The organism is uncultured Methanobrevibacter sp., assembly GCF_902788255.1.
In the GTDB taxonomy this organism is placed as follows: domain Archaea; phylum Methanobacteriota; class Methanobacteria; order Methanobacteriales; family Methanobacteriaceae; genus Methanocatella.
The window spans coordinates 1-46,353 of the sequence record NZ_CADAJR010000018.1 but is presented as its reverse complement, the minus strand read 5'-3'; the positions used below and the strand labels follow the sequence as shown (position 1 = coordinate 46,353).

41 protein-coding genes and 2 pseudogenes are annotated in these 46,353 nt (G+C 36.0%); 14 read left to right on the top strand and 29 right to left on the bottom strand.

The genetic code is table 11. From position 1 onward, the window contains the following. Window positions 1–180: 180 nt before the first annotated feature. The 7 genes and pseudogenes from QZV03_RS06130 to QZV03_RS06100 all read right to left on the bottom strand — a co-directional run bounded on the left by QZV03_RS06130 (window position 181) and on the right by QZV03_RS06100 (window position 5,271). The gene (locus QZV03_RS06130) at window positions 181–606 is read right to left on the bottom strand and encodes a hypothetical protein (protein ID WP_296874889.1); all 426 of its coding nucleotides are present in this window, start codon (window positions 604–606) and stop codon (window positions 181–183) included. Further along, a pseudogene (locus QZV03_RS06125) lies at window positions 572–1,419 on the bottom strand (ABC1 kinase family protein). Before QZV03_RS06125 ends, QZV03_RS06130 begins: the two are co-directional and overlap by 35 nt. 47 nt (window positions 1,420–1,466) lie before the next feature. Further along, the gene (locus QZV03_RS06120; RefSeq protein WP_296874887.1) at window positions 1,467–1,835 is read right to left on the bottom strand and encodes a hypothetical protein; all 369 of its coding nucleotides are present in this window, start codon (window positions 1,833–1,835) and stop codon (window positions 1,467–1,469) included. A 34-nt stretch (window positions 1,836–1,869) separates the two neighbouring features. Beyond that, window positions 1,870–3,188: pseudogene (locus QZV03_RS06115) on the bottom strand (endonuclease MutS2); the annotation flags it as partial. A 93-nt stretch (window positions 3,189–3,281) separates the two neighbouring features. Continuing rightward, a complete protein-coding gene (locus QZV03_RS06110; RefSeq protein WP_296874884.1) occupies window positions 3,282–4,421 on the bottom strand; it encodes a metallophosphoesterase in 1,140 nt (379 codons plus the stop codon). A 176-nt stretch (window positions 4,422–4,597) separates the two neighbouring features. Then, a complete protein-coding gene (locus QZV03_RS06105) occupies window positions 4,598–4,975 on the bottom strand; it encodes an ATP-binding protein (protein ID WP_296874882.1) in 378 nt (125 codons plus the stop codon). Further along, entirely contained in the window at window positions 4,972–5,271 is a 300-nt protein-coding gene (locus QZV03_RS06100; protein WP_296874880.1) for an STAS domain-containing protein, read from the bottom strand. The genes QZV03_RS06105 and QZV03_RS06100 overlap by 4 nt, the downstream gene beginning before the upstream one ends. Before the next feature lie 341 nt (window positions 5,272–5,612). On the opposite strand from QZV03_RS06100, the gene QZV03_RS06095 reads away from it, so the two are divergent. Further along, window positions 5,613–6,146, top strand: coding sequence for a hypothetical protein (locus QZV03_RS06095; protein ID WP_296874878.1), 534 nt, complete (start codon window positions 5,613–5,615; stop codon window positions 6,144–6,146). 96 nt (window positions 6,147–6,242) lie between these two features. Here the strand turns inward: QZV03_RS06095 and QZV03_RS06090 are convergent, their stop codons facing one another. The 4 genes from QZV03_RS06090 to QZV03_RS06075 form a co-directional block, all read right to left on the bottom strand. Then, window positions 6,243–7,895: an AarF/ABC1/UbiB kinase family protein gene (locus QZV03_RS06090; protein ID WP_296874876.1), complete on the bottom strand. Its 1,653-nt coding sequence runs from the start codon at window positions 7,893–7,895 to the stop codon at window positions 6,243–6,245. Between the two features lie 34 nt (window positions 7,896–7,929). Further along, a complete protein-coding gene (locus QZV03_RS06085) occupies window positions 7,930–9,855 on the bottom strand; it encodes an endonuclease MutS2 (RefSeq protein ID WP_296874875.1) in 1,926 nt (641 codons plus the stop codon). Window positions 9,856–9,933: 78 nt separating this feature from the next. Next, entirely contained in the window at window positions 9,934–12,351 is a 2,418-nt protein-coding gene (locus tag QZV03_RS06080; RefSeq protein ID WP_296874873.1) for a U32 family peptidase, read from the bottom strand. After that, window positions 12,338–14,839, bottom strand: a complete 2,502-nt coding sequence (locus tag QZV03_RS06075; protein ID WP_296874870.1) for a U32 family peptidase — start codon at window positions 14,837–14,839, stop codon at window positions 12,338–12,340. The genes QZV03_RS06080 and QZV03_RS06075 overlap by 14 nt, the downstream gene beginning before the upstream one ends. Window positions 14,840–14,920: 81 nt before the next feature. On the opposite strand from QZV03_RS06075, the gene tmk reads away from it, so the two are divergent. After that, the gene (gene tmk / locus QZV03_RS06070; protein ID WP_296874869.1) at window positions 14,921–15,499 is read left to right on the top strand and encodes a dTMP kinase; all 579 of its coding nucleotides are present in this window, start codon (window positions 14,921–14,923) and stop codon (window positions 15,497–15,499) included. 137 nt (window positions 15,500–15,636) lie between these two features. Here the strand turns inward: tmk and mtrH are convergent, their stop codons facing one another. The 6 genes from mtrH to mcm form a co-directional block, all read right to left on the bottom strand. After that, complete coding sequence (gene mtrH / locus QZV03_RS06065) at window positions 15,637–16,575, bottom strand: tetrahydromethanopterin S-methyltransferase subunit H (RefSeq protein WP_296874866.1); 939 nt, start codon at window positions 16,573–16,575, stop codon at window positions 15,637–15,639. Between the two features lie 470 nt (window positions 16,576–17,045). Then, a complete protein-coding gene (locus QZV03_RS06060) occupies window positions 17,046–17,258 on the bottom strand; it encodes a hypothetical protein (RefSeq protein WP_296874864.1) in 213 nt (70 codons plus the stop codon). Further along, window positions 17,258–18,220 (bottom strand): tyrosine--tRNA ligase, encoded by a 963-nt coding sequence (locus QZV03_RS06055; RefSeq protein WP_296874862.1) that lies wholly within the window; start codon window positions 18,218–18,220, stop codon window positions 17,258–17,260. The genes QZV03_RS06060 and QZV03_RS06055 overlap by 1 nt, the downstream gene beginning before the upstream one ends. A gap of 9 nt (window positions 18,221–18,229) precedes the next feature. Further along, complete coding sequence (locus QZV03_RS06050; protein ID WP_296874860.1) at window positions 18,230–19,273, bottom strand: 60S ribosomal export protein NMD3; 1,044 nt, start codon at window positions 19,271–19,273, stop codon at window positions 18,230–18,232. A gap of 31 nt (window positions 19,274–19,304) precedes the next feature. Continuing rightward, window positions 19,305–19,712 (bottom strand): translation initiation factor IF-2 subunit beta, encoded by a 408-nt coding sequence (locus QZV03_RS06045; RefSeq protein WP_067040760.1) that lies wholly within the window; start codon window positions 19,710–19,712, stop codon window positions 19,305–19,307. A 131-nt stretch (window positions 19,713–19,843) separates the two neighbouring features. Next, on the bottom strand, window positions 19,844–21,844 hold the full coding sequence (gene mcm / locus QZV03_RS06040) for a minichromosome maintenance protein MCM (RefSeq protein ID WP_296874858.1): 2,001 nt from the start codon (window positions 21,842–21,844) through the stop codon (window positions 19,844–19,846). Between the two features lie 117 nt (window positions 21,845–21,961). Between mcm and QZV03_RS06035 the strand changes: the two genes are divergently transcribed. Continuing rightward, the gene (locus tag QZV03_RS06035; RefSeq protein WP_296874856.1) at window positions 21,962–22,381 is read left to right on the top strand and encodes a hypothetical protein; all 420 of its coding nucleotides are present in this window, start codon (window positions 21,962–21,964) and stop codon (window positions 22,379–22,381) included. Between the two features lies 1 nt (window position 22,382). Here QZV03_RS06035 and QZV03_RS06030 read toward each other — a convergent pair whose 3' ends face one another. Together QZV03_RS06030 and QZV03_RS06025 are read right to left on the bottom strand one after the other, a co-directional pair. After that, window positions 22,383–23,015: an RlmE family RNA methyltransferase gene (locus tag QZV03_RS06030; protein ID WP_296874854.1), complete on the bottom strand. Its 633-nt coding sequence runs from the start codon at window positions 23,013–23,015 to the stop codon at window positions 22,383–22,385. Between the two features lies 1 nt (window position 23,016). Next, window positions 23,017–23,556: a metallophosphoesterase gene (locus QZV03_RS06025; RefSeq protein ID WP_296874852.1), complete on the bottom strand. Its 540-nt coding sequence runs from the start codon at window positions 23,554–23,556 to the stop codon at window positions 23,017–23,019. 114 nt (window positions 23,557–23,670) lie between these two features. On the opposite strand from QZV03_RS06025, the gene QZV03_RS06020 reads away from it, so the two are divergent. Beyond that, window positions 23,671–24,762, top strand: coding sequence for a formate--phosphoribosylaminoimidazolecarboxamide ligase (locus tag QZV03_RS06020; protein ID WP_296874850.1), 1,092 nt, complete (start codon window positions 23,671–23,673; stop codon window positions 24,760–24,762). Window positions 24,763–24,767: 5 nt separating this feature from the next. Here the strand turns inward: QZV03_RS06020 and QZV03_RS06015 are convergent, their stop codons facing one another. From QZV03_RS06015 to QZV03_RS06005, 3 genes are read right to left on the bottom strand one after another with little or no spacing between them, the layout of a single operon-like run. Beyond that, window positions 24,768–25,184 carry a hypothetical protein gene (locus QZV03_RS06015; RefSeq protein WP_296874848.1) on the bottom strand — a complete coding sequence of 139 codons (417 nt, stop codon included), beginning with the start codon at window positions 25,182–25,184 and terminating at the stop codon, window positions 24,768–24,770. After that, complete coding sequence (locus tag QZV03_RS06010; RefSeq protein WP_296874846.1) at window positions 25,181–25,549, bottom strand: DUF5518 domain-containing protein; 369 nt, start codon at window positions 25,547–25,549, stop codon at window positions 25,181–25,183. Before QZV03_RS06010 ends, QZV03_RS06015 begins: the two co-directional genes overlap by 4 nt. A gap of 52 nt (window positions 25,550–25,601) precedes the next feature. After that, complete coding sequence (locus QZV03_RS06005; protein WP_296874844.1) at window positions 25,602–28,199, bottom strand: ATP-dependent helicase; 2,598 nt, start codon at window positions 28,197–28,199, stop codon at window positions 25,602–25,604. 300 nt (window positions 28,200–28,499) lie between these two features. Here QZV03_RS06005 and QZV03_RS06000 point away from each other — a divergent pair, with 300 nt between their 5' ends. After that, the gene (locus QZV03_RS06000) at window positions 28,500–29,270 is read left to right on the top strand and encodes an SDR family NAD(P)-dependent oxidoreductase (protein ID WP_296874842.1); all 771 of its coding nucleotides are present in this window, start codon (window positions 28,500–28,502) and stop codon (window positions 29,268–29,270) included. A gap of 126 nt (window positions 29,271–29,396) precedes the next feature. After that, entirely contained in the window at window positions 29,397–30,245 is an 849-nt protein-coding gene (locus tag QZV03_RS05995; RefSeq protein WP_296874840.1) for a HEAT repeat domain-containing protein, read from the top strand. On the opposite strand, the gene QZV03_RS05990 is transcribed toward QZV03_RS05995, so the two are convergent. Both QZV03_RS05990 and QZV03_RS05985 read right to left on the bottom strand, forming a co-directional pair. Next, on the bottom strand, window positions 30,246–31,073 hold the full coding sequence (locus QZV03_RS05990; protein WP_296874838.1) for a carbon-nitrogen hydrolase family protein: 828 nt from the start codon (window positions 31,071–31,073) through the stop codon (window positions 30,246–30,248). A 44-nt stretch (window positions 31,074–31,117) separates the two neighbouring features. Next, window positions 31,118–31,831, bottom strand: a complete 714-nt coding sequence (locus QZV03_RS05985; protein ID WP_296874836.1) for a PsbP-related protein — start codon at window positions 31,829–31,831, stop codon at window positions 31,118–31,120. A gap of 70 nt (window positions 31,832–31,901) precedes the next feature. Between QZV03_RS05985 and QZV03_RS05980 the strand changes: the two genes are divergently transcribed. Then, window positions 31,902–32,381: a hypothetical protein gene (locus QZV03_RS05980; RefSeq protein ID WP_296874834.1), complete on the top strand. Its 480-nt coding sequence runs from the start codon at window positions 31,902–31,904 to the stop codon at window positions 32,379–32,381. Here the strand turns inward: QZV03_RS05980 and nucS are convergent. Next, a complete protein-coding gene (gene nucS, locus QZV03_RS05975; RefSeq protein WP_296874832.1) occupies window positions 32,378–33,160 on the bottom strand; it encodes an endonuclease NucS in 783 nt (260 codons plus the stop codon). The genes QZV03_RS05980 and nucS overlap by 4 nt on opposite strands. A 122-nt stretch (window positions 33,161–33,282) precedes the next feature. Between nucS and QZV03_RS05970 the strand changes: the two genes are divergently transcribed. The 3 genes from QZV03_RS05970 to QZV03_RS05960 all read left to right on the top strand — a co-directional run bounded on the left by QZV03_RS05970 (window position 33,283) and on the right by QZV03_RS05960 (window position 35,623). Next, window positions 33,283–34,233: an alpha/beta fold hydrolase gene (locus QZV03_RS05970; RefSeq protein WP_296874830.1), complete on the top strand. Its 951-nt coding sequence runs from the start codon at window positions 33,283–33,285 to the stop codon at window positions 34,231–34,233. Continuing rightward, complete coding sequence (locus QZV03_RS05965) at window positions 34,223–34,495, top strand: DUF5750 family protein (RefSeq protein ID WP_296874828.1); 273 nt, start codon at window positions 34,223–34,225, stop codon at window positions 34,493–34,495. Before QZV03_RS05970 ends, QZV03_RS05965 begins: the two co-directional genes overlap by 11 nt. A gap of 132 nt (window positions 34,496–34,627) precedes the next feature. Further along, a complete protein-coding gene (locus tag QZV03_RS05960) occupies window positions 34,628–35,623 on the top strand; it encodes a homoserine acetyltransferase (protein ID WP_296874826.1) in 996 nt (331 codons plus the stop codon). A gap of 18 nt (window positions 35,624–35,641) precedes the next feature. Here the strand turns inward: QZV03_RS05960 and nadA are convergent, their stop codons facing one another. Genes nadA through rnz form a run of 3 tightly spaced genes read right to left on the bottom strand, consistent with a single transcriptional unit; the run spans window position 35,642 to window position 38,211 of the window. Beyond that, window positions 35,642–36,559, bottom strand: a complete 918-nt coding sequence (gene nadA / locus QZV03_RS05955; protein ID WP_296874824.1) for a quinolinate synthase NadA — start codon at window positions 36,557–36,559, stop codon at window positions 35,642–35,644. Beyond that, entirely contained in the window at window positions 36,552–37,304 is a 753-nt protein-coding gene (locus QZV03_RS05950; protein ID WP_296874823.1) for a mechanosensitive ion channel family protein, read from the bottom strand. Before QZV03_RS05950 ends, nadA begins: the two co-directional genes overlap by 8 nt. 7 nt (window positions 37,305–37,311) lie before the next feature. Then, entirely contained in the window at window positions 37,312–38,211 is a 900-nt protein-coding gene (gene rnz, locus QZV03_RS05945) for a ribonuclease Z (protein WP_296874820.1), read from the bottom strand. Between the two features lie 70 nt (window positions 38,212–38,281). On the opposite strand from rnz, the gene nadC reads away from it, so the two are divergent. Next, window positions 38,282–39,112, top strand: a complete 831-nt coding sequence (nadC, locus tag QZV03_RS05940; protein ID WP_296874818.1) for a carboxylating nicotinate-nucleotide diphosphorylase — start codon at window positions 38,282–38,284, stop codon at window positions 39,110–39,112. Here nadC and QZV03_RS05935 read toward each other — a convergent pair. Beyond that, a complete protein-coding gene (locus QZV03_RS05935; RefSeq protein WP_296874816.1) occupies window positions 39,107–40,624 on the bottom strand; it encodes a DEAD/DEAH box helicase in 1,518 nt (505 codons plus the stop codon). The two genes, nadC and QZV03_RS05935, sit on opposite strands and share 6 nt — an antisense overlap. A 293-nt stretch (window positions 40,625–40,917) precedes the next feature. Here QZV03_RS05935 and carA point away from each other — a divergent pair, with 293 nt between their 5' ends. The 3 genes from carA (at window position 40,918) to QZV03_RS05920 (ending at window position 46,196) form a co-directional block, all read left to right on the top strand. Then, on the top strand, window positions 40,918–42,000 hold the full coding sequence (gene carA, locus QZV03_RS05930; RefSeq protein WP_296874814.1) for a glutamine-hydrolyzing carbamoyl-phosphate synthase small subunit: 1,083 nt from the start codon (window positions 40,918–40,920) through the stop codon (window positions 41,998–42,000). A gap of 15 nt (window positions 42,001–42,015) precedes the next feature. Then, window positions 42,016–45,192, top strand: coding sequence for a carbamoyl-phosphate synthase large subunit (carB, locus tag QZV03_RS05925; RefSeq protein WP_296874790.1), 3,177 nt, complete (start codon window positions 42,016–42,018; stop codon window positions 45,190–45,192). A gap of 206 nt (window positions 45,193–45,398) precedes the next feature. Then, window positions 45,399–46,196: a hypothetical protein gene (locus QZV03_RS05920; protein ID WP_296874788.1), complete on the top strand. Its 798-nt coding sequence runs from the start codon at window positions 45,399–45,401 to the stop codon at window positions 46,194–46,196. The last annotated feature ends 157 nt before the right edge of the window (window positions 46,197–46,353 follow it).

Below are 46,353 nucleotides of genomic sequence, written 5' to 3'. Positions count from 1 at the left end.
ACTCTAATAATAGATTGTACTTCCTAGTATATAAAATTAAAGGATAATAAAATAAGAAAAAAAATTTAAACACAAAAATTATGAGTCAGCCTCTTTTTAGGTAAACTCTAAAGATAATCAGATTATCCATATTTGGATGAAAATAATATTTAAAAAGTCGAGTGCACTATTATTCGATGATTAATCTCTTTCTAACATATATTCAATTACTAAAAATCCACCTAATATTGCACTAAATACGAATCCTATCAATCCTAATAATGGAATATCAAATAATGTAGGACCAACATCCATTAATAATGCCAGTGATGATCCCATAATTAATGCAGATAAAATTAAAGATACGGACAGTTGATTTGCTAATTCACTTATTCCTTTATGGCTTAAATTTACTTCGATGTTTCCTTCTTCAAGCTTTGAGATTGTATTGTTGATTGTATCGGGCAAATCTTTTGCCAAATGCTCTAATTGCAACAGATAGTTTATTCCTACATTTGTCAATCGTTTAGGTTTGTATTTATTTATCACGATGTTTCTTGATAATTGTTTAAGCTCTGTTGCGGCATTAAATTCAGGGTCCAATTTTTTTTTTACCGGTATCTTCAATTAATGCTATTCCCCTTCCAATCATTACAAACTCTCTTGGAAGAATGACTTCGTTTTTAACCATTACATTAAGCAGGTCTTCCATGGCTCCGTCCATGTTCTTTAATTCGGCACCATAATAGAGATGCAATAAATCATCAATGTCTTCTTTTAAATCAGGTGTATTCTGTGATGGTGTGATGATGTTCATGTAAATAAGTTGTTTTATGATGTTATTTGTGTTTCTGCTAATCAAAAGCAATATGAGCTCTGCAAGATTCTCCTTAAAGTCTTCATTAAGCATTCCCATCATTCCCATGTCAATATAGTATAATTTATTGTCTTCTGTTACAATCAGATTTCCAGGATGTGGATCGGCATGGAAAAATCCATCGGTCATTATTTGCTTGAAGTAGGATTTCACACCATAATTGGCAATTTTTTTCTTGTCAATTCCAGGATAGCTCCCTTTAATTAAGTCGCTTACTTCAGTTCCTTTAATTAGTTCCATTGTAATTACTTTTCCGGAACAGTATCAGTGTATGCATGAGGTATTTTGATATATGAAACATTTTTGAAGTTGTTTGCAAGATTCTGCATATTCATTACTTCTTCCATGTAATTTATCTCTTTAAAGATGGACCTTTCAAATTCACTAACCATTCCTGGCAAGTTATAAATCTTGCTTTTGGAGACGAACTTGTCAATTTGAGGTGCTAAAAACTTCATTATCTTGACGTCAGATTCTATAATTTCTTTTGAATTAGGTTTTTGGACTTTGATGGCCACTTCTTCTCCATTGCGCTTTAGTTCTGCTCTGTAAACCTGGCCAATAGAAGCGGAACCAATTGGATTTTCATCAATGTTTGCCTAAACTTCATCTATTGGTCGCCAAGTTCACTTTCAATAATCTCTTTAATTTCATCAAACGGAGTAATTGGAGTGTTGTCTCTTAATTGTTGCAGTTCTGTAGCAATCTCAATTCCAACTAAGTCAGGCCTTGTGCTTAACATCTGTCCTAATTTGATATAAGCAGACCCAAGTTCCTCTAACACTTTTCTGATTCTTAATGGAATTGATTCATCTGGAAATTCATTTTCCTTTTCAGCTTTATAGTTTCTTAAAAATGGAAATTTTTTAAAAAAAGTATTTTCTTCGATTAGATATCCGAAATCGTTCTTTTTTAAAACGCTATAAATTTGATTTAATCTTTTGATGTTTTCATTTCGAGTGTTAGGTATAACTTTCATTAAATAAAAATAGTAAAAAGTAGTATATGTTTTTTTAGAATTTTTCTAAAATTCTTGCATATACTGCTTTTAAATCATCGTCTGATTTTTCATATATTCTTTTAAGAATTAATTCAGGCGTACTTTTTGCAAGGAAATTCATTTTAGGTGTTCTATCAACAATTAAATTGTAATTTTCGTCTAATCCCTTAGCTTCAATACTATCCACTCTAATGTCAGTGTAATTCATCAATTCACGAGCCATATGGGTGACAATTACTCCATAGGAATTAGATTCTTTTATCATATCAATAAAGGTGGATATGATTTTAACTGCCGCATCAAGTTCTGTTATTCCCTCAAGTTCATCTAATAGTACTAACTTTTCACTATTTGTGGTGACGATTGGTATGAACATATTTAAGAATGATTCAAATGCTCCTGCATCAAGGGATCTTTTCTTAGAGAAATGGTAAATCTCATCCAATAATTTGATTTCAGCATAATCCGCACTTACAGGAAGTCCCATTTGTGCCATAATTGAAATTTGAGTTAATGTTTCAAGAAGTGTGGTTTTTCCTCCACTGTTTGCTCCAGTCAAAAGAGCAATATTTTCATCTTTAGTTAATTGGTAATCTACTTTTTGAACATAATCCTTGTCCTTTTTAAGTGCCAATTCCAAATGAAGTGCTCCTTTTAATTTGATTTCATCACTAAATTGGGGTCTGCATAAGTCATATTCATATGCAAAACTCCCTAAACTAAATTCATAATCAAATTTGATTGTATCTTTAACTTCTTCGATAGCTTTGCTTTTAATTGAATTCAATTCGATTGCAGCACTTTTCTTAATGTCAAAAATGTCATTTTCTTTTAGAGGATTGCTCTAAAGTTACTCTTTGAATTTCTGTTTCATCAATTTGTATAGGATATGTTCTCAAGAATGGGTCAAAACTTAATCCGGTTTTTTCACGAATGATTTCCTTTCTTTTATTTATAATTTCATCAAATATTTTACTAATCTTTGGAGGGAAGTTGTTGTTTAATAAGTTGAGAATTTCATCTCCTTCAAGGTCAACCTGTTTGATGGATTTTTCTAATTCATCATCCAGAATTCACTAATTCTTCAATATCTACTTCTCTTTTATCTATAATATTCAACTCATTTATTATTGGAATTATTTCTCCCAGAACGCTTTCCTTGTTTCTGATTTTTTGTATTTCATGAACCCTTGAGAATAGGTCTTTATTTTGGATAAAAAAGTTGATTATTTTTTCAGGGACGATTTCATAATCATTTTCATCAATGTTTGTCATAATGAGGTTTGGCATTCCTTCAAAATCAAGGATTCCCTGTGAATATACGGGCAAAATCCATTCTAAAAATTCTGATGCCAAGTGAGAATATATTTGAAATTACAACCGATTTTGAGTTTTAGTTATCTGGAAATATTATATGAAATAGTGTTAATTAATGTTAATTAACACGTATTCACATTTTCCTTCATTCCTGATTCCCCATCCCCATCCTGTAAGGCCTGAGGACACTATCTGTTCCATATCTCCGATAGTGTATTTGCCATATGAATTTATTCCTTCAAATTCTATCAGTTCCTTATATGGGAATACCTGTCCTGCATGGGTATGGCCTGAAACTTGTAAATCAACGCCTAATTTTGAATTTTCTATTGCCTCTAAAGGTTGGTGGTCCACAACTATTACGTATTTTGATAAATCCTCTTCATTCAGTATTTCACTAACATTTGCTCTTGCATTTCCATCCCATTCAGCGTCACTTCTTCCAACCAGAACAATATCTCCATTGATTGTTGTTTTTTCATCATTCAGTATCCTTATTCCATTTTTCTTTATTGTTTGATTTAATTCAATGTCGGTAAATGTTCTGTTTCCATTTTCATAATCTGTTTGTGAAGGTTGTGTGTCGTGGTTTCCAAATACGTAATATATGCCGTATGTTGAGTTGATCTTGCTTAACTCTTCAAAAACCTCTTTCATTTCAGCATTGCTTGTTCTTTCATCAACAATATCTCCGCCTAAAATAACAATATCTGGTTTTATATCATTGATTCTTGAAATCGAGTCCTTAAGCAATTGTGGATTTTGGACGGTTCCATAGTGTGTGTCACTGATGAATATCACTTTATATGAATCATTGCCTATTTTCTGTGTGGTCATATTGTATTCAGTTTGATCGATATGGTTCATTCCCCATGCTCCGACTATAATTATGATTATGAAAAATACTAATGCCAGCCCACCTTTTTTGTGAAGTTTTGGCATGAATTTTAAATGTTTGTCTTTAAGAGGGTATTTCACGATTAGTCTTATGATGTCTGCGAGTACTGAGCATAAAAAGATGTACAATGTGTATATTGCAGCATTCGACCATACATTCATACAGCATATTAATGCAAATATGGAAATTAGGGCACTAATTATTATTACCTTGTTTTTGGATAACTTGGAATCATTAAGAGCGTATTTGACTCTAAAAAATGCGTATATTCCAATGACAATTCCTATAATTATTCCTATTAACAGATACTGAGGGTAATAACCTAATGTAAAAAAATGGATTGGATTCATAATATCTATTTCATATTTTTGATTAGATTGTTGTTATAACATTTTTTATTTACAGTATGTCTTCATCAAGGCAATTTTTTTGAAGGATTCAAATAAAATGTCAAACTTAATTACAAATTGATTAAAAAACTTATAAACTGCAATATTTTATATAAAAATATTTATTTTTTCATTCATCATTCCACTTTTTTCATTATCTTCAGGTGATTTTCACCATTTAAATATTTATAATCCAGACTGTCGGCCATTTCTTTAGTTAAAAATATTCCAAGGCCTCCAATTTGTGCATCTTCAATGCTATTTGGAATTTTCGGGCTTTCTATAATCAGTGGATTGAATTCAATGCCGTCATCAATGAACTCCACGGTCAATATCTGATTTTCAAAACTGGCGGCGACAGTCACGTGTTTGGCATTTGAATAGTTAACAATGTTTACGAAAACTTCTTCAACAATCAGATTGACTTTGAGGTCCTCTTTTTTTAGAATATTTGTAATATATTCATTTAAAGGATATAATTCGCTTAATTCGGGTTTTAATGAAATTGAACTCATTCTATCTTCAATATTTTATCAAAACCTGACATTCTGAATATTTCACTGATGGTGTCATTTACATTTTTGATGACCATAGGTATGTCTTCAGGTTTTAATTTTTTTTGTGTTGCAATCAAAACACGTAATCCGGCACTGGAAATGTATTCCAAATTGGTAAAATCAAGAATTAATGAATCGAAATTGCCAATTTCATCATTTATCTCATTTTCGAATTCTGGTGCTGTTACGGTATCTATACGCTCTTCAATTTCAATTGTCAATTCCTTTCCATTATAAGTTTTTGTAATATTCATATTATTCAATTTGTATCATGTAATTTAAAATATTTTGCTAATCTTTCATCTTTTTCAAATCGTTTTTCATTTTGACGGGGGGAGTATGAAAAATTTGCCATTATTTTAGTTATTTTTCAAAATTAAATTTAAATTTCGTTAAAATTTATTTTGCATTATATATTCATTATAGATTATTACTGAATATTCGGTCAATATGATTATTAATGAATAAGGGATATTATTGGGGTTTAACGTTGAATTTTAAATCTAACTTTTTTATTTCTTTTTTTATCAATTAAAAATCCTTATTTTCTTAAAATAATATGCAAGTGGGCACTTACATTCGAATAACTTTATATGTGGCTTGTTTCATATATTTACTTGTACAAGGATGTGTTGTTTGGAAAAACGCATATCAATCAAAAATTTGTGGTGATTATTATGGATCTTTCAAAAAAAATATAGCAATATTGGCAATATTCTGCGTGCTTGTATCTGCAGGAGCAGTTTGTGCAGCAGATGACTTTGGACAATTAGGAAGTAACTATGCAGACGACAGTGGATATGTAGGAAGCAACTACCAAGATTATGATGATGGAATTGCAGATAGCGACAGTGGATATGTAGGAAGCAACTACCAAGATTATGATGATGGAATTGCAGATGACGACAGTGATTATGCAGGAAGCAACTACCAGGACGATGGCGGTTGGGCTGGAAGTCAATACAATGAAACTCTAGAAAATGCAACTGCTCAAGCTGCTGGTGAACCTACCAACGCAACCAATGCAACTGGATCTGTCCACTCAATGTTAGCTACTGGTAATCCAATATTGATTTTACTTGTAGTGGCTGCAGTCTTAGGAGGTTACGTCGTTTATAAAAGAAGATAAATTTAATTAATCATTATTAAAGCGGATTTACAGGGTCTGCTTTTAACTCCTCTTTTTTTAACATTTTTGTACAATAATTATTTGGATTCTTTAATTTTAATCGTTTTCAATCATATATTTAATTATCAGATATGCTCCGAGAACCGCACTGAATACGAATCCAATCAAACCAATTGCAGGCACTCCCCATAACTGTGGTCCTTTGTCTGCAAGTATTGCAAGTGATGACCCAACAATCAATGCTGAAAGAATCAATGAGACTGAAAGCTGATTTGTCAGTTCACTTATATCTTGGAGCTTTATATTTACTTCAATGTCTCCTTCTTCCAACTTTGAGATGGTATTGTTGATTGTATCGGGCAAGTCCTTTGCCAAATGTTCTAGTTGAAGCAGGTAGTTCATACCCACTTTTATCAACCTTTCGGGTTTGTATTTGTTAATCACTATCTTACGGGATAACTTTTTCAGTTCGGATGCCGCATTAAATTCAGGGTCCAATTTTCGACCGGTATCTTCAATCAATGCAATTCCGCGCCCTATCATTACAAATTCTCTTGGGATGTTCACTTCATGTTTAATCATTACATTAAGCAAATCTTCAAATGCTCCGTCCATATTTTTTAGTTCGGCACCATAGTATCTGTTTAACAAGTCATCCAGGTCTGCCTTTAGCTCATCGGTATTTTGTGAAGCGGTGATGATATTCATGTAAATCAGCTGTTTGATTATATTGTTGGTATTTCCGCTAATCAAAAGCAATATCAATTCTGCAAGGTTTTCTTTAAAGTCATCATTCAGGATTCCCATCATTCCCTCATCGATATAGCACAGTTTATTGTCTTTGGTTACAATCAGGTTTCCCGGATGGGGGTCAGCATGGAAAAATCCGTCTATCATTATCTGTTTGAAGTATGATTTCAGGCCATACTGTGCAATCTTTTTCTTGTCGATGTCCGGATAATTCCCATCAATCAGTTTTGTAACTTCAATTCCCTTAATCAGTTCCATTGTTATAATCTTGTTTGTGCAGTAATCTGTGTATGCCTTTGGTATTTTGATGTATGAAACATTCCTGAAGTTCTTTGAAAGGTTTTCCATATTCATCACTTCTTCCATATAATTGATTTCCTTAAATATGGACCTTTCAAATTCACGTGCCACCACGGGCATGTTGAATGACTTCATTGTGAACATATATCTGTCGATTCTGTCAGCCAAAAATTTCATTATCTTTACATCTGATTCTATAATTTCCCTTGAATTTGGTTTTTGAACTTTAATTGCAACCTCTTCGTTTGTGTCTTTTAGTCTTGCTTTGTATACTTGACCTATTGATGCTGAACCGATTGGTGTTTCATCAATCTTGGAAAATACTTCTTCAATGGGTTTTTGCAGTTCGCTTTCAATCACAGTTTTTATTTCACTGAATGGTGTGACTGGAGTGTTGTCCCTTAAACTTTTAAGTTCTTCTGCAATCTCCACTCCGACAAGATCGGGTCTTGTACTTAACATCTGGCCCAGTTTGATATAGGCAGGACCCAATTCTTCAAATACCTTTCTAACTCTTATTGGAATTGATGTATCTGGGAATAATCCCTCATTTTCTGCTTTACGATTTCTAAGAAACGGAAATTTTTTAAAAAAAGTATTTTCTTCAATTAAATAACCAAAATCGTTCTTTTTCAGCACTCGATATATTTCGTTCAATCTTTTGAGTTGGTCGTTTTGAGCATTAGGTATAACTTTCATTAATTAAAAATAGTAAAAAGTGGTATATACTATTTTAGAATTTCTCTAAAATTCTAGCATATACGGTTTTTAGATCATCATCGGATTTTTCATAAATTCTTTTTAGAATTAATTCGGGTGTACTTTTTGCAAGGAAATTCATTTTAGGGGTTCTATCCACAATAAGATTGTAATCTTCATCCAATCCTTTTGCTTCAATACCGTCTACGCGAATGTCGGTGTAATTCATTAATTCCCTCGCCATATGAGTGACAATAACACCATAAGAATTTGATTCCTTAATCATGTCAATAAATGTTGATATGATTTTAACGGCTGCATCAAGTTCTGTAATTCCTTCAAGTTCATCTAACAATACTAACTTTTCACTATTGGTGGTGACGATTGGTATGAACACATTTAAGAATGATTCAAATGCTCCTGCATCAAGTGATCTTTTCTTTGAGAAGTGATAAAGTTCATCGAACAATTTTATTTCGGCTTGGGTTGCACTTACCGGAAGGCCCATCTGTGCCATTATTGATATCTGGGTCAGGGTTTCTAAAAGGGTGGTTTTACCTCCACTGTTTGCTCCGGTTAATAACGCAACATTTTCGTCTTTTGTCAGTTGGTAATCGACTTTTTGAACATGTTCCTTGTCTTTTTTAAGTGCTAATTCCAGATGAAGTGCTCCGGTCAACTTTATTTCATCGCCAAATTCGGGTCTGCACAGGTCATATTCATATGCAAAACTGCCTAAACTGAATTCATAGTCGAATCGAATTACATCTTCAACTTCAGCTATTGCTTTTTTCTTTATTGAATTCAATTCAATTGCGGCGCTTTTTTTAATGTCAAAAATGTCGTTTTCCTTTTTGGATGACTGTTCCAGTGTGACCCTTTCGATTTCTGTTTCATCAATCTGGATGGGATATGTCCTGAGGTACGGGTCAAAACTCATTCCTGTTTTCTGCTTGATAATTTCCTTTCTTTTATTGATAATTTTATCAAATATTTTGCTAATCTTTGGAGGGAAGTTATTGTTTAATAGGTTGAGTATTTCATCTCCTTCAAGGTCAACTTGTTTTATGGATTTTTCCAACTCATCATCCATCTCATCTTTAAGTGACAACACAAGTTCTTCAATATCGACTTCCCTTTTGTCGATTATATTGAGTTCACTGATTATCGGCAGGATTTCTCCAAGAACACTTTCCTTATTTCTGATCTTTTGTATTTCATGGACTTTGGAGAATAACTCCTGATTCTGTATGAAAAAGTTAATTATCTTTTCAGGAACGATTTCATAGTCATTTTCATCTATGTTTATCATTATGACATTGGGCATTCCTTCAAAATCAAGTATTCCTTGGGAATATACATAAAATACCAAATCATAATTCATCATTTCTTCCTGAAGTAATGGTGAATCACTTGCTGTGATTATGGGATAATATTTATTCAGTCCCAAATCGGTGAGATAGGAATTGTCTTCAGCACTTTCAACAAGAATAACTTTACTTGGATCATATTCGGGTTTGGCCTCTTCAACTTCTTTCAGATTTTTCATCAAACCTCTAAGTTTTATGATTGGAAGTTGGGAGACATGTTCTTTGGCATTCATTACAAAATCAAGGTTTGAATTAATCTTGTCAATGTCTTTTGATGGAGAAAGCAGCAGAATTCTATTTTTGGAGTAGGAAGTGTTTGAATATGCTAAAATCTTATTTATGATGTCTTCATAAAGTTCCATTGCACGGTCACTTTTGATGAACTCATATTCGGGGTTGTTCAACAGTTGATTCATTATTTCAATTGCCTTTCTTTGGCTTATGCCATCAACTGCAGATATTTTTTCAACATCCACATTATCAACTATTTTCTGGAGTTCCTCTTCTCCTCCAACGCTATTCAGTATTTTTTCAGAGATTTTATCCCCTATTCCTTTTATATTTTGCAATGTTATTCTTTCTCCTTTCATTTTGCCAAACCCCTTTGTAAGATATAATTATATAATTTTAATATATATTGCAATTTGCCGAGAGCATTTGGTAACTACTCAAAAGTTGGCAACCGTATTTTTTGAACTTAATTTTTTAAGCTCTTTTTTATTGGGATTGCCGTTCAATGCCTCTTTATATATTTTAACCATTTTGTAATAGTCATCGTCCTTGTATCGTCCGTCAATTGAGAAATTGCTGAAACCAAGATTTTTCAAATAATCGATTTCATCTAAAAGTGAAAGTTCGCTGTCGTCATAAATTATCAGCTCTTCACCTGAAATGCTTTTGTGAATCGGGTATCTGTTGCGGTTTTTATCAATCAGATAGTTTTTATATTTCTGTTTTTTCTCAGCTCCGTATAACAATGAATATCTTGTTTTCATAAGCTCGACAGATCCCTGAACTAACAATTCCAGTTTTTCTGGTGTTTCACAATTCCTTATCATGTTTTCATAGTCCTGCTTTCTAAGCTCGGGAGATACAGTTAAAATTTTATACCCTTTGAGAGATTTAACGGTCTGTGTGTTTGTAACGTTCATTGAATAAAAACCGTACTCCGCATTAAAATTGCTGTTCATCACTGGAAGTGTGTAGTGCATCTTATTTAAGATTCCCCTAACCTTGTTCAATGCTTTAATAAGCTTGTCGTGAGTGATGTCAGGCCATTTCCAAATCAGCTCATAGTCCTTGTCATATGCAATTTCACAGGCCCTTTTAATGAAGTTGATCATATAATTGAGGTTGTACTCATCATGGGCGTAGACCAAATCGTCATTCTGTGGAGGAATTTCCAAATAAACCCTTTTCACGTTCTCAAGGTTTTCAAGATGATTCAGGTTATTTGTATAAAATGAAATATTTGGCTGTGTTTTTCCTGCAGGGTATTCCTTTTGTTTTAATGTTATCTTTTTATATTCATGCTGGTATGATTCTGCCACTTCCTGACTGAGCTTTTCAAAGAGATCCCTTCTAAGTTCATTCAATTTGCTAATCGGAATGAATAGTGTGCCGTCATAGGCGATGTTGATTTGTGTTATTTCATATGGGTAATTGTCGATTTTTGACATTTGTTTTTTAACGGTCTCAGCACTGACGCTCTTTTTGAGCGGTTTTTCAAAGGCCTTATTTCCTGTAACCTCACATTCTATGGTTTTATGGTTGGCCAGTGTCAGCCTTCCCTTCAGGTGAGGATATTTCTTTTTCAGGGAGAATGTCAGTATCAATTTTGACTTGACGTAGCTTGATGCCTTGTTTTCTATCTCCTTGGCCTTTCTGGTTAAGCTGTTTCTTTTGGTGAGGTATACTTCGGATTCGTTTAAATTAAAGTTGGACCTTTTGTTCTGCCATACCTTTTTGACAACCATTACCTTATTTTTACGGGACAAATCCTTCACTGGCTTGTTTTTTCCCTTGTTGAAGTGGTTGAGTGTTGTTATGGAAGGGTCCTGGGATATTTCAAATCCGTAATCCTTGTCATTTTTTACAATCAGTAAACCGTCTCCCTTTTCCGGAATAGTCTTTATATGGTCGTTTAAGCGTATTGCAATTTTGTTGTCTGAACTTTTAATTACACGACCTATCTTCAATCCGACATGGCCTGAACGGATGCTTCTTTTTGAAGTGTTCATGAATTGCCCTTCGCTAAAACCTCTGTTGAAAACCAGGCTGATTTCTTCACTTGAATCCTTTTTGTTGCTTTTGAGCTTGTTCAACGCCTTTCTGTAATTGCTTACAACAACTGCAAGGTATTCCTTTGACCTCATGCGACCTTCAATCTTAATGCAGCTGATGTTAAGCTCAGCTATTTCCTTTAAATGATCGTATAGTGACAAGTCACATGGTGAAAGGTAGTAATCCTGTTTTTTTATTCCGTCAATCCAGTATTTCTGGCGACATGGCTGGGCACATGCACCTCTGTTTCCGCTTCTCCCGCCCTTGAAACTGCTCATCAGGCATTGTCCTGAGTATGAATAGCATAATGCTCCATGAACGAATATCTCAAGTTCCATATTTGTTTTCAAATTGGCTATTTCTTCCTTTCTCATTTCACGGGGAAGGACAACCCTTTTTATTCCCTTGCCTTCAAGATAATCAATCTTGTGCTGGTTTTCGCAGGTAAGCTGTGTTGATGCATGGACATTTAGGTTTGGAAGGTGCTCGTTGATCAGCTCTATCAGTCCCAAATCCTGTATCAGTACGGCATCCACTCCAATCGAATATAGCTTTGCAAGGTAATTCATCACGTTTTCAAGTTCGTCCTCTTTTATTAACGTGTTCACGGTAATGTAAACCTTGACGTTATGAAGATGGGCGATGTCTACTGCCTCTTGGATTTCATCTATCGTGAAGTTCTCTGCAAACTTTCTTGCCCCATAGTTTTTTCCGGACAGATAAACTGAACTTGCGCCGGCGTTGATTGCAACCTTCAGATGGTCCATCGACCCGACTGGAGCCAGCAATTCAGGAATTCTCATGTAACCTACCTTCAATGAAATTGCCTTTGTTGATGTAGGACTGTGAGAAATCCATGATCTTGTATTTGAACTCTGTCAGTTCCTCCTGACTTTTGTTTTGAAGACTTTGATTGTAAATTGATAAAATCTGTGAGGTGTACTTTTCATTGGAATACCTGCAGTCAAGAATCAGTGAGTCAAGACCGAAATCCTTGATTTCATTCATCTCCTCAATCAGGCACAGGCAGTCCTTGTTTATGATATGGCTCTGTCTGTTGTAGTCAAAGAATATCTTATATTTGAATTTCTTTCTCTTTTTATCTTCCAGGGTTGCGTAATCCGCATCATTTGAAATGATAAAGTCCTTACCGTCATTCAGGTTGGTGAAGTCGTCCTTGCTGACAATGACCTCAAGGTTACCGTTGACAATCATTTCCAAATCAATGTTTCTGTCATGATTTTTCAAAACCAGCTCCCTGATTTCATCTCCTGAAAGTTCAGATGACAGTATCAGTGACTTGAATCCTGATTCGTTCAAGTCACGCACACAAAAGCTGTTCCATACATTCAGGTTATGATTTCCATATATCGGACAGTCGAATATCTCCTTCATGCCCGGAAAATCGCCCATGACTGAAATGATGATTCCCTCATTTTCCAGTTCCTTGACTATTTCGCTGCATTTAACCGCATCATCCTCTGATATGAATGATGATAAAACCCATACGAATTCTGTCGGGGAGGCCATGAGGCTTCCATTCTTTAAGGTTTCCTTTATGTTTTCAAAATAATCATCAGGATTGTTGTAATGGCAGTTGCCGTCAAAATAGATTCTCTTCAAGTCAAAACCTGAAACCGCTCTGATTTGTAAAATGTCATCGATAAATATTGACAGTTTAGGTGTTTTCTTTTTGGTTTTTCCCTTGTCCTTTTCATATTCCTCAAAGAATTTTGTGAGGTCTTTTCTCACCTGCTTCACCGCCTTTTTGGTAGGGGTGTAGTGGTTCATCAGAAGTTCGGTTGCATTGTCCAATATTTCACGCCTGATCTGGTTGATTTCACGGATTGGAATGAAAATGTCGGCAGGCATATTGTTGAACCTGATGTTTTCAATATAGAATGGAGTTCCTCCGGTTTTACTCAACTGTTTTTCTATAGTCTCTTCTGTTACCGGCTTGTTTTTGGCCTTTTCAAACTTGTCCATTGTTTTGTGCCTGAAATTGATCAGTTCGCCGTCCACATGAAACTCAACCTTTGTAAACAGGTTCAGGTCCTCATCCCATGTCATTGACAGGTTGATTCCAACATTGTTTTTTATGGTTTCGTTTTCAAACTGCTTCAGGTATTCATGTGTTGATTTGGAATAGCTGATGAACACTTCGGTTCCGACCTTGACAAGACGGGTGGTGTCAATTATGATTTCGTTTTCATCCTGTTTGATGATGTTTTCAAGGTATATTCCCTTGATTTTGCCGTTGTATTTGAATGCTATACCGTCTCCAGGCTCTAAAATCACAGGTATTTCCTTGTTTTTGATTTCGATTGTGACCTTTGTGCCGTCAATGTCCACAATGTCTCCGATGTATAATCCTTCATGGCCTGAATGTCCTCTGCCCATTACGTCTCCAGGCTTGTCTCCCATCATGTATCCGTCTGTGAATTGGCGGTTGAAAACAAGGTGCAGGTCTTTTTTGTAGTCCCCTTCATTTCCGTCAATTAGGTTGCGGTAACTGTTTACGATGGTTCCGATATAGTCTCCGGATTTCATTCTTCCTTCCAGTTTCAGTGATTTTACTCCAGCATCTGAGATTTCATTCAGATGATTGTATGTTGCAAGGTCATGTGTTGACAGGAGATAACCGTTGCCTATGTTGTATCCTCGATATTTCAGACGGTATTCACGTCTGCATGGCTGTGCACAGGCTCCACGGTTTCCACTTCTTCCGCTGTTGTATGAGGACATGTAGCACTTTCCGCTGACACAGTAGCACAGTGCTCCGTGGCCAAACACTTCAATGTCCATATTGATGTTGTCGTCTGCAAGTTGGGTTTTGATTTCCCTGATTTGGTCGAGGTTGACCTCCCTTGGAAGCACCACTCTTTTTATGTTGTTCTTGCTGGCCCATTTTATGGAGGAATAGTTATTCAGACCCATCTGTGTGGAAGCATGAACCTCCAAATCCGGTATGAATGTCTTCAAAAGCCAGATCAGTCCAAAATCCTGTACGATTACAGCATCCACTCCAATCTGATATAATTTGAAGAGGTATTTTAAGACATCTACAATCTCGAAATTGTTAATTAATGTGTTGACTGTCACATGGATCTTGGCACCGTTCATGTGAGCATAATTCACGGCTTTTTCAATCTCTTCCATAGTGAAGTTTTTGGCATAAGCTCTGGCACCATACTGTTGTCCTGCAATATAAACAGCATCGGCACCTGCATTTACTGCCGTTATAAGCACATCATATGAGCCTGCAGGGGCCAATAATTCTTCTAAAACCATTTTAATAATACACCTTGTTTTGATTTAATCATTTTGATTTATGTAATTAATTATTAATATAATTAAAACATATTCTATCTTATGTACATAGTATTTGAAGGAATTGATGGGGCTGGAAAATCCACTCAGATTAAAATGTTAAAGGAGTGGCTTGAGGCTAATGGTTTCAGGGTTGAAACATTGGTTGAGCCGACCGATTCTGAAATAGGCAAGTTAATTCGTGAAATGTTGCAGCGTCCTGATGCAGAAACAGATAAGCTTCAAAAGACTTTAGGTTTGCTTTTTGCAGCCGACAGAATGCTGATTATGGATAAGCTTGAAGATGAATCTAAAATTATAATCTCCGACAGGTCTTTTATCTCATCACTTGCATATCAGGAACCTGCCGAATGGATAGAGGAATTAAACAAGTATGCTAAAAAGCCGGATTTATTGTTGTTGTTGGATTTGGATTCTAAAACATCCGTTGCAAGAACTGACGGTAAGGATACCTTTGAAAATGAGGAATATTTAACAAAAGTCAGGGAAAACTATCTCAAACTGGCTGAAAATTATACTTGTGAAATTATTGATGCAAGCAATGGCATAAACAAGATGTCTTCAGATATTAAAAAGGCTGTTGCACCATATCTTGGAATCTGTCCAGATTGTGTTTTATGACTCTTTTTTTAAAATAAGTTTTTTTTTTAAAACATGGGACGTGTTTGGGTCCCATGTTAATTCGGTATTTTTGGATTAATGTTTAGATTTGTTTAGAACAAATCGTTGTAGAGGTTTTAAGTGCTTAACAATTGAAATTATAATAGTTTGTTCATAGGGTGTACTTCTACAGGTTCAGTACCTAATGGTTTTGCAGCTTCTGATATGAACATATCAGTTTGAGCTACTGCAGGAAATGCAATGTCTGCGTTTTCGATAGGTCCAAATAGGACGAAGTCTCCTGCACACATAACTTGCACGATGTTTGCTCCAATATCACAAACGGTAAATGCTGTTTTGTTTCCTGCTTTTTTGTATTCTCTTAACCAATCCCATGCGGATGGTACGTTGTGAATACCTGATCCTACAGGATATCCCCATTTTGCCTTTTCGGCAAAGGAGGTTCTAGCAGCAATACCTGCACCTTGACCTAAAGGAGTTACCGCAGTATCCATCATGAATTTGTCGATACCACATTCAGCAGCCACTTCAAGCAAACCTTTTTCGTATGCACCGTCGTCACCGTTTTCCCACATGTTCATTTTTCCTTCAACTGTAGCATTCATTGGGTTGAATCCTAAGATGATGGAAGCGGAAATGTTTGTTTCAGCTAATGCGTCTAATTCAGATTTGTCAGCTGCCATGTTGATGGAGTTGTAAATCGCTCTTTCTGTTAATCCGGTTTCATCAGCGTACTGTGCACCAGCAACTCTTGCATCTCCGGATGTTGAATCTATAAGGAATGGAGCATCACAAATTTCACCAACATATTCAATATATTTTGGTAGTGCTTCAACGGTTTGACCGAAAACTTGTACGATGTATGGGTTACCGGTTACATCTGAAATGGATGCCATATCATTGATAAGTTGTTCGGCCCTTGCTTTGTCGAAGTCTCCTGTTAATTCATCGTTAAGAATATTGTGTCCGCCATAGAAAATTGTTCCTGCTAAAACTGTAGGATATTCTCCTGGTTGTCCACCCATTTTGACTCCAGCGAAGTCAAAAACTTCTTGTTCTTTGTCAAATTTAAACATTTAATTAAACCTCTTTAATTTAAGACTCAACTTATTAATTTTTAATTTATAAAAATTAAAGTTAAGTCTAATAACTATATTTTTTTTAATTATATTTAAATATATCTAAACTGTTTAAAATTTTTTAAAATAATTTAATTAATTGTTTAAAATAATAATTATTAATTTAATTACTGTTTAAATTAATGAATGCTTAAATTTTATAAATATTAATTGAAAATAAGTGTCTACAATTTTTTACTTTAAATTCCAAGCCTAAAAATGTAAAATATTGTATTCATCATATTTATTCATGAATAATTAGCTTATCTCTAAATTTAGGAGGATATTTTAAAAATAAATGTTTTAAATTATTATTTACATCAGATTCTAATAATAATTTGTAAAAAATAAATTTCATTAATTCAAGATGATTTGTTTAAAAAAATAATGGGGATGATGGTTTGAAAAAATGGTTTAAATTGTGAAAATTATTTGTTGCCTTCTAATTCCTTTAATCTGTCACGAATGGCGTTTTCTAAAAATTCTCTTACTTTTACAAGCTCTTCATATTCTCCGATTATTTTTGGACCGAATTCACCGTGTTCCAATTGAATATCGAACTTTTCAAAAGCATGAGCAAGCATCTGTTCTCCAACACCATTAGGTATGCCCATTTCGTATTCTTGTTTTTCTTCTACCATCAGTTTTCCTCCATAAATTCTCTTACAGGAGCAAAGAATTCAATTAAGAAATCTTTGATTCCGTTTTTCAAATCCATTGGGTGAAGGTTGCCTTCACTGAAGTCCTTAATCAGTTCGTCATGGGTAAGTTCAATGTCTCCGCCGAACTTTTCAGGTCTTTTGATTAATAATTTTTCCTGATTAGGGTAAACGAATGTTTCAGCAATTTCAATCATTGGGTTGCCTTCGATTTCTCCCTGTGGGCAGTAGCTCTTGTTGATCTTTTTGGATATCTCTTCGGCACTGTCGTCAACAGCGATATAGTTTCCTTTACTGGAGCTCATTTTAGCGTCCCCGTCAAGACCGTGCAATAATGGGGTATGGATACATACTGGAACGTTTTCGCCAATTTTTTCAAGGTTTTCACGTGCCAACATTTGGATTTTTCTCTGTTCCATTCCACCAAGAGCAATATCGACTTCCAAAGCGGCCATGTCGACGGTCTGCATAATAGGATAGACTACGCTTGCAACTTTAGGATTGTCATCTGCACGACTGACCTGATCCATACTTCTTCTTGCCCTTTTTAGAGTGGTCATTGTTGCTAATTGATAAACTTTATTAGTATAATCGCCTTCAAGCTGGAAAGATGAGCCTAATATATATTCGGTTGTTTCATCAAGACCTAAAGCCTGGAAACATCTCTTATTGTATTCTGCGGTTTCAGCTATTTCTTCAATGGTTCCTTTTCCATTTAAGAATGCATGGTAATCTGCTAATAAGATTTTAATTTTAAAACCTAATTTCTGCAATTGTTTTAGTTTCTGTACAGTTACGGCATGGCCCAAATGGATTTTACCAGAAGGTTCATAACCAGTATAAGCTATAGGTTGTTCTTTTTCAAGAACGTCTTTTAATTCCTCTTCGTCAATAACTTCTAATGTACCTTCTTTAATCAATTGAATTTTTTCATCAATGTTCATTCTATCACTTTAATTCAATAAATAAATGTAATTGTCAATTTTTATGAGTTTTATTTCATCGCCAATATTATAATCTTTGAATTCATCTTTCATTTCCAAATCCACAGCGGAATAGTCGCTTGGATCCAGTATCTGTATAATGCTTGGGGATTTTGAGATAATTGTTGTGGTTTCTATTTCATCTGACTTTTTAACAAGTTCAATCTCTTCCATATTCTTCATTGGAATGTTGTGCTTTTTACCTGTTGAAATGTCTGCTCCAACAATGCTGTTTTTGCTGATGCTTTGAACCTGTATGGTTTTGTCCTCGAATTTGATGAAGTCACTGATTTCAAACTCGGGAATTCTCACTGAAATCCAAACACGGTAAAGCCCTTTTCCAGTTGATTTGTCCTCACTTATGAGTCTTGGTGACTCTTTTATGATTCCTCCGAACTCTTCCTTCAATGCCTCGGCCACCTTATGACCTGATTTAAATGATCCGATATAGTAATCATATCCTTCCTTTAGCTTTGCAATTTGAGGACAATACGCCAGCTTGTCGCTTTTGGACTGTTTTGTCAATGTTCTCTCAACAATCTCATCGGCTTTTGCATACTCTTCACTTTTTATTTCCCTGTTGTCTGCTCTGAACTGGATTACGGTTTCATAATATCCGGACTGCATCTTGCTGCAGGTAGGACAAACGGTCTTTAGGATTTTAACTTCTGTGTCATGACTTTCTGCGATTTCAGTGCCATGAACTTCTCCTATGGCTTCAACAATGCAGGAGCTTATTGTACCTTTGACCTGGTCAATCTCAAGGTTGATGGCTTCGTTTTCAACTTCATCAGCTATTTTAATGTTTCTCTCAAGTGCACGGTATATGATTTCTTCTTCGGGAATGAATTCATCGCTCCATTTCCCCTCTTCAAGTTTACTGTTACAATGGCTGCATATTTGAACTTCAATGCGTTCCGGTATTTCAATCATCTGAAATTCTTTTAAAAAACAGTCTATGCAGACGTCGCCAACCATTTCCTTATCTGTACTTCCGCACTCTGGACAAAACATTGTATCAAAAAAATAAGTAAAAAAAGTAGAATTATAATGATTTTAAAGGTGCTGTTGCACCGCATGCAGCACATTTAAGTAAGAATATTCTACCTTCTCTGATAATTCTAGTATCTGGTCTGTTACATTCGTGGCAGATTACGTATTTGTCTACATAATCTTCAATTCTTTCATTGATTAGGTAATGGGTAAATTTACCTTGTAAGATTGCTCTTTGACCTTCAATATTTCCTGCAGTACCTAATTCTCTCATCAAGAATTTTAATAAGTGTTGAGGGTCTCTGTTTAAACCTTCTGCAACATCTTTAAAGTTTTTAATGAATGTTCTATTACCTTGGATATCTGAATAAGCTTTAGGAATTTTGAATCTTTTATGTTCAAATACTTCAGGAGGTAATTGGTCTATTGCTCTTTCTAATAAATCTTCGTATTTATCCATAATTATCTCTCCTTATAAAATTAGTATAAGTATAATATATTAAATTTAGTTTTAATGTTATATTAATGTATTGTTAATGTGGAAGATTCAATGAAAAATTTGTAAAAAATAATAAAAAATAGGAATTTAGACTATACTCGTCTAAAGTATCCTGTATTAGGTTCGAAGATTACTCCTTTTTGCTTGAGGTTTCTGACAATTTGCTCGGTTTTATCTTCACTTACACCATATTTTTCGCTCATGTTTGAAAGTAAAACATTTAATGGTGCATCTCCTGCAAATTCCTCTTCAAGAAGTTTAATCTCTTCAGTTACCCTTTGGATTTTGTCTCTGTCGGATTTAGGGGTTCCACCTTCGAGAATCTCTACATCGATTTCACCGGTTTCAGGATCAACACCCACTTCCTTAAGACATGCCATCTGAAGCCTTACAGCCTTTTCAGCGTCCTCTTTTTCAACAAATTCCTTAAGCTTGATTTTGGCACTGGCTTCTGATAGACGAATGATAGCTTCTAATTGCCTTGCAGTAATAGGAACAGCGCCCTGTTCTTCGGGATTGCTGTTTCTTGTACTTACATAAAACTCTTTTAGAACTTCGTTTGCCTCATCGGTCAGTTGAGGGTTGACGTTTCTACGGGCATATGCAATGTATTTTCTAAGCAGTTCAGGCTCGATTTCATAATCCACAGTATTTTCCTTATGTATCTTTAGGATGTGCTCTGCTAACTTTGAGTCTCCTTCTCTGCTTGGTTTATCTTCAATAACGAAAATCAAATCGAAACGAGAAATAATAGGGGCAGGTAAATCAATCTGTTCTGCAAGTACCTTGTATCTGTCAAACCTTCCGAATTTAGGGTTTGCTGCTGCAAGAACGGAACACCTTGAGTTCAATGTCGCCATGATTCCTGCCTTTGCAATACTTACAGTCTGTTGTTCCAATGCTTCGTGAAGCGCTGAACGGTCTTCGGAACGCATTTTGTCCAATTCGTCAACACATACGTTACCTTGGTCCCCAAGTACCAATGCACCTGCTTCAAGAGACCATCCTCCAAGCTCGTCCCTGACTGCCGCTGCGGTCAAACCTGCACCACTTGTACCCTTACCACTTGTATAGATACTTCTTGGCGCCAGTCTTGAAACGTATTTCAATATCTGGGACTTACCGATACCAGGGTCCCCGACAATGAGAATGTGAATGTCTCCTCTCAGTTTGGTCTCATCTTCAAGCTGTTTGGCAGCTCCTCCAAACAATTGAAGCGCAATAGCCTCTTTAACATCACGGTATCCTCTGATGGACGGTGCTGTTGATTTGATAATCTTGTCATAAATGTGAGGGTCCTGTGACAGTTCGATAATCTTTTCCTCGTCCTCTTCTGAAAGATGAAGTTCCTCAAATTCCTGTTCTAACGGTTCGATGTGGTTAACATAAATGTAGTTTTTGAATTTGCCGCTTCTCTCTTCCCTGAAGGTTTTTAGAGTACCGGTTATCCTTACCTTGTCACCCGGATTTAATTCATCAACCAAATCGTCTTCAAGAATCATCAACATCTGTTTAGGTTCGGTTCCTCCAGACAAATTCTCCAGAGGTTCCTGCATCCTTGCGGTTTGTGTATCGATGTATTTGGATTCCTCCTGGAGCAGTCTGAATGACCTTCCTCCACATTCGCTACAAAGAGACGGTTCTATGATGTGGTTTCCTGATGTCTGTTCGACCTCGTGCAATCTCATACATCCTCTACATTCAAAAACACCGGTTTCAATACGGGGTCTTATTTCATCAGTTTTTCTCACAATTCCATCTGCTGCGACAAAGGTACCAATATATTTACTTAAAAGATCCTTAAGTGGAATGATATTGGTTAGATTTTCAAAACGAATGTTGATGTCTGCATCCTTTACCAATGGGTCGATGTTTTTAATAGCTATTTGAGCTGCCTGAATAACTTCTTCAGGTTTCTCAATTAATAAATCAGCTAATTCAGGATCGAATATTTCCAATGATTGATAGTTTACGGTAAGTGATCGCTCATCGGGATATTTTTCAAGTATTCTGAATACATCGTCCTTATAGGATGTAGCAAAAAATTCTTCAAATTTTGCAGTTGATGTTTGTGTTTTTGCAGTAGAGTTCATTGAAATAATATTAATTTCTTATACTTAAAAAAATTTACCCAAGAGCATTTGGTAAGTAACATTAATATAGTAATATCTATATACTCTATATTGATAAACTATTTAATTGAGGTTAATATGAGAAAATCAAGATTAGGCTTATTTAAATCCACTTCAATGCTAATTTCCGTTGTTGGAATCATCATGATTATATCAACTATCATTGTTGTGGCTTATGTAGGTTATAGTATGGTTTCATCAGGAATTACTAATGAAATCTCATCTGGAACCCAATATGACGAACTTGCAGCGTTAAAATCAGAATATAATAATTTGTCTGTTAAGTTCGACAGTGTCAAATCAACATTTTATGCTGGCGGTCCGGATGATGTAAAAGTTTATAATGATGCTAAATTAGAGTTGACAAGGGCGGATTCAGCGATTCAGAATGTTCAAAGTGCATTGGATGCAAGTAAGCCATCCAATGAAGTTGACAGCAGAATCGAGTTTGCCAAAGAAAAACTCAAAACAGCTAATGAAGCATACAATAATCTTTAAACTATTTTCTTTTTCTCTTTTTTTTGTTAGGCATATAGTCAAGGCCCACCACATACATTTCAGAACTTTTTTTACGTGATGATGCTGGTTTTGTTGTTCTCACATGTCTAAATTTGCCTTTTAGTGAATCAAGCATCTCTTTATATTCGGGACCCTGAAATACCTTCATGACAAGATTTCCCTTGGGTTCAAGTATGTTTTCTGCTATTCCGATTACTGTATATGTCAAATCAATTGACCTGAGCTGGTCTATGCTTTTGATTCCGGAAAGTGAAGGTGATGCATCAGACATTACGACCTTTGCCTTTCCTCCGATGAGTTCCATTATCTTTTGCTGGACTTCCTGAGTTGTAAAGTCTCCTCTTATTCCGTAATAGTTTTCTTCGGGAAACCTTTTGAATCTGTTTAAATCAACACCAACGACAATTCCTGTCTCTCCGACCTTTTCAAGGGCAACCTGTGACCATCCTCCAGGTGCTGCTCCAAGGTCCACTACGGTATTTCCCTCTTTTATGAGTTTGTATTTTTTATCCAACTGTTTGAGTTTATATGATGCTCTTGAGCGGTAATCTTCCTTTTTAGCTTTTTTATAGTATGGGTCATTGTGTTTTTCCATTTGCCATTTGCTTCCCATTTCAATCCCTCTTGTATTGGTCAAAATCAAGTGCACTGCATACTGGTGAGCCGGTTTTTACTATTTCGACGTCCACTTCCTTGTTGTTGATTTCAAGCAGCATCACAGTCCTGTCTGCAAGTCTTGGCACGATTGGGCTGCCCGGATTTAAAAGAAGTTTTCCCTCTTTTTGCTCTATTTTCGGCTGGTGGGAATGTCCTGACACAAGAATGTCCACGTCCAGTTCCTTTGCAAGGTACAGTAACTGGTCACTGTCCGCTCTTGGATAGACTTCTCCGTGTATGACTCCAATTCTCAAGCCTTCCGCTTCAATGACCTTTGCCTTTGGTAAATCAAGTCTGTTGGCCCTGTCCATGTTTCCCTGAACTGCCATGACTGGAGCGATACGTTCCAACTCTTCAATAACGCTCATTGAAGTCAAATCTCCGGCATGTATGATTAATTCAACATCACTAAATGCATCAATAACATTTTGGGGCAACACCCTTGCTCTATCTGGTATGTGTGTATCTGAAATCAAACCAATTAACATTTTTTTCATTCCTTAATTATTACAATAATGTTTGTTTTATCTGGTTTTTAAATTTTTTAATAATAAACATTATAAATTCCAAAAAACATATTTTTATACATCATTCTTTTAGGAGAAGATATAATGGGCAAAGTTAAAAAGGAAGATATTTTAGATATTTTGGCTAAATATGACAAAAGTGAAATCACTATAGCTACTCTCGGAAGTCACACTTCTTTACATATTTTGCAAGGTGCAAAAGAAGAAGGATTTAGGACCGCTATCGTTTGTCAAAAAGGAAGAGAAATTCCTTATCAAAGATTTAATGTGGCAGATGAATATATTATTGTTGACGAATTCAAAGACATAGTCAATGAGGATGTCCAACAGAAACTCAGAGATATGAATGCTATTGTTGTTCCGCACGGATCTTTTGTTGCATATGCAGGTCTTGACAATGTTGAAGACAAATTCAATGTCCCAATGTTTGGAAACAGAGATGTGCTCAGATGGGAAGCTGAAAGGGACAAGGAAAGAGCATTGCTTGTAGAAGGGGATGTAAGAATTCCATTCAAATACAACAGTCCTGCTGAAATCGACCGTCCTGTAATGGTTAAATTCCCTGGTGCAAGAGGGGGAAGAGGATACTTCGTTGCATCATCAACCGAAGAATTCGATGCAAAAATCGAAGCAATGAAAGCACGTGGATGGTTAGAAGACAGTGATGTTGAAGCTGCACACATTGAGGAATATGTTTCAGGTTGTAACTACTGTATCCACTATTTCTACTCAGCACTTGACGACACTGTAGAATTGATGGGTATGGACACAAGATATGAATCAAGTATTGACGGATTTGTAAGAATGCCTGCAAAAGATCAATTGGACATTGATTTAAGTCCTTCTTATGTTGTAACCGGTAACCACCCTGCAGTAATTCGTGAATCATTACTTCCACAGGTATTTGATATTGCTGATAAATTAACAGAAAGTGCTAAAAAATTGGTTGCTCCAGGATTAAACGGACCATTCTGTATGCAAACATTAGTAAATGATAATCTTGAAGTAATCTGTTTTGAAATCAGTGCAAGAACCGACGGTGGAACAAACACTTTCATGGATGGTTCTCCTTACTCCTACCTGACCTATGGTAAACCAATGAGTATGGGTAGAAGAATTGCTTTAGAAATTAAACGTGGTATAGAAAGAGATGAATTAGAAAAAATAATAACATAGAGTTATTATTTTTCATTTTTATTTTTCTTTTTATTTTTATTTTTACCTATTTTTTGCTGTTTCTCATATTGTTCACGGGCGTTTTCACGACTTCTTTTTGTCCATGCACCGACAAGACCTACAAATGCACCTACTACAATAATCAATACTGTTAAACCCATCATTCCGTTTTCAGTCAGGAAAAATCCGCTGAACTGTCCCATATATCCTTGGAATGTTAAAACAACAATAGGGGTTGCTGCTATTGCACCCATCAGAGTTCCCATTTTAACGTTGCTTTGACCATATCCTGCATATAAAAGTCCGATTGCTGAGAATGGATAAAGCCAATCGTTGATTTGATATCCGAATAATATACATGCAGCAGCTATCGCAGCTCCAAATATCAATGCTTTAAAGTTTATGTCTACAAATTTGTTCATTTTCTATCTCCATTATTTTTTGAAGCTATTGCTCCTCCAAATGCTCCTGTAATTCCCATTACAATTGCATAATAAATTAAGGATTCTATTATTGTTATTATGCTTGCAAATCCTGTCAATCCTCCAAAGATTCCAGCAAATGCACCTCCAAATGTGGCAATTAAAATAAATAGTATTGCACCAACAATTGTACCAAATGCTCCGGCAAGTGCCGCATTCCACAAACCGCCCAATGCTCCTGAATGAGCAATATAACCGGTAATGAATCCTACAATCAATAATCCTATAAATTCATAAGGTGCAAAGAATGCTTTTACCATAATTGCTAGTATGAAACCAATAAATACTGCGCCCCATTTAGCCATAATATCACCTTTTATTATATATTTGAACTTAATAAATAAAATTTTTTGTCATTCAATAGATGTCTTTCAATTTGTCTTTAATCTGTTCAAGTATTGCCTGATGCATCCTTTTTGTAAACTCTCCTCTATCATTCTGATTCAACACATCAAGATATCCCTGTGAAACCAGATTGAAAGCAAACGGACTTGGAATGACTGTATCAATGGTTTTTATCTCCATTTCTCCGGAGTCGACCATGCTTATTATTTTTAAAGCGTTTTTAATGTCCATGTAATCTTCCATGGCTTCCCTTCTTGCTTCCTTTAAAATGGAGAAGTTGTCATCCATGTCCTGAACGAACTTAAGCAGTATCTTTCCCCTCACCTGCTGGCGTCCGACGGATTTTGACTCTCCCTTGTATCTTCTGAGGGTCATGAGTGATCTTCCTGCACAATGTCTGAAACGTGAGGCCAGGGTTTCGGTTTTATTGAGGGAGTTTGTCAATATCCTTTCGAAATTCTCAGGATTTAACTGCTTGAATGATTCCAAACCTCCGATTACTCCGTCTGAGCTCAGATAAAATCCGTTGTCTGAAATTGATATTGTGACATTTGTATTGTATCTTTGGGCTACAACATAAGCAACGGCACGGGAGAGTGCATCATTTACCTTACGGCCAAAGAGTGAATGGAAAATCACGAACTTTCTTCCTCCGAATCCCTTGTAATATTCAATTAAAAGGCATCTGTTTGAGGGGATTTTGGCATATTTGTACTGTTCGACAAAGTATTCGTAGATGGAATTGGCCGCAAAATCATCAACATATAAATAATCGTAAATGAATTCCATTATCTCTTCCTTGCTTCTTCTGTATTCAAAGCGTGTTTCCATGTGTGATCTGAATTTCTGAATGTCCATTGCAAGGTCAAATGACAGTGGGAGCTGCTGTGAAAACCATGAGGGGATTGTTGGAGGACCGCTTGCGGGTGTAACGTTTATTGTCATTCCCTTTCCGTAATTGAACCTAAATGTCCTTCCGCCCAAAACGAAGGTGTCTCCCTTTTTTAACCTTTCCATGAATGACTCTTCAATTTTACCCACAGTTTCGCCGTCACATTTTACAAGCACTCCTGATGAATCCGGTATTGTTCCGATGTTTGTGGAATAAAGCATTCTTGCCAGTTTTCCACGTTTTCCGAATGTGTTTTCCTTATAGTCAATCCAGATTTTTGCATAAACGTAACGCTCTTCAAGTTCGGGATACTCTCCGGCCATATAACTTAAGACATCCTCATAATCGTCACGGGTGAGGTCTTTGTAGCAGTAGCTTTTGCGGATAACGTCATAAGCGTAATCGATATCCCAGGGATTTTCAATACTCATTCCGTATATGTGCTGTGCCAGGACATCCAGACAGTTGGTCGGGATGGTGATCTTGTCGATTTTTCCCTCCTTGGCATTTTTAAGCAGGACTGAACATTCAACAAGGTCGTCCCTGTCGGTTACGATGATTCGTCCCTTTGACTTTTCATGCAGTCTGTGTCCGCTTCTGCCTATTCTTTGAAGGGCTCTTGCCACCGATTTCGGGGAGTTTATCAAAACCACCAAATCAATATAACCGATATCGATTCCAAGTTCAAGGGAGGTTGATGAAATAACTGCCTTCAGTTTTCCTTCCTTCAGTTTGTTTTCTGTTTCCAGTCTGACTTCCTTTGAAAGTGAGGAGTGGTGGGCCATGATGTTTGAATCATTGTAGTTCATCGGATACATCTTCTTCAGGTTATAGACAAACCTTTCAGTACCGCTACGTGTGTTTGTAAAAATCAGTGTGGTTTTGTTTTCCTGAATGAGGTCGTCCAAAAGGTCATACATTCCAAGCCGGGTGTCCTCCTCATCTGCAAGCACAATATCGCTTACAGGACACATTACCTCCATGTCAAGTTCTTTCAGATAGTTTACATTGACGATTTTACAGTTCCTTTCAACGCCATATTCATAGCCTACAAGGAATTTTGCGACCTCTTCAATGGGGCTGACAGTTGCGGATAATCCGATTCTTGTGTATTGTCCGATAAGATGCTGTAGTCTTTCCAGGGATAGGCTTAAATGAACTCCCCGTTTGTTTTCGGCCAGTGAATGTATCTCATCAATAATCAGATATCTGACATGACTTAGTTTTTTCCTGAACTTTGGAGCCACCAGAAGGATGGATAATGTTTCTGGGGTGGTAATCAGTATGTGTGGTGGTTTTTTAAGCATCTTTTGCCTTTGGTATTGTGTTGTGTCACCTGTTCTGACCGCTTTTCTTATTCCCAATTTTTTTCCGGCTATCTTTTCGATACCGTCCAGAGGTTCGTCAAGATTCTTTTCAATATCGTTGTCAAGTGCCTTCAGCGGTGAGATGTAGATGCAATAAACCTTGTCCTCCAGTTGGTCCTTTTCGGCAAGTGTTGTCAGTTCGCTTATCACTGATAAAAATGCGGTCAGTGTCTTACCCGAACCGGTAGGTGAGGATATCAGTATGTTGTTTTTCTTGTGGATGTCTATGATTGATCTTTTTTGGGCAGGTGTGAAATCATCGAACTGTGAGTCAAACCATTTTCTAACCCATGGGTGCAATGTTTTAAAAATTTGCTTTTTGGTGTAGTTTTTAGTTTGCTCTTCAATCATATTTTTTTCCTCAACATAATGTAATTTATTTTTGAAGTTATGATTAACTGTTTAATTTTCTTTATATTTAATGGTGTGTTTGATGTATTAATTCGATTTGTATTAATTTTGATATTTTTTTTTATTAAGTTGGGATAATGTTTAAATTTTATATTAATCAATTTATTATGATTGTCTATTATTTATTACCAAATTCTGCATTTCATTTAATTTTTTTATAATTTAGGTAAATAAAAATTATTATATACTTGGTTTATAATATATATTATACATAGGCTATATGCCTAAGGTGGTAATAAAATGAATGATTTATTTAATTTATCAGGACAAGTAGCACTTGTCAGTGGAGCATCCTCCGGTATCGGAGTAGACATGGCAAAAGCATACGCAAGATACGGCGCAAACATCGTCGTCACCGGAAGAAGGAAAGAAAGATTAGACCAAGTAGCAGAAGAAATCAAAGAACTTGGTGTAGACTGCATCGGTGTAGTATGTGATGTAACCGACACTGAAAGTGTAGAAGCATGTGTTAAAGAAGTTATGGACCACTTTGGAAGAATAGACATTCTCCACAACAACGCAGGATACGGAGCTACAAAAGAAGCAGAATTATTAACTGATGACGAATGGAACAAAACCGTTGATGTAGACTTAACCGGTACATTCAAAATGTCCAGAGCTGTAGCACGTGAAGCAATGATTCCACAAAAATACGGAAGAATCATCAACACTGCATCCATGTTCGGTTTAGTTGGAACCATGGCAACACCAACATCCCCATACGCAGCAGCAAAAGGTGGAGTAGTAAACCTCACAAGACAATTAGCAGCTGAATGGGCAAAATACAACATTACCGTAAATGCAATCTGTCCAGGTACCTTCCCAACTGAATTAACTCGTTCAACCATTGACAACGATGAATACAAAGCATACACAAAAACCGTTGTACCTGTTGGAAGATCTGGTGTTGACGGAGAATTAGATTCCACTGTTGTATACTTAGCATCCCCTAAATCCAGTTACGTAACTGGTCAAGCAATTGCTGTAGACGGTGGATATACCTGTATTTAAATTGAAAATTTTATTTTCAATTTTATTTTTCTTTTTTTAGTGATTTTACAATTTTTTTTTCAATAATTGCATTGACTTTAAAATGCAATTCAAATGTTTATATATTCTTAAAATCTAATTATAATCATGTCTAATTTAAATTTTAATGATGCTATTAACAATTTATCAAGTGATGATGTTAAAGTTAGAAAGGAAGCAATCGAATCATTGGTAGGCATTACTGATGAGGAAGCTATTGAACCGTTAATTAAAGCAACCACTGATGAAAATGCTCAAGTCAGATTCAAGGCTGCAGAAATTTTAGGCAGTATGGGTGATGTTGCAGTTGACAAGTTAATCGAAGAGTTTGAAAACGCTGAAGGAAAGGATAAACGTTTTCTCGCATTTGCTCTTAAGGAGACCGAAGACAAAAAAGTCATTCCATACTTTGTGGACGCCACTGATGATGAGGACTTTGGAGTTAGAAAAGTTGCGGTACGTGCACTTGGTGAACTCCAGGCCAATGAAGAACTTGAATCAATTGCCAAATGTCTTGAAGATGAGGATTGGGGTGTAAAACTTGCAGCCATTCAGGCATTAGGAGATTTGGCTACAGATGAGTCCATCAAGTTAATCAAGGATGCAAGAAAAGGTGAAGATGATAAGGACTTTAAAAAGTCATGTAATAAGGCTATCAAAAAGGCACAAAAAAGACAAAAGGCAAAGAAATCCGGTGAAACAATAGTTAAAGTCATTCCAATGAGTACAATAAAGGAAATGGAAAAGACTAATGTTCAAAAGGCTATTAAAGAATATGAACGTTATGTTGAAGCAAAACAACCTAAGGATGCCCCATACAAAAGATTATGTGTCCTATATAGGAAAGCCAATGATTATGACAATGAAGTCAGAGTGATTAAGACTGCAATTGAAGTCTTTGCCGACAATGACAAAAAACTCTCCTATTTTGAAAAGAGATTGGCAAAATTGGAATAACTATTTGAATTTCACTTCATAGAGATCTTCCCGTTTGTTCTTTAAAACAGGAAGTTCTTGTCTTACTTTTTTTATTTCATCCAAATCAATTTCGCAGATTATCAAATCTTCTTTTTCATCTGCTTGGCAAACAACCTCTCCCCATGGATTGGTCACGATAGAATGGCCATAGCTGTGGTAGGATGCATCCATATTCAGTGCAGGTGCAACACCAACACAGAAAACCTGATTGTCCAGAGCTCTTGAGCGAAACAACAGCTCCCAATGGGCAGGTCCGGTAGTTTGATTGAATGCGCCGGGATAAAATAATATTTCCGCACCGTTTTCAACCATTATTCTTGCAAGTTCAACAAAACGAACATCATAGCATATTCCCATACCGATTCTTCCAAATTCCGTATCGGCTACTGTAAAGTCATCGCCAGCTGTTAAAACGTCAGATTCCTTAAATGTGATTTTTCCGGTAACGTCGATATCAAAAAGATGCATTTTTCTATGCTTGGCTATAACTGAACCTGTCTTGTCAAAAAGGTAACTGGTGTTGTATAATTTGTCATTTTCCCTTTCAGGAATTGATCCTGCAAGAATATAAACATTATGCTGTTTTGCCAATTTTGATATGTATTTCAGAGTAATGCTTTCGGATTCCTTTTCTCCATATTCGATAAACTTGTCATTGGAATATGGACAATTGAACATTTCTGGTAAAACTATAAAATCGGCATTCCTGTCAACACTTTGACATATCATTGATTCTGCCTTTTCAATATTGGCCTTTTTATTGTCAATAACATTCATTTGACAAAGTGCAAGTCTTATTTTTGTCATATTAACACTAAAAAATAAAAAAAGAAGTATGATTTAAATCATACTTAAGCAATATCTGCTGAATGTATTGTATTTTCAATAGCTTCAGAAGTAAGTGAATTTTCAGAACTTCCTGTTATCTTAAAGACATAGAGTTCTCCTTCACTAAACATTGAAACGTATCTGGTGTAATCTCCATCAGCGTTTTCTAATATCATATTTGATGAATTTCTACCATCTAAAGTTATTGTCTCTACAAGTTCAACATAATCGTTTTGGGTTTGAGCAACACTAATTCTGTCTTGAGTAATTTCCTTGATGGAGCTAGCATCATTGGAAATGTTATAGTATTCTATGGTAACATTTTCTTCATTTTGGAAAAATACTGCTCCAGGATGTTCTGCATCACTGCCGTTTACTTCTTTCCAGGAACTTGGATATTTGAAACTAAAGGATGCATCTTTGTATTCTTTCATATCGCCGGATTGAAGTACGGAATTAGAATTAGGATTATTAGGATTATTTGATCCCATTAATAATATTCCGCCAATAACGATTAAAGTTATAATTAATATTGCTCCAATAACAAGTTTGTTATTTTTGATAATTGTAAGTGTATCCTCGTCATTTGAAGGTTGTTTTTCAAGTCTTGGTTTTTCTTTGAAAATATCTTCCTTTTTTGGGGCTTCAACTTTTGGTTTTGGGAATTTATACCCGCAATTTCCACAAATAGGAGCACCATCATAACTAGGATTTCCACATTCAGGACATTTTTTCACTGTTTAAACCTCCATTAAAAATTACATATATTACTTATAATATAAAAATATATTTAATTAATGTGATATAATGGTCGATGAAAAAATGATTAATGTTAATGATATAAATTATGCAGTTTATAAAATTGGTGAGTGGAAGAACAATTATGAAATCAATCAGATAGGCATGTCCCGTGAAATTCCAGTTACTAAAAATACTATAATGCATGTTAAATTTTCCATGGATGAAATCAGAGCATCCCAATTTTCCATTGGGGATTTGACTGTTAACGGATTTGTTGCAATCGCATTGCAATTGAATCCTAATATCCAAGACATTAAATTAAAAGATGTGGTTGCTCTTGAAGAGGAGGAATATCAGAATATCCTCTCCGAATTGGAAGATCTTGACGTTTTGGATGAAGAGGACAGCATCCCTCTTGAAAATGAGGAATATCTCATTTATAAATTGGAAAAGGACTGTCATGTGACAACTTCCACACCTGCCAATGAATTTACCAAAAAATTCTATCAGGATGAACTGAAAAAAATAGAAGATGCATTAGATTAGAAGAAATCTAATGTTACTTTTTTATCTCTTTTTAACTCACGAGGAGGTTCGACAGCTACAAATTCTATGCCTTCCTCTTCAATCATTTCCAATGCGTCGTTCATGATATCGGGTGCAACCAGAATTCCCCTTATTTTTTTCTTTTCAGCTTCAACTTCTCTTAGATAATCGTTGTCCGTATTTTCCATATCCTGAATGTATCTTCTAAGCTGTTTTACTGCAGTCACTCCTGCTTTACGGGCTTTGAGTTCTAAAATCATTAGGTTATTGTCGCTGTCTTTTCCCAAAATGTCTATAAATCCATGCTCTACACTATATTCCCTTGTGGTTGGAGTAAAGCCTTCCTCTATCAGATGAGGCTTTTCCATTATCATGTCGCTCATATCCTTTTCATATCCTGCCTGTTCAAGCTCTTCAAAGTCTTCAATGTTTGCATAGGTAATGAATTGAATCTGTCTAATCTCAGCAGTTAACAGCTCTTTTGGTGTTCTCCTGTGGCTTTCAAGGAATAAATTGTCATTTTTGATATATGCACGGGTTCTTGATTTTGGAGGCTGCCAGTTTACAGGCTCCACCTTTTTTTCTTGATGGATTAGAAATGCCCCATCAGGCTTAATCATGATTATGCGTTCTCCCCAATTCAGCTCACTTAGCGCTCTTCCCTCATAACTTACCTTACAGCATGCAAAAATCAGTATTGTAGCTCTTTTTCTAAGCGCATCTTGGATTAAATCGTATGCATCTTCGCAATTTGGTTTTTCTAAAATTTTATATTTCATCACAATAACATTGTTTAGATTGATTTAAATATTTTGTTTTTAAAACAGTTTAACATAAGATTGGTGGAGGAATTTACATTTACGATGATGAATTTTTTGAAAGTAAAAATGAATACTATACGATGGATTCATTTGAGTTTGAGAATGGCGATTTATTAAATGATGTTAAAGTTGAATATATGACTTTTGGAACTCCCATCCGTGATGATGAAGGTTCAATTAAAAATGCAATCATTTATTGTCCAGGTTCATTGGGCAACTATTCCAGTGTGAAAAAATTGGCTCCATTGGTTGATGAGGGCAATGTTTTTGATGAAAACAAATATTTTTTTGTTTGTTTAACTCCATTGGGCTCTTCAGGTTCATGTTCCCCATCACTTACAGATTTAAAAAACAAATTTCCCAAATATTCCATTTTGGATGTTGCAAAATTTCAAATGCAGTTTCTTAAGGAAAAATTCAATATTTCCCATGTTTTAGGAATTATAGGCAATTCCATGGGAGGTTTTGTTGCATTGACTTTGGCCATTAATTATCCTGATTATGCTGATTTCATCATCACCGGAGTAAGCAGCTATAAGGTTGCGGGCCATGACTTCATTCTTTCAAAATTTGTTGACGAGATAATAACTTCTGATCCCGATTATGCAAAAGGCGAAATGACCTATTCACTAATCAGAACATTAAGGTTGGCCAATCTTGCTGAATTTAATTTCGGACTTTCCCACAAATCACTAAGGGACATGTCCAATGATGAACTGGCAATTGAATTTGAAAACTTTGGAAATGAAATGCTTGAAACAGACATCTATGATTTGAAATACTGCAACGAGGCATGCATGAATTTCAATGTTGAAGATGAGCTGGACAGGGTAACCTCAAATGTTTTAATCATATCATGCAAACAGGATCCTCATTTTCCTCCGGAATTTGACGGAATTCCTATGTCTGAAATGATTGACGGTGCAAGACTTATTGTCATGGATTCTGAATTGGGACATTTGTGTTTTAATGAACTTGAAACAATTTCTGATCAATTAAAAGATTTCATGGAGAATTTGTATGGATGTTAATATAACAGATTATGGTCAGGGTGAAAGAAATTTTGTAGAATACACAGTTTCAGGCCTGGCTGTCAATCAATTGGAATTTTTAAATGAAAACCTGACTGAAAATACTGAAATTGCGGGGGATAATCTTATAATAACTATGGATTTTGATGATGAGCTGTATCCGTTTCAAAGTGAAGTTGCCAAATTCAGATTGGAGGATTTCATTTCCCGTGAAGAAATTGAAATGATGGTTTTTTTAAGCAGTTTTCTTGAAGATATGTAATATAGTTTTTAATACTGTACTGTAAACTATTATTAAAATGTATTATTGTTTTATAGTATTTTTTTAGGTAATTTTATATAGTTTGTTTAATTTATAATTATTTATCTACTTCAAATAGTTGGTTGTGATATCTTGACAAACAGTGAGGAAATTTTTATAGGGTATGATAAGTACACTATGGATAGTTTTGAATTCGAATCAGGAAGTGTTCTTGAGAATGTTGATGTTGAGTACATGGCAAAGGGAACTCCCAAGTTTGATGATGAGGGGAACATGACAAATGTCATTTTGTACTGCCACAGATTTAACGGTTCTTATTCTTCACTGGATGATATATTCAGACTCACTGCTAAAGGCAAACCATTCGATTTTGAAAAATACTATTTTATCTCAATCACTTCACTTGGTTTTCCAAATTCCTGCTGTCCATCAACAACCGATTTAAAACATAACTTTCCAAAATATACCATAAAAGATAGGGTAAATTTCAAAAGACAATTTTTAAAGGAAAGGTTCAATATAGAAAATGTTCATGGAATAATCAGCCGAGGAGTTGGTGGATATGAAGCATATACATGGGCTTGCGATTACCCAGATGAACTGGACTTCATTATTTGTTCAAGCACTGCATTTAAAACAAATGGGTACAGGTATGTTGTTTCCAAATGTATGGAAAGCATAATTGAATCTTCAGATGATTTTTATTCAGACATATACAGTGATTCACTATCCCGTATGATGGTTTCCATAAATAAATTGTTATATTCCAATTATTTTTCCAAACAGGTATTTCACAATATGACAAATGATGAAATCGATGTTTTGATGGATGATTTTGTTGATGATGGGCTGTTTGTAGATATTTATGATTTTAAACTACGTAATGATGCAGTTTTGGAGTATGATGTTGAAGATAAGTTAAAAAACATAAAGGCTAAAGCTTTAATTATCAGTTCAAAAAATGATATGTATTATTCTCCAAAATTTGATGTAATGCCAATTGAAGAATTGATTGAAAACTCTAAAATAATTTTGCTTGAGCCAAGTGCGGATTATGCAACCTATGAAGACTATCCTCTGATCGAGGATGAGTTGAACAATTTTTTAGATAATGTAAAAAATAAGTAAAGTAGCTAGTTAGACTAGCTATTTGGATACGTCCAACATGTGTTGGACTGCTTTTCTTGATTTTTCAGCAACATCTTTGGGTAATGTTACTTCCGGAGCTTCATTTACAAGTGAATCTCTAATCAGTTCAAGGGTGTGTAGTTTCATTGTTTTACAGATTGCCCCTTCAAGTAATGGATAAAGTTTTTTTCCAGGAACCTCTGAATTGATTCTGGTGATCATATCGACTTCAGTTCCGATAACGAATTCTTCTTTTTCACTTTCAGCGATATGTTTTAGCATTCCTCCGGTGGACATTACAACGTCACATGCCTTTTGAACTTTCAAATCACATTCGGGATGGCATATTATCTCAGCATTAGGATATTCCTGTCTTTTGAGCTCAACATCTTCTACATGGAACAGTCTGTGAACATAACAGTGTCCATCACTAGGAACTGGGATTATTTCCTTATCTGTTTTTTCAGCCACATGTGTTCCCAGGTTTTTGTCTGGTCCGAATAGAATTTTATCATGAGGCAGGCTTTCAGTAACTTTAACTGCATTAGCTGAAGTACATAATGTGTCTGCGTGCTGTTTTGCCTCAGCAATACTGTTTACGTATAATATGACTCCTGCATCAGGATGTTCCTCTTTTGCCTTTAACAGTTCCTCTTCAGGAAGCATATGTGCCATAGGACATTCGGCCTCCATGGTTGGAATTACAATTTTTTTATCCGGATTTAGGATAAATGCAGTTTCTGCCATAAAGTCAACACCACAAAAGATTACCAGGTCTTTATCATCAATTTGTGATGCTTTGATACATAATTCCAATGAATCTCCAAGGAAATCGGCTATTTCCTGAACTTCTTTTGGCTGATAATTGTGAGCAAGGATTATTGCATTTTTTTCTTCTTTTAATCTTAAAATTTCCTCTTGAAGGGCGCTACTCATTATTTTCACCTTGTTGTACATATTTTCTAATGTCATTAGTGATTATTATTTTATATTTGTCTTTATTATTAAAGTCTTTTACCCAAAATGACACTTTAAACTTAGTTTGTTTAAAACTGATGTCTTTTGCATAAACATCCGGATGGGGTGTGTCACTTATTGCAGGATAGCTTTCCATTTTATTTATGATATAATCTTTAAATTCTTCGAGGTCAATATTTAAAGGCAATCCTCCAAAAATGTCGACCCTATACTTTTCAGGAGCTTTATACTGCAGATATTCATTGTTTGTTAAGATTGAATTTGGAATGTGATTTTTAACGCCGTAATCATTGGTTATTATTGTTGATCGGAGTGAAATTCTTTCAACATAACCTTTTTCACCATCAACCTCAAGCGTATCACCTACCTTAACACTTCTGCTCAAAATTAACAGGATTCCTGAAAACAAATTGGATATGAGGTCTTTTGCAGCAAAACTCAGAGCAATACCCACAATACCTAAACTCAAGAGGGTTCCTGTAAGATTGATTCCGAATATTTGCAGAATGGTCATGACTGCAACAAAATAAATGATGAAACTGATAATGTCTCTGATAAGATATACTGCAGTCATATCCTTTTTGAACCTTTTCATGTGTTTCATTGAAAAGGCAATCAACCTTGTCAGTATAAATGTTATGGCGATAATGACCATAATGGTCAGTAATTTCATTGTCGCTTCGTCTATATTTGGTAAATTCATGGTATCATCACAATTCAATTTCTAGGAAATCTTTGGCTAATTTGGTATTTTCAAAGATCTCCTGTGCTTCTTTTAGCATAATGTCTGCATAATCATCGCCGTAACGTGTACTTATATGTGTCAGAATCAGTTCTTTACTGTTGGAATCTTTTGCTATGTATGCCGCATCAACAGATGTTGAATGCCCATATTCTTCTGCATTCAGTTTCTGCTTTTGAATGAATGTTGATTCATGTATGAGCAGTGTTGAATCACGTGCCAGCATAATCATCTCCTCGCAAGGCCTTGTATCTCCTGAATATGTAACTTTGGTTCCTTTTCTAGGCTCTCCCAGTACCTGTTCTGGTTTGATAATTTTTCCGTCAATTTCTACTTCTTCACCATTGTGCAGTTTTCCAAAAGCGGGACCAACCGGCACGCCCAACTCTATGGCCTTTTCCCTTAAGAATCTAGGTTTTTTCTTCTCTTCAATAGAGTATGCTAATGCTGGGACATTGTGCTTGACCCTTTGGGCTTCGATAAAATAGGTTTCGTTTTCTATAATTATTCCGGAATCTATTTCAACGAATTCAACAGGATATTCGATTGCACAATAACCTAAGGAGTATATTGCATCTTTTATTTTATTCAACCCTTTAGGGCCGTAAATTGTCAGCTTTGTTTCCCTGCCATTCAGGCTCATTGATTGCAGAAGTCCCGGAAGACCGAGTATATGGTCTCCGTGATAGTGTGTGATGAATATTTTAGAAATTTTCATAGGGCTTACGTTGGTGTAAAGTAGTTGTCTTTGTGTTGCTTCACCGCAATCAAATAAAAATATCTCTCCGAATGCCTTAATGGCAATTGAGGGATGATTTCTATCTTTTGAATGAACTGCTGAGGAAGTTCCTAAAAATATTATTTCCATTATATAATCACTTTTTATAGTTCTTAAACTAATATATATTCATAATTATATTAAATTTTTAGGTGATTTTTTGGATAAGATTATTGAGTATATGTTGGCTGAAGATGAGGGATTTGGAGATATCACATCTGATGCGGTTGTGGAAGAAGGTAAGGTTGTTGATGCAGCCATCAAATCAAAAGATGAGGGTATTCTTGCAGGAATTGATATCGTCCGTGAGTTGTTTGAGGAATATGGTGTCAAGGTTTTATTCTGGATAAAGGAAGGCAGTAAAATCTCAAAAGGGGACGTTTTGATATCACTGAGAGGGGATGCAAGGACAATCCTTCTTTTGGAGAGAACTGCACTTAATCTGGTCATGAGGATGAGTGGTGTCGCAACAGCCGCCAACCATTATGTTGAGTTGGTTGGAGACTGTGACGTTCGGGTTGCCGGAACACGCAAAACCTCTCCGGCATTAGCCAAATTCGATAAATATGCATTGAAAGTTGGTGGTGCGGATACTCACCGTTTCAGTCTGGATGATATGGTCTTAATCAAGGACAATCATATAGCAACCTGTGATGGTCCTCTTGATGCGCTTTTAAGGGCAAAGAAACATGTAAGCTTTTCTAAAAAAATAGAAATTGAGGTGGAAACCCTGGGCGATGCCATTGACTGTGTAAAAAATGGTGCCGATATCGTCATGCTTGACAATATGGGTCCAAAGGAGGTAAAAGAAGTCATAGACAACCTTGAAAATTTAAATATTCGTCAAAATTCATTGATTGAAGTTTCCGGTGGAATAACTGATGAAACAATTTTGGATTATGCCAATCTGGGCGTGGACATAATCTCAATAGGGGCCCTTACCCATTCATCAAGGAGCCTGAACTTCTCCTTGGGATTTGATGAATCATAATCTCAGGGACAATACCTCTTTCAACTCTTCATTGTTCATTTCGGTAATGAATGTCTCGTCATTGCTGATGGATTTGCTTGCAAGATCTGTTTTGTGCTTGCTTATGGCATCAATGGTCTCTTCAAGTGTTCCCTTGGTGATGAACCGGTAAACCATCACATCCTTATCCTGTCCTATACGGTGAACCCTGTCCGTTGCCTGATTTTCAACTGCAGGATTCCACCACAGGTCATAATGGATCACATTCTGTGCGGCGGTCAGGTTGAGACCTGTTCCTCCAGTCTTGAGTGTGGCGACAAAAATCTTGTAGTCCGGGTCTTCCTGGAATGTGTCGATGATTCTTGTCTTTTCTTTAAGGGTTTGTGAACCGTGCAGGAACAGCACCTCCTGTTTGAACTTTTTGGATATAAGTTCCTGTATCAGCTTGCCCATCTCGACGTATTGGGTAAATATTATGACCTTTTCATCATTGTCCAGAATGTTTTCTAAAATATTCACAAGCAGTTCCATTTTTCCGGATTCCTTGATTGTAGGTTTTTTGATGTCCAGAAACTGTGCAGGATGGTTGCAGGTCTGTTTAAGAGCAGTCAATATTTTTAAAATAATTCCTTTTCTCTGGATTCCCTTGGAGTTTTCAATATCGAAGAATATCTCGTCCAGAATGGCATTATACAACTTGATCTGCTTTTTGGATAGGCTGCAGTAAATGTCATTAATGAATTTCTCCGGCAGTTCCTTTTTGATGTCCTCATCGGTTTTGAGGCGTCTCATGACAAATGGTTTGGCTATTGTTCTTAAATTTTCCAAAGTCTCTTCATCTTCCAGTTTTTCAATAGGAACGACATAGTTTCTTTTGAAGTCATCCTTTGTGGATAGATATCCCTTGTTTACAAAATCAAATATTGACCAGTAGTCCATCAGCTTGTTTTCGATTGGAGTACCTGTCAATGCAATTTTTGTTCTTGCCCGGATTTCCTTTATTGCCTTTGTCTGTTCTGTATTGGGATTTTTGATGTTTTGGGCTTCATCAATGACGCATAAGAACCATTTTTCATCTACGAACATGTCCAAATCAAGGCGGACAACGCCGTAGGAAGTCAGAATGATGTCATAACTTTCCAGGGGAAATGTTCTGTTTGACCCGTGATAGATATAATAGGTCAGTTCAGGTGTGAATTTCTTTATCTCGTTTTCCCAATTGGATATCAGTGTTGGAGGGACAATGATCAGTGATGACTTGTCCTCCAGCATCTCATGTTCCTTGTAAAATAGTATTGCGGACAGCACCTGTATTGTTTTACCGAGCCCCATGTCATCGGCCAATATGCTTCCGAACTTGTATCTTATGTTTTGAATCAGCCAGGAATAGCCTATCTTTTGGTAGGGCCTCAGCTCTCCGGTCAGTGAATCCGGAGCATTATAGATTTTGGTTTCTTTGATTAGCTTTTTAAACCTGTTGTAGTCATTAGGATTTTTCAGATGTTTTTTGGCTAATTTTTCCGTATTGGTCATTGATTTTCCCTTTTTAATTTCTGAATTAATTTTGTCCTTACTGATAATTAAAAGTAAGTGTTGAAAGCTGAATTGACTATTTGTTATCTCCCACTATTATTTGTTGGATATGTTGTGGCGCTGTTGACATTATTGTTGTTGATTGATAAGGTCATTTTTGTAGAATAATATTCAATAATTTTAATTTAATTTCTAAAATCTTAATCAAAACTTCAAAAAAACAAAGTTTAATAATATAGTAAAATAAAATATATAAAAGATAGAGAATTATATTTTCTTAAAATGGTGATTTAATGGTAAAAATAGCTAAATTAGCTTTGGAAGATGGAACTGTTTTAAAAGGTGAAGCATTCGGTCATGAAACCACTAAATTAGGAGAACTTGTTTTTTCTACCGGTATGGGTGGTTACACCGAATCACTAACTGATCCGTCTTTTAAAGGAGAGATATTGATGTCTACTTATCCTTTAGAAGGTAATCATGGGGTAAGTGAGAAGTGGTATCAATCTGATAAGATTCAGGTTGAAGGATTTGTTTGTCGTGAGGTCTGCCGTGAAGTCTCTAATTTTGGACCTCAAAAAACATTGGATGAATTTTTAAAAGAATTTAAAACCCCTGGTATAAGTGGAATTGATACACGTGACTTAACACTCAAGATTCGTGAAAGGGGTTCCCTTAAAGCAGCAATTACAACTGAAGACATTGCCGATGACAAATTGATTGAAATGGCAAAATCTCAGCCAAGCATTGAGGATATTGATGTTGTGCCATTGGTATCCACAAAAGAAATCAAGGTATTCAATGAGGATGCCGATAAAAAAGTTGCTTTGATTGACTGTGGTGTTAAAAAGAACATTATTAACTCATTTTTAGAGAGGGATATTGGAGTAATACTTTTCCCTTATGATACTGATTATAAAACTGTTTTGGATTACTCTCCTAATGGTTTGATGATTACTTCAGGACCTGGAAATCCTGACAGAGTAACTGAAACTATTGAAACCCTGAAAAAATTAGCCAACAGACTTCCAATCTTCGGAATCTGTATGGGTCAACAATTGATTGCTAAATCTTTCGGTGCAAGATCCTATAAAATGAAATTTGGTCACCGTGGTGAAAACCAGCCGGTTAAAGATTTAAACACTGGTAAAGTCTATATCACATCACAAAACCACGGATTTACCATTGATAAGGAATCCTTGAAAGAAACCGATTTAGTTTTAACTCATGTTAACTTAAATGATGGAACTCCTGAGGGTATTTCTCACAAAGAACTCCCAATGCGTTGTATACAGTACCACCCTGAAGCGGGACCTGGTCCAAATGATACAAGAAATACTTTTGATGAGTTTAGCCAAATGATGGATGATTATTAAGGAAGGGGATTACATATGCCAGTTGATAAGGATATTAAAAAAGTTTTAATTATTGGATCTGGACCTATTCAAATTGGACAAGCTGCAGAGTTCGATTATTCAGGTTCACAAGCATGTAAATCATTAAGAGAAGAAGGTATAGAAACCGTACTTGTTAACAGTAATCCTGCTACCATACAAACTGATATTGATATGGCAGACACTGTTTATACTGAACCATTAACTCCTGAAGTTGTTGCAAAAATCATAGAGGAAGAGGATATTGATGCTATTTTACCAACAATGGGTGGACAAACCGGATTAAACATTGCAACAGGTCTTGGAGATTTAGGATTACTTGAAGGAATTAAAGTATTAGGTTCTGATGTTCAAACCATCAAGGATGTGGAAGATCGTGATCTGTTCGCAAACCTTATGGAAGAAATCGGGGAAGAAATTCCTAAATGTCATGCTGTTGAAAGTGTGGACGCTGCACTTGAAGCCGTTAAGGATATAGGATACCCTGTTATTGTCAGGCCTGCATTCACATTAGGTGGAACCGGTGGAGGAATTGCCCACAACCAGGAAGAATTGATAGAAATTGCAAATCACGGATTGGACATGAGTTTCATCAACCAGGTGCTAATCGACGAATCAGTTCTCGGTTGGAAAGAAATAGAATTCGAGGTAATGAGGGATAAGGAAGATACCTGTATCATCGTATGTACCATGGAAAACATCGACCCTATGGGTATACACACAGGAGACAGTGTGGTTGTCGCTCCAATCCAAAACCTTTGTGACGAAACCATCCAGAAAATGCGTGACGCATCCATTAAAATCATCAGAGCATTAGGAATCCGTGGAGGATGTAACATTCAATTTGCACTAAACCCTGAAACCGATGAATACAAGGTTATTGAGGTAAACCCTCGTGTATCAAGGAGTAGTGCACTTGCATCAAAAGCAACCGGTTATCCAATTGCAAAAATATCATCCAAAATCGCTCTCGGAATGACTTTGGATGAAATTAAAAACGACATTACCAAAGAAACCCCTGCATCATTTGAGCCTGCAATCGATTATGTGGTTATCAAAATCCCAAGATGGCCATTTGACAAGTTCAAAGGAATCAGCCGTGAGGTTGGTGTTCAAATGAAGGCAACAGGTGAAGTAATGGCTATCGGAAGAACCTTTGAAGAGGCGTTCCAAAAGGCATTAAGATCACTTGACATGGGTTTTGACGGATTTGAATATGTCGAATACACAGAAGAAGATTTATCTCATCCGACTGACTTAATTTATTTCCAAATCTATTCAGCCATTAAGGACGGAATGGACATTGATAGAATAAGGGAACTTACAAAAATCGACAATTTCTTCCTTTATAAAATCAGAAACATCGTAAACTTCGAAAACGGTGTAACTGCCGATAAACTGGATGATGAGGATTATCTCAGAAAAGCAAAACAAATTGGCTGTTCAAACAAACGTCTTGCAGAACTTTCAGGCCAAACTGAAGAGTACATCAGAAACAGACTTTCAAAATACAACATCAAACAATCATACAAGATGGTAGATACCTGTGCTGCTGAATTTGAAGCAAAAACGCCGTACTACTACAGCAGTTATGACAAAGGAAACGAATTGACTTCAACCAACAAGAAGAAAGTTGTAATTCTTGGTGCAGGACCAATCAGAATTGGTCAGGGAATCGAATTCGATTACTGTTGTGTACATTCATCCTTGGCTTTAAAAGATGAAGGAATTGAAACTATTCTGATTAACAACAACCCTGAAACTGTAAGTACAGATTATGACATTTCAGATAAGCTGTTCTTTGAACCATTAACATTTGAGGATGTAATGGGAGTTATTGAACAGGAAAAACCTGACGGTGTAATCGTACAGTTCGGTGGTCAGACCTCCATCAACCTTGCTGTGCCTCTGGCTAACGCAGGTGTTAAAATATGGGGAACACCATACGAAAGTATCGACCGTGTTGAAGACCGTGAATTGTTTGCAGAACTTCTTGAAAAATTACACATTCACCAGGCACCATACGGAACAGCTAATTCATTTGAAGAAGCAAAAGAAATTGCTGAAAGAATCACATTCCCGGTACTTGTACGTCCTTCATACGTTATCGGTGGAAGGGCAATGGAAATCGTTTATGATGTCACAGAACTTGAGGAATATATGAAGGAAGCTGTAAAGGTATCTCCTGACCATCCAATTCTTGTGGACAAGTTCCTGGAAGATGCTATTGAATTGGATGTCGACCTGTTATGTGACGGTGAAGACGTATTCATTGCAGGTATCATGGAACACATTGAAGAAGCAGGTGTGCACTCTGGAGACTCCGCATGTGTAATACCTCCTCAAACAATACCTGAACATATATTGAATACCATCCGTGAAAATTCAAGAAAACTTGCATTGGAATTGGATGTTAAAGGTTTAATGAACATACAATATGCTGTAAAACTTGATGAGGAAATGGTCTACATTATCGAAGCTAACCCTCGTGCAAGTAGGACAGTTCCGTTTGTAAGTAAGGCTATCGGCGTTCCATTAGCTAAGGTTGCAACATGGATTATGAATGGTGCCAAACTCAGAGACTTTGATTTAACCAAAGAAATTAAAATAGATCATGTGGCTGTAAAAGAATCTGTATTCCCATTCCTGAAACTGCCTGAATCCGATACTGTTCTTGGACCTGAAATGAAATCCACAGGTGAAAGTATTGGTATAGATGAAACTTTCGGAATGGCATTTTACAAATCACAGCTTTCAGCGGGTATGGAACTGCCTAAAGAAGGTAAAATATTTATCAGTGTAAAAGAAACCGATAAGAAAAAAATCAGACCAATTGCTGAAAAGGCAGCTAACCTAGGATTTGATTTGGTGGCTACAGCAGGTACTGGTGAAGCAACCGGATTGGACAGTGTTGAAAAAGTCCTAAAAGTGTCACAGGGTTCACCAAACATCAAGGATGCAATCCTGAACAAGGAAATTGACTTGATTATCAACACCTCTGAAGGTAAACAGTCTGCAAAAGACGGTTACATTATCAGACGTTTGGCTATTGAGTTAGGTATACCATATGTTACCACTTTGGCCGGTGCAAGAGCTGTTTTAAATGCTATTGAAGCTGTTCAAAACAGCACAATCAATGTTAAATCTTTAAACAGATATGCTGATGGAGAATAATATTTCTCCCCTTTCTTTTTAAGTTAACGAAGATTTGACCGGAGGCACTTAACTGTCTCAATTAATACCACAACTTAAAAGTAACTGCCTTGGCATTTACTTTACTTTTTTTTAATTTTGATGTTGATCAGAATCTGCTATTTTTCATGTGCATATTTTGCTTTCCTTCAAAAGGTTTAAATACATCATAGATACATTGTAATGGTATGACCACTGTTATAGATTTAGATAAAAAATGTGCAATTTGCACTGAAACATCACCACAGTCTATTCTGACAAGTACAAGTACTTGGGGATATCCTGATTTGGACTTAAGACCTTCTGAAATGCAAAGAAGCAGTATGTTTGCATGGCTTCAGGAATGTCCTCACTGCGGATTCGTTGCAAGAGACATTGAACAAACTCATGTTAAAGTGGCTCCTGATTTTCTTAAAAGCGATGAGTATCTCACCTGTGGGGGCCATGATTTCAAATCAGATTTGGCCAAAAGATTTTATAGGCATCATTTAATATCAAAGGCTAATGATATTCACGACTTAGAATTCTATTCTCTTTTGCATTGTGCATGGGTTTGTGATGATAATGACGACAATCTTGCAGTTGATACTCGAAAATTGGCTTTGAAATCACTTGATAAAGTCGATGCCAAAAATGATGATGAAAGGGACAACCTGAAGCTTATTAAAGCTGATTTGCTTAGAAGATCTCTGCAGTTTGATGAGCTGATTGGGGAGTTCAAAGATGTTTTCTTTGAGGATAAAATTAAAAATGAGGTCATTAATTTTCAGCTTGAACTTGCAGCAAAAAAGGACAGTGGCTGCTATGCTATAGAAGATATTCCAAAAAAAGTAACCGTCACACTCAATGGGGAATTGCATAAGAAATTGAATCTCATTGCAGATCTTAAATGTGTTTCATTGGGTGAGGTTATCGAGGAAATGCTTAGTGAAAAGGCTGATGAAACTGATATGAATGAGCTTAGGGAAAATTATTATCTAAAGTAGGCAAGAATACCTTGACTTCTTAAGTCGAGGATGAATTGCACAAGGAGATGGCAAGAAAGTTAGATAGGATTGGACGATTGCTCGTCCGCACCCTCTTAAGAACCGTACGTGTCCGTTTCCAAACATACGGCTCAAGCAGAACTTTATCCGAAAGTTC

Bases quoted from the DNA above. Each gene is read 5' to 3' on its own strand.
- rnz (WP_296874820.1), bottom strand. From the start codon at position 38,211: ATGGAAATAATATTTTTAGGAACTTCCTCAGCAGTTCATTCAAAAGAT.
- QZV03_RS05965 (WP_296874828.1), top strand. From the start codon at position 34,223: ATGGATGTTAATATAACAGATTATGGTCAGGGTGAAAGAAATTTTGTA.
- QZV03_RS05920 (WP_296874788.1), top strand. From the start codon at position 45,399: ATGACCACTGTTATAGATTTAGATAAAAAATGTGCAATTTGCACTGAA.
- QZV03_RS06055 (WP_296874862.1), bottom strand. From the start codon at position 18,220: ATGAACATTGATGAAAAAATTCAATTGATTAAAGAAGGTACATTAGAA.
- QZV03_RS06000 (WP_296874842.1), top strand. From the start codon at position 28,500: ATGAATGATTTATTTAATTTATCAGGACAAGTAGCACTTGTCAGTGGA.
- QZV03_RS06050 (WP_296874860.1), bottom strand. From the start codon at position 19,273: ATGTTTTGTCCAGAGTGCGGAAGTACAGATAAGGAAATGGTTGGCGAC.
- tmk (WP_296874869.1), top strand. From the start codon at position 14,921: ATGTACATAGTATTTGAAGGAATTGATGGGGCTGGAAAATCCACTCAG.
- QZV03_RS06060 (WP_296874864.1), bottom strand. From the start codon at position 17,258: ATGGTAGAAGAAAAACAAGAATACGAAATGGGCATACCTAATGGTGTT.
- mtrH (WP_296874866.1), bottom strand. From the start codon at position 16,575: ATGTTTAAATTTGACAAAGAACAAGAAGTTTTTGACTTCGCTGGAGTC.
- QZV03_RS06080 (WP_296874873.1), bottom strand. From the start codon at position 12,351: ATGAGAATTCCTGAATTGCTGGCTCCAGTCGGGTCGATGGACCATCTG.
- QZV03_RS06025 (WP_296874852.1), bottom strand. From the start codon at position 23,556: ATGAAAAAAATGTTAATTGGTTTGATTTCAGATACACACATACCAGAT.
- QZV03_RS05935 (WP_296874816.1), bottom strand. From the start codon at position 40,624: ATGACCAATACGGAAAAATTAGCCAAAAAACATCTGAAAAATCCTAAT.
- QZV03_RS05995 (WP_296874840.1), top strand. From the start codon at position 29,397: ATGTCTAATTTAAATTTTAATGATGCTATTAACAATTTATCAAGTGAT.
- QZV03_RS06090 (WP_296874876.1), bottom strand. From the start codon at position 7,895: ATGAAAGTTATACCTAATGCTCAAAACGACCAACTCAAAAGATTGAAC.
- QZV03_RS05990 (WP_296874838.1), bottom strand. From the start codon at position 31,073: ATGACAAAAATAAGACTTGCACTTTGTCAAATGAATGTTATTGACAAT.
- carB (WP_296874790.1), top strand. From the start codon at position 42,016: ATGCCAGTTGATAAGGATATTAAAAAAGTTTTAATTATTGGATCTGGA.
- QZV03_RS06035 (WP_296874856.1), top strand. From the start codon at position 21,962: ATGAGAAAATCAAGATTAGGCTTATTTAAATCCACTTCAATGCTAATT.
- QZV03_RS06120 (WP_296874887.1), bottom strand. From the start codon at position 1,835: ATGAAAGTTATACCTAACACTCGAAATGAAAACATCAAAAGATTAAAT.
- QZV03_RS05970 (WP_296874830.1), top strand. From the start codon at position 33,283: ATGGATTCATTTGAGTTTGAGAATGGCGATTTATTAAATGATGTTAAA.
- QZV03_RS06005 (WP_296874844.1), bottom strand. From the start codon at position 28,199: ATGATTGAAGAGCAAACTAAAAACTACACCAAAAAGCAAATTTTTAAA.
- mcm (WP_296874858.1), bottom strand. From the start codon at position 21,844: ATGAACTCTACTGCAAAAACACAAACATCAACTGCAAAATTTGAAGAA.
- nucS (WP_296874832.1), bottom strand. From the start codon at position 33,160: ATGAAATATAAAATTTTAGAAAAACCAAATTGCGAAGATGCATACGAT.
- QZV03_RS06085 (WP_296874875.1), bottom strand. From the start codon at position 9,855: ATGAAAGGAGAAAGAATAACATTGCAAAATATAAAAGGAATAGGGGAT.
- QZV03_RS05950 (WP_296874823.1), bottom strand. From the start codon at position 37,304: ATGAATTTACCAAATATAGACGAAGCGACAATGAAATTACTGACCATT.
- nadA (WP_296874824.1), bottom strand. From the start codon at position 36,559: ATGAGTAGCGCCCTTCAAGAGGAAATTTTAAGATTAAAAGAAGAAAAA.
- QZV03_RS06105 (WP_296874882.1), bottom strand. From the start codon at position 4,975: ATGAGTTCAATTTCATTAAAACCCGAATTAAGCGAATTATATCCTTTA.
- QZV03_RS06030 (WP_296874854.1), bottom strand. From the start codon at position 23,015: ATGGGAAGCAAATGGCAAATGGAAAAACACAATGACCCATACTATAAA.
- QZV03_RS06010 (WP_296874846.1), bottom strand. From the start codon at position 25,549: ATGGCTAAATGGGGCGCAGTATTTATTGGTTTCATACTAGCAATTATG.
- QZV03_RS05980 (WP_296874834.1), top strand. From the start codon at position 31,902: ATGGTCGATGAAAAAATGATTAATGTTAATGATATAAATTATGCAGTT.
- carA (WP_296874814.1), top strand. From the start codon at position 40,918: ATGGTAAAAATAGCTAAATTAGCTTTGGAAGATGGAACTGTTTTAAAA.
- QZV03_RS06045 (WP_067040760.1), bottom strand. From the start codon at position 19,712: ATGGATAAATACGAAGATTTATTAGAAAGAGCAATAGACCAATTACCT.
- QZV03_RS06020 (WP_296874850.1), top strand. From the start codon at position 23,671: ATGGGCAAAGTTAAAAAGGAAGATATTTTAGATATTTTGGCTAAATAT.
- QZV03_RS06075 (WP_296874870.1), bottom strand. From the start codon at position 14,839: ATGGTTTTAGAAGAATTATTGGCCCCTGCAGGCTCATATGATGTGCTT.
- QZV03_RS06100 (WP_296874880.1), bottom strand. From the start codon at position 5,271: ATGAATATTACAAAAACTTATAATGGAAAGGAATTGACAATTGAAATT.
- QZV03_RS06110 (WP_296874884.1), bottom strand. From the start codon at position 4,421: ATGAATCCAATCCATTTTTTTACATTAGGTTATTACCCTCAGTATCTG.
- QZV03_RS06015 (WP_296874848.1), bottom strand. From the start codon at position 25,184: ATGAACAAATTTGTAGACATAAACTTTAAAGCATTGATATTTGGAGCT.